General features: G+C 63.7%; 47 protein-coding genes (2 of these 47 cut by a window edge). 16 read left to right on the top strand and 31 right to left on the bottom strand.

What is annotated here, in order from left to right; genetic code table 11:
- The 6 genes from PZL22_RS00470 to hutU form a co-directional block, all read left to right on the top strand.
- On the top strand, positions 1 to 1,153 hold the 3' portion of the coding sequence (locus PZL22_RS00470) for an MFS transporter (RefSeq protein ID WP_284718394.1). 32 nt of this gene lie to the left of the window's left edge; the window shows 1,153 of its 1,185 coding nt (coding positions 33-1,185); its start codon lies beyond the left edge, outside the window; the stop codon is at positions 1,151 to 1,153.
- A gap of 467 nt (positions 1,154 to 1,620) precedes the next feature.
- The gene (ltrA, locus tag PZL22_RS00465) at positions 1,621 to 2,985 is read left to right on the top strand and encodes a group II intron reverse transcriptase/maturase (RefSeq protein ID WP_284718393.1); all 1,365 of its coding nucleotides are present in this window, start codon (positions 1,621 to 1,623) and stop codon (positions 2,983 to 2,985) included.
- 202 nt (positions 2,986 to 3,187) lie between these two features.
- On the top strand, positions 3,188 to 4,435 hold the full coding sequence (gene hutI / locus PZL22_RS00460; protein WP_284718392.1) for an imidazolonepropionase: 1,248 nt from the start codon (positions 3,188 to 3,190) through the stop codon (positions 4,433 to 4,435).
- Entirely contained in the window at positions 4,432 to 5,967 is a 1,536-nt protein-coding gene (gene hutH, locus PZL22_RS00455; protein ID WP_284718391.1) for a histidine ammonia-lyase, read from the top strand. The genes hutI and hutH overlap by 4 nt, the downstream gene beginning before the upstream one ends.
- A gap of 1 nt (position 5,968) precedes the next feature.
- Positions 5,969 to 6,784 (top strand): N-formylglutamate deformylase, encoded by an 816-nt coding sequence (hutG, locus tag PZL22_RS00450; RefSeq protein WP_284718390.1) that lies wholly within the window; start codon positions 5,969 to 5,971, stop codon positions 6,782 to 6,784.
- A gap of 2 nt (positions 6,785 to 6,786) precedes the next feature.
- Complete coding sequence (hutU, locus tag PZL22_RS00445) at positions 6,787 to 8,460, top strand: urocanate hydratase (protein ID WP_284718504.1); 1,674 nt, start codon at positions 6,787 to 6,789, stop codon at positions 8,458 to 8,460.
- A gap of 204 nt (positions 8,461 to 8,664) precedes the next feature.
- Here the strand turns inward: hutU and PZL22_RS00440 are convergent, their stop codons facing one another.
- From PZL22_RS00440 to PZL22_RS00415, 6 genes are all read right to left on the bottom strand, one after another.
- Positions 8,665 to 9,879 carry an MFS transporter gene (locus PZL22_RS00440; RefSeq protein WP_284718389.1) on the bottom strand — a complete coding sequence of 405 codons (1,215 nt, stop codon included), beginning with the start codon at positions 9,877 to 9,879 and terminating at the stop codon, positions 8,665 to 8,667.
- 72 nt (positions 9,880 to 9,951) lie between these two features.
- Positions 9,952 to 11,385: a M81 family metallopeptidase gene (locus tag PZL22_RS00435; RefSeq protein ID WP_284718388.1), complete on the bottom strand. Its 1,434-nt coding sequence runs from the start codon at positions 11,383 to 11,385 to the stop codon at positions 9,952 to 9,954.
- 8 nt (positions 11,386 to 11,393) lie between these two features.
- Positions 11,394 to 13,313: a beta-N-acetylhexosaminidase gene (locus tag PZL22_RS00430; RefSeq protein WP_284718387.1), complete on the bottom strand. Its 1,920-nt coding sequence runs from the start codon at positions 13,311 to 13,313 to the stop codon at positions 11,394 to 11,396.
- Positions 13,314 to 13,337: 24 nt separating this feature from the next.
- Positions 13,338 to 14,114 (bottom strand): SDR family oxidoreductase, encoded by a 777-nt coding sequence (locus PZL22_RS00425; protein ID WP_284718386.1) that lies wholly within the window; start codon positions 14,112 to 14,114, stop codon positions 13,338 to 13,340.
- A 19-nt stretch (positions 14,115 to 14,133) separates the two neighbouring features.
- Positions 14,134 to 14,997: a MurR/RpiR family transcriptional regulator gene (locus PZL22_RS00420; protein ID WP_027993312.1), complete on the bottom strand. Its 864-nt coding sequence runs from the start codon at positions 14,995 to 14,997 to the stop codon at positions 14,134 to 14,136.
- A gap of 20 nt (positions 14,998 to 15,017) precedes the next feature.
- A complete protein-coding gene (locus tag PZL22_RS00415; protein ID WP_003534336.1) occupies positions 15,018 to 15,407 on the bottom strand; it encodes a RidA family protein in 390 nt (129 codons plus the stop codon).
- 115 nt (positions 15,408 to 15,522) lie between these two features.
- Between PZL22_RS00415 and PZL22_RS00410 the strand changes: the two genes are divergently transcribed.
- Positions 15,523 to 16,014 carry a hypothetical protein gene (locus PZL22_RS00410; protein WP_027993313.1) on the top strand — a complete coding sequence of 164 codons (492 nt, stop codon included), beginning with the start codon at positions 15,523 to 15,525 and terminating at the stop codon, positions 16,012 to 16,014.
- Between the two features lie 22 nt (positions 16,015 to 16,036).
- A complete protein-coding gene (locus PZL22_RS00405; RefSeq protein ID WP_027988521.1) occupies positions 16,037 to 17,509 on the top strand; it encodes a M81 family metallopeptidase in 1,473 nt (490 codons plus the stop codon).
- An 80-nt stretch (positions 17,510 to 17,589) separates the two neighbouring features.
- Here PZL22_RS00405 and PZL22_RS00400 read toward each other — a convergent pair whose 3' ends face one another.
- The 11 genes from PZL22_RS00400 to osmF all read right to left on the bottom strand — a co-directional run bounded on the left by PZL22_RS00400 (position 17,590) and on the right by osmF (position 28,068).
- Entirely contained in the window at positions 17,590 to 17,973 is a 384-nt protein-coding gene (locus PZL22_RS00400) for a VOC family protein (protein ID WP_284718385.1), read from the bottom strand.
- Between the two features lie 146 nt (positions 17,974 to 18,119).
- Positions 18,120 to 18,620: a GNAT family N-acetyltransferase gene (locus tag PZL22_RS00395; protein ID WP_003534343.1), complete on the bottom strand. Its 501-nt coding sequence runs from the start codon at positions 18,618 to 18,620 to the stop codon at positions 18,120 to 18,122.
- Between the two features lie 2 nt (positions 18,621 to 18,622).
- The gene (locus PZL22_RS00390; protein ID WP_284718384.1) at positions 18,623 to 19,756 is read right to left on the bottom strand and encodes an ABC transporter ATP-binding protein; all 1,134 of its coding nucleotides are present in this window, start codon (positions 19,754 to 19,756) and stop codon (positions 18,623 to 18,625) included.
- Between the two features lie 88 nt (positions 19,757 to 19,844).
- Entirely contained in the window at positions 19,845 to 21,074 is a 1,230-nt protein-coding gene (locus tag PZL22_RS00385) for an ABC transporter substrate-binding protein (protein WP_017277540.1), read from the bottom strand.
- Positions 21,075 to 21,103: 29 nt separating this feature from the next.
- Positions 21,104 to 21,961, bottom strand: a complete 858-nt coding sequence (locus PZL22_RS00380) for a carbohydrate ABC transporter permease (protein WP_003534349.1) — start codon at positions 21,959 to 21,961, stop codon at positions 21,104 to 21,106.
- Positions 21,958 to 22,842: a carbohydrate ABC transporter permease gene (locus PZL22_RS00375; protein WP_028005677.1), complete on the bottom strand. Its 885-nt coding sequence runs from the start codon at positions 22,840 to 22,842 to the stop codon at positions 21,958 to 21,960. The genes PZL22_RS00380 and PZL22_RS00375 overlap by 4 nt, the downstream gene beginning before the upstream one ends.
- A 12-nt stretch (positions 22,843 to 22,854) precedes the next feature.
- Entirely contained in the window at positions 22,855 to 24,015 is a 1,161-nt protein-coding gene (locus tag PZL22_RS00370) for a Gfo/Idh/MocA family protein (protein ID WP_027993319.1), read from the bottom strand.
- 186 nt (positions 24,016 to 24,201) lie between these two features.
- Entirely contained in the window at positions 24,202 to 24,939 is a 738-nt protein-coding gene (locus PZL22_RS00365; RefSeq protein WP_127517664.1) for an ABC transporter permease, read from the bottom strand.
- Positions 24,939 to 25,877, bottom strand: a complete 939-nt coding sequence (locus PZL22_RS00360) for an ABC transporter ATP-binding protein (protein ID WP_284718383.1) — start codon at positions 25,875 to 25,877, stop codon at positions 24,939 to 24,941. Before PZL22_RS00360 ends, PZL22_RS00365 begins: the two co-directional genes overlap by 1 nt.
- A complete protein-coding gene (locus PZL22_RS00355; RefSeq protein WP_284718382.1) occupies positions 25,874 to 27,073 on the bottom strand; it encodes an ABC transporter permease in 1,200 nt (399 codons plus the stop codon). The genes PZL22_RS00360 and PZL22_RS00355 overlap by 4 nt, the downstream gene beginning before the upstream one ends.
- Positions 27,074 to 27,150: 77 nt before the next feature.
- Complete coding sequence (osmF, locus tag PZL22_RS00350; protein WP_028003918.1) at positions 27,151 to 28,068, bottom strand: glycine betaine ABC transporter substrate-binding protein OsmF; 918 nt, start codon at positions 28,066 to 28,068, stop codon at positions 27,151 to 27,153.
- Between the two features lie 239 nt (positions 28,069 to 28,307).
- Here osmF and PZL22_RS00345 point away from each other — a divergent pair, with 239 nt between their 5' ends.
- Positions 28,308 to 29,681 carry an FAD-containing oxidoreductase gene (locus PZL22_RS00345; RefSeq protein WP_248448931.1) on the top strand — a complete coding sequence of 458 codons (1,374 nt, stop codon included), beginning with the start codon at positions 28,308 to 28,310 and terminating at the stop codon, positions 29,679 to 29,681.
- 60 nt (positions 29,682 to 29,741) lie between these two features.
- Here the strand turns inward: PZL22_RS00345 and PZL22_RS00340 are convergent, their stop codons facing one another.
- The 6 genes from PZL22_RS00340 to PZL22_RS00315 all read right to left on the bottom strand — a co-directional run bounded on the left by PZL22_RS00340 (position 29,742) and on the right by PZL22_RS00315 (position 35,879).
- Positions 29,742 to 30,536 (bottom strand): dimethylarginine dimethylaminohydrolase family protein, encoded by a 795-nt coding sequence (locus PZL22_RS00340; protein WP_127653258.1) that lies wholly within the window; start codon positions 30,534 to 30,536, stop codon positions 29,742 to 29,744.
- A 33-nt stretch (positions 30,537 to 30,569) separates the two neighbouring features.
- The gene (locus tag PZL22_RS00335) at positions 30,570 to 30,998 is read right to left on the bottom strand and encodes an OsmC family protein (RefSeq protein ID WP_284718381.1); all 429 of its coding nucleotides are present in this window, start codon (positions 30,996 to 30,998) and stop codon (positions 30,570 to 30,572) included.
- A gap of 19 nt (positions 30,999 to 31,017) precedes the next feature.
- Positions 31,018 to 31,473 (bottom strand): RbsD/FucU family protein, encoded by a 456-nt coding sequence (locus PZL22_RS00330; protein WP_027993327.1) that lies wholly within the window; start codon positions 31,471 to 31,473, stop codon positions 31,018 to 31,020.
- A gap of 125 nt (positions 31,474 to 31,598) precedes the next feature.
- Positions 31,599 to 33,983, bottom strand: a complete 2,385-nt coding sequence (locus tag PZL22_RS00325) for an aldehyde dehydrogenase family protein (protein ID WP_284718380.1) — start codon at positions 33,981 to 33,983, stop codon at positions 31,599 to 31,601.
- Between the two features lie 4 nt (positions 33,984 to 33,987).
- On the bottom strand, positions 33,988 to 34,992 hold the full coding sequence (deoC, locus tag PZL22_RS00320) for a deoxyribose-phosphate aldolase (protein WP_127615258.1): 1,005 nt from the start codon (positions 34,990 to 34,992) through the stop codon (positions 33,988 to 33,990).
- Positions 34,993 to 35,087: 95 nt separating this feature from the next.
- The gene (locus PZL22_RS00315; RefSeq protein WP_127620834.1) at positions 35,088 to 35,879 is read right to left on the bottom strand and encodes a DeoR family transcriptional regulator; all 792 of its coding nucleotides are present in this window, start codon (positions 35,877 to 35,879) and stop codon (positions 35,088 to 35,090) included.
- 241 nt (positions 35,880 to 36,120) lie between these two features.
- Here PZL22_RS00315 and PZL22_RS00310 point away from each other — a divergent pair, with 241 nt between their 5' ends.
- Both PZL22_RS00310 and pbpC read left to right on the top strand, forming a co-directional pair.
- Positions 36,121 to 41,568, top strand: a complete 5,448-nt coding sequence (locus PZL22_RS00310; RefSeq protein WP_284718503.1) for an alpha-2-macroglobulin family protein — start codon at positions 36,121 to 36,123, stop codon at positions 41,566 to 41,568.
- 8 nt (positions 41,569 to 41,576) lie between these two features.
- The gene (gene pbpC / locus PZL22_RS00305; protein WP_015008317.1) at positions 41,577 to 43,718 is read left to right on the top strand and encodes a penicillin-binding protein 1C; all 2,142 of its coding nucleotides are present in this window, start codon (positions 41,577 to 41,579) and stop codon (positions 43,716 to 43,718) included.
- Positions 43,719 to 43,758: 40 nt separating this feature from the next.
- Here the strand turns inward: pbpC and PZL22_RS00300 are convergent, their stop codons facing one another.
- Positions 43,759 to 44,064 (bottom strand): DUF982 domain-containing protein, encoded by a 306-nt coding sequence (locus tag PZL22_RS00300; RefSeq protein WP_015008318.1) that lies wholly within the window; start codon positions 44,062 to 44,064, stop codon positions 43,759 to 43,761.
- 371 nt (positions 44,065 to 44,435) lie between these two features.
- Here PZL22_RS00300 and PZL22_RS00295 point away from each other — a divergent pair, with 371 nt between their 5' ends.
- Positions 44,436 to 44,915 carry an Hsp20 family protein gene (locus PZL22_RS00295; RefSeq protein WP_003534040.1) on the top strand — a complete coding sequence of 160 codons (480 nt, stop codon included), beginning with the start codon at positions 44,436 to 44,438 and terminating at the stop codon, positions 44,913 to 44,915.
- A gap of 189 nt (positions 44,916 to 45,104) precedes the next feature.
- On the opposite strand, the gene guaD is transcribed toward PZL22_RS00295, so the two are convergent.
- On the bottom strand, positions 45,105 to 46,448 hold the full coding sequence (gene guaD, locus PZL22_RS00290; protein ID WP_284718379.1) for a guanine deaminase: 1,344 nt from the start codon (positions 46,446 to 46,448) through the stop codon (positions 45,105 to 45,107).
- The gene (locus PZL22_RS00285; RefSeq protein ID WP_003534044.1) at positions 46,445 to 47,683 is read right to left on the bottom strand and encodes a urate hydroxylase PuuD; all 1,239 of its coding nucleotides are present in this window, start codon (positions 47,681 to 47,683) and stop codon (positions 46,445 to 46,447) included. The genes guaD and PZL22_RS00285 overlap by 4 nt, the downstream gene beginning before the upstream one ends.
- A gap of 149 nt (positions 47,684 to 47,832) precedes the next feature.
- On the opposite strand from PZL22_RS00285, the gene PZL22_RS00280 reads away from it, so the two are divergent.
- Positions 47,833 to 48,780: a LysR family transcriptional regulator gene (locus PZL22_RS00280; RefSeq protein WP_003534046.1), complete on the top strand. Its 948-nt coding sequence runs from the start codon at positions 47,833 to 47,835 to the stop codon at positions 48,778 to 48,780.
- An 11-nt stretch (positions 48,781 to 48,791) separates the two neighbouring features.
- Here the strand turns inward: PZL22_RS00280 and PZL22_RS00275 are convergent, their stop codons facing one another.
- Complete coding sequence (locus PZL22_RS00275; RefSeq protein WP_003534047.1) at positions 48,792 to 49,772, bottom strand: quinone oxidoreductase family protein; 981 nt, start codon at positions 49,770 to 49,772, stop codon at positions 48,792 to 48,794.
- A gap of 100 nt (positions 49,773 to 49,872) precedes the next feature.
- On the opposite strand from PZL22_RS00275, the gene PZL22_RS00270 reads away from it, so the two are divergent.
- Positions 49,873 to 50,265, top strand: coding sequence for a winged helix-turn-helix transcriptional regulator (locus PZL22_RS00270; RefSeq protein WP_003534049.1), 393 nt, complete (start codon positions 49,873 to 49,875; stop codon positions 50,263 to 50,265).
- On the opposite strand, the gene xdhC is transcribed toward PZL22_RS00270, so the two are convergent.
- From xdhC to uraH, 4 genes are read right to left on the bottom strand one after another with little or no spacing between them, the layout of a single operon-like run.
- Positions 50,255 to 51,112, bottom strand: coding sequence for a xanthine dehydrogenase accessory protein XdhC (gene xdhC / locus PZL22_RS00265; protein ID WP_003534050.1), 858 nt, complete (start codon positions 51,110 to 51,112; stop codon positions 50,255 to 50,257). The two genes, PZL22_RS00270 and xdhC, sit on opposite strands and share 11 nt — an antisense overlap.
- Positions 51,113 to 51,147: 35 nt before the next feature.
- Positions 51,148 to 53,481 (bottom strand): xanthine dehydrogenase molybdopterin binding subunit, encoded by a 2,334-nt coding sequence (gene xdhB, locus PZL22_RS00260; RefSeq protein WP_003534052.1) that lies wholly within the window; start codon positions 53,479 to 53,481, stop codon positions 51,148 to 51,150.
- A 13-nt stretch (positions 53,482 to 53,494) separates the two neighbouring features.
- On the bottom strand, positions 53,495 to 54,976 hold the full coding sequence (gene xdhA / locus PZL22_RS00255) for a xanthine dehydrogenase small subunit (RefSeq protein WP_003534054.1): 1,482 nt from the start codon (positions 54,974 to 54,976) through the stop codon (positions 53,495 to 53,497).
- A gap of 5 nt (positions 54,977 to 54,981) precedes the next feature.
- Entirely contained in the window at positions 54,982 to 55,353 is a 372-nt protein-coding gene (gene uraH / locus PZL22_RS00250; protein WP_003534056.1) for a hydroxyisourate hydrolase, read from the bottom strand.
- 167 nt (positions 55,354 to 55,520) lie between these two features.
- Between uraH and puuE the strand changes: the two genes are divergently transcribed.
- Positions 55,521 to 56,936, top strand: coding sequence for an allantoinase PuuE (gene puuE, locus PZL22_RS00245; RefSeq protein WP_003534057.1), 1,416 nt, complete (start codon positions 55,521 to 55,523; stop codon positions 56,934 to 56,936).
- 9 nt (positions 56,937 to 56,945) lie between these two features.
- A protein-coding gene (gene alc, locus PZL22_RS00240; protein ID WP_284718378.1) for an allantoicase crosses the window boundary here: on the top strand, positions 56,946 to 57,671 show its 5' portion. The gene runs 297 nt beyond the window's last position; 726 of the gene's 1,023 nt are visible here — the first part of the coding sequence; the start codon lies at positions 56,946 to 56,948; the stop codon falls past the right edge of the window.

The following is a 57,671-nucleotide window of genomic DNA, read 5'->3' as shown; positions in this document are numbered from 1 at the left end:
CTCTTTTACGATGAGCACGGTCGGCTTCGTCTTTTCAAGCCTTTTGCCGTCGATCGCTGCCGACACGCACACGACCATTCCACATGCGGGGCACCTGATCACGCTGTTCTCGCTTTCCTATGCCATCGGCGCGCCGCTGCTTTCGGCCCTGGCCGGCGCGGCGGACCGGCGTCGACTGCTGGTGAATGCAATGCTCGTATTCGTCGTCGGCAACTGCATCGCGGCGATGAGCGTCTCCTTCACCACGCTGCTGCTCGCCCAGATCGTGATGGGAATGGCAAGCGGACTGTTTGCCGCCACGGCGCAAGCGACGGCGGTTTCACTGGCAGGACCGGAGCACCGCGCATTGGCGATTTCAATCGTGGTGGGCGGCACCACATTCGCCGTGGCGCTGGGCGCGCCCCTCGGCGCGCTGATTGCCGCCTTCTGGGGATGGCGCGGCACGTTCGGGGCGGTCGCTCTGCTTGGGCTCACCTGCGCTGCCGTGCTCTGGCTGCGCCTGCCGCGGGGCCTCAGTGGAACGAAGCTGACAATGTCCGAGCGCTTCGGCGCCATCGGCCGTCCGGGCGTGGCCTCGTCGCTCATGGTGACGTTTCTGTATCTCACCGGCGGCTTCATGATCATCTCTTATCTCGCCCCGCTGGCGATCGACGGAGCCGGGCTTTCGCAACTGGCGCTGCCGGGGCTGTTGCTCGCCTTCGGGGTCGGCGCGGTGATCGGCAATCTCTCCAGCGGCTATCTGGCCGACCGGCTCGGCGCCACGCGCGTGGTGACAGCTTCGCTGATCTCCGCGCTCGCGGTCTCGCTGATGATCGCCTTCGGCCTGCACTTCCTCACGCGCGATCTCGCCGGCTTGCTGCTGATCGGCATAATGGTGCCATGGGGAATCGTCGGTTGGGCGTTTCCGCCGGCCCAGGCGAGCCGCATCGTCGGCTTCGCGCCGGAGGTTGCCCATTTGACCCTGTCGCTCAACGCCTCGGCGATCTATCTCGGCATCGCGACCGGCACGGCGATCGGCGGACGGGTGCTCGAGAATACGGCTGCCGCGGATCTCGGCTTCTTCGCGGCACTGTTTCCGGTGGCTTCGCTCGCCGTCCTTTATGCAGGACTGCGATCCCATCGGCGGCGCCTGGCGACTGCGGCGGCGGAATAGCTTCCCGCTTCCGCATAGTCGCCGACGCAGGCCAGACCTCAGTTCTCTCCATAAGCCCCGGACGGAAGTTCGGGGCTTTTCTGTGGTGCGCCCGGCATGGGCGCATTCCTGGGGGGGAAGTCCCGCCACGAGCTGGTCACAGCGAGTGAAGTGAAGCGCAACTGCGTGAGGGTGACCGAGCGTGGGGAGGAAGCGTGGAGCGTAAACCGCGTGCCGATGAACAAGAACCGGATATGAGGCGGTGCCGACCAGGGCGAGCGGGCCATGAACCGCGAAGCTCTCGTGACCAAGGGGCGGCGGCGTAGATCCGGCGGTGGTGCGGTGAAGGAATGCGTTCTTACCCGGGGAGATCTCGCCTTGCGCCTGAAAGGGCGACGGTGTCGAGCCGGAGCGAGAAGTCAGCAGAGGTCGTAGTAGCCGTATCCGCGGCGAAGGACCGAACGAAGAGGAGTGCTTGAGGCATAGCGATGCAGGAAGCCAGGCATCAGATGCCCGCGAGAGCGGGGCGGTCCGGGGGGAGACAGGGTGAAGCCGCCCTGTCTGAACCGGGCAGCGATGAAGCGACCTGCCCGCGCTGTGACGCGCAGAGCACAGGGCCGGGGCTGCTGGAAGCGGCCCTGGCGCGCGAGAACCTGCAAAGAGCTTGGAAACGGGTGAAGGCCACCAAGGGCGCGGCTGGTGCGGACGGTCTGTCCATCGAGGCGACCGCGGCTCATCTGCGCACGTCGTGGCCTGGCATCCGCGAACGGGTTCTGGCGGGAACGTACCGGCCGATGCCGGTGCGACGGGTGACGATCCCGAAACCGGATGGGGGCGAGCGCGAGCTCGGCATCCCGACGGTGACGGATCGCTTGATCCAGCAGGCGCTGCTGCAAGTGCTGCAGCCGCTCCTTGATCCCACTTTCAGCGAGCACAGCCACGGCTTCCGGCCGGGCCGTAGTGCGCATGACGCTGTCCTCGAGGCGCAGTCATACGTGCAGTCGGGCCGGCGGATTGTCGTGGACGTCGACCTGGAGAAGTTCTTCGACCGGGTCAACCACGACATCCTGATCGACCGCCTCAGCAAACGGATATCGGACAAGCGGGTTATCCGCCTGATCCGGGCCTATCTGAACAGCGGCATCATGGACCATGGCGTGGTCCAGGAGCGGGTGATGGGCACGCCGCAAGGCGGGCCGCTGTCGCCGCTTCTGGCCAATGTGCTGCTCGATGAGGTGGATAAGGAACTGGAACGCCGGGGCCATTGCTTCGTGCGCTATGCGGACGACTGCAACGTTTACGTTGGCAGCCGCAAGGCGGGCGAACGGGTCATGGCGCTTCTGCGGCGGCTTTACGGACGGCTGCACCTGACGATCAACGAGGGCAAGAGCGCGGTTGCCAGTGTGTTTGGCCGCAAGTTCCTCGGCTTCAGCTTCTGGCGGGGCCGGGATGGCGCGGTCAAGCGCAGGGTGGCCGACAAGCCGCTCAAGGCGTTCAAGCGCCGCGTCCGGCAACTGACCCGCCGTTCGGGCGGGCGCAGCATGGCGGAAGTGGCCGAGCGCCTGCGCGTCTATGTTCTGGGTTGGAAAGCCTACTTCCGGCTGGCACAAACTCCAAGGCTCTTCAAGGAGCTGGAGGAATGGATGCGCCACCGGGTGCGCGCGATCCAGCTCAAGCACTGGAAGCGTGGCAAGACCACCTACAAGGCCCTGCTTGCCAAGGGCGCCAAGCCCGAAGTGGCACGGCAGATCGCGGTCAACAGCCGCAGATGGTGGCGCAACAGCGGCATGTTGCTCAATTCGGTCCTAACCCTCAGGTGGATGGATGCCCTCCGTATCCCCCGCCTCGCCTGACCTCAACTCTTCGAACCGCCCGGTGCGGACCCGCATGCCGGGTGGTGTGGCAGGGGCGCGGTCACAACGGCCGCCCCCTATGCCGATCCTGTTTCAGTGCTTCTGGCCGGCAGCTCCCATCGCGTTATCTCACGGATCATATTTCTCACTTGTCATCGCCGGTATTATGTATATACATTATTGGCGAAGAAGGGCGGTACCTATGGACGGAAGCGAAAACCCAAATCCTGCCAGAACCAGCCTCTGGCGCAATGCACGCCTTGCCACACTTCGTGAGGAGCTGGGCCCACTCGGGATCATCGAAGACGGCGTTATCGCCGTTCGCGGCGAGCGGATCGTCTATGCCGGTCCCGAAGCCAGTCTGCCTTCGGAGCTTGCTTGCGCCGACCAGGTCTTCGATTGCGAAGGCCGCTGGGTCACCCCGGCGCTGATCGACTGCCACACGCATATCGTCCATGGCGGCAACCGCGCCCGGGAGTTCCAGCTCCGCCTCGAAGGCGCGACCTATGAGGAGATCGCGCGTGCCGGAGGCGGCATCGCTTCGACCGTCGAGGCAACCAACGCCCTTTCCGTCGAGGCACTCGTGGAGGCCGCACTTCCACGGCTCGACACCCTTCTCGCCGAAGGCGTGTCCACCGTCGAGGTTAAGTCGGGCTACGGTCTCAACGTCGAGGCCGAACTCAAGATGCTGCGCGCCGCCCGCCGGCTGGAAAGCCTGCGCCCGGTGCGCATCGTCACCAGTTATCTCGCAGCCCATGCGACCCCGCCGGAATTTCGCGGACGCAACGGCGACTACATCGCCGAAGTCGTCCTGCCAGGCCTCACCGCAGCTCACGCCGAAGGGCTCGCCGACGCCGTCGACGGCTTCTGTGAAGGCATAGCCTTTTCGCCGGCGGAAATCGCTTCGGTCTTCGACAGGGCGAAGTCGCTCGGCCTGCCCGTGAAGCTTCACGCCGAACAGCTTTCGGATCTCGGCGGCGCGGAGCTCGCTGCTTCCTACGGCGCTCTCTCGGCCGACCACCTCGAATATCTCGACGCTGCGGGAGCCGCCGCCATGGCGAAGGCCGGCACGGTCGCCGTCCTCCTGCCCGGGGCTTTCTACACCCTCCGGGAAAAGCAGCTTCCACCTGTCGAAGCACTCCGAGAAGCCGGAACGCGCATCGCCATCGCCACCGATTGCAACCCCGGCACTTCGCCGCTGACCTCGCTGCTCCTCACCTTGAACATGTCCGCGACGCTTTTCCGCCTGACGCTGGAGGAATGCCTCGCAGGCGTTACCCGTGAGGCCGCCCGTGCGCTCGGGATCCTCGGAGAGACCGGCACGATCGAAGCCGGCAAGTCTGCGGATCTTGCCATCTGGAACATCGATCAACCGGCGGAATTGATCTACCGCATCGGTTTCAATCCCCTTCGGGAGCGGATCTTCAAGGGTGAAAGGATTCTCCGATGACCGTCATTCTCAGGCCCGGCTCCGTTCCGCTCAGTGACCTCGAAACGATCTACTGGACCGGCGCACCGGCGCGCCTCGATGCCGCCTTCGATGCCGGCATTGCCAAGGCCGCAGCGCGGATCGCCGAGATCGTGGCGGGCAATGCGCCGGTCTACGGCATCAACACGGGCTTCGGCAAACTGGCCTCGATCAAGATCGACAGCTCCGACGTGGCGACGTTGCAGCGCAATCTGATCCTCTCGCACTGCTGCGGCGTGGGCCAGCCGCTCACGGAAAACATCGTGCGCCTGATCATGGCGCTCAAGCTGATCTCGCTCGGCCGCGGCGCCTCCGGCGTTCGGCTGGAGCTCGTCCGGCTGATCGAAGCGATGCTGGACAAGGGCGTGATCCCGCTCATTCCCGAAAAAGGCTCGGTCGGCGCTTCCGGCGACCTGGCGCCCCTTGCCCATATGGCCGCCGTGATGATGGGTCATGGCGAAGCCTTCTTTGCCGGCGAACGCATGAAAGGCGACGCTGCACTGAAGGCGGCGGGGCTCTCGCCGGTAACGCTTGCTGCCAAGGAAGGCCTGGCGCTGATCAACGGTACGCAGGTCTCCACGGCTCTCGCCCTTGCCGGGCTCTTCCGCGCGCACCGCGCCGGCCAGGCCGCCCTCATCACCGGCGCCCTTTCGACCGATGCGGCCATGGGCTCTTCCGCCCCCTTCCATCCGGATATCCACACGCTGCGCGGCCACAAAGGCCAGATCGACACGGCCGCCGCCTTACGGCAGCTGCTGACCGGCTCCCCAATTCGCCAGAGCCATATCGAGGGCGACGAGCGGGTTCAGGACCCCTATTGCATCCGCTGCCAGCCGCAGGTGGATGGCGCCTGCCTCGATCTCCTGCGCTCCGTCGCAGCCACGTTGACGATCGAAGCCAATGCCGTTACCGACAATCCGCTGGTGCTTTCGGACAATTCCGTCGTTTCCGGAGGCAACTTCCATGCCGAACCGGTCGCATTTGCCGCCGACCAGATCGCGCTCGCGGTGTGCGAAATCGGCGCCATTTCCCAGCGCCGCATCGCCCTTCTGGTCGACCCTGCGCTCAGCTACGGCCTGCCGCCCTTTCTGGCCAAGAAGCCGGGCCTCAACTCCGGACTGATGATCGCCGAGGTCACTTCGGCGGCGCTGATGTCGGAAAACAAGCAACTCTCCCATCCGGCCTCCGTCGACTCGACGCCGACCTCGGCGAACCAGGAAGACCACGTGTCCATGGCCTGCCACGGTGCGCGCCGGCTTTTGCAGATGACGGAAAACCTGTTTTCGATCATCGGCATCGAGGCGCTCGCCGCAGTGCAGGGCATCGAGTTCCGCGCCCCGCTCACCACCAGCCCGGAACTTCAAAAGGCTGCCGCAGCCGTGCGCAGCGTCTCCTCCAGTATCGAGGAAGACCGCTACATGGCCGACGACCTCAAGGCCGCGGGCGATCTCGTCGCGTCGGGCCGGTTGGCTGCCGCCGTCTCCACCGGCATTCTTCCGAAACTGGAGAACTGACATGGCCGTCTTGGAAGTCCGGCAGGGCAGCTCGCCCGTCATCCTCGGCTTTCCGCACACGGGCATCGACGTGCCTGCCTCGATCCGGGAACGGCTCAACGACAATGGCCGCATCCTCGCCGACACGGACTGGCACATCCACGATCTCTACCAAGGTCTTCTGCCGGACGCGACCGCGGTTCGCGCGACCTTTCACCGCTACGTCATAGATGCCAATCGCGATCCTGCAGGCGTCAGCCTCTATCCCGGCCAGAACACCACCGGGCTCGTGCCCGAAACCGATTTCGATGGTCTGCCTATCTGGAAAGAAGGCGAAGGTCCGACGGAGGTCGACATAACAGAGCGCCTGCGCGATTTTCACGCGCCCTATCACGCGGCGCTCGCCGCAGAGATCGCCCGCGTCAAGGCGATCCACGGCGTGGCCGTGCTTTACGATTGCCATTCTATCCGCTCGCATATTCCCTTCCTCTTCGAAGGCCGGCTGCCGGACTTCAATATCGGCACCGATATGGGAAAGACCTGCGCCACTGAAATTGAACAGGCAGCCGCAGAAATCGCAGCCGGAGCAGACGGTTACAGCCATATCCTCAATGGCCGTTTCAAGGGTGGGTGGACGACCCGTCACTATGGCCGCCCGGAACAGGGCGTGCACGCGATCCAGATGGAACTGGCGCAATCGACGCATCTGGCGACGGAAGCACCGCCCTTCACTTTGGACAGGGCGAAAGCCGACAGGCTTCGCCGTCCGCTGAAAGCCATTCTGGAACGCATCGAAACAGTCGCTAAAGAGCTCAAAAGGACAGGGAGCGAGGCATGAACATGAACAATCCGCGCCACAATATTCGCGAAGTGCGCAGCCCGCGCGGCACCGAGATCAGCGCCAAGAGCTGGCTGACGGAAGCGCCGCTCCGCATGCTGATGAACAATCTCGACCCTGATGTCGCCGAAAATCCGCACGAGCTCGTCGTCTATGGCGGCATCGGCCGCGCAGCCCGCACCTGGGCCGATTTCGACCGCATCGTGGCGTCTCTGAAGGACCTCAACGAGGACGAGACCCTCCTCGTCCAGTCCGGCAAGCCGGTCGGCGTCTTCCGCACGCACAGGGACGCTCCGCGGGTGCTGATCGCCAACTCCAATCTCGTGCCGCACTGGGCGACCTGGGATCATTTCAACGAGCTGGATAAGAAGGGTCTTGCCATGTACGGCCAGATGACCGCCGGCTCGTGGATCTATATCGGCACGCAAGGCATCGTACAGGGCACCTATGAGACCTTCGTCGAGGCCGGCCGCCAGCATTACGGCGGCAACCTGAAAGGCAAGTGGATCCTGACGGGCGGCCTCGGCGGCATGGGTGGTGCCCAGCCGCTCGCCGCCGTCATGGCCGGCGCCTGCTGCCTCGCCGTCGAATGCAACCCGGACTCGATCGATTTCCGCCTGCGCACCCGGTATCTCGATGAGAAGGCCGAGACGCTCGAAGAAGCCATGGAAATGATCGAGCGCTGGACGAAAGCCGGCGAGGCGAAATCGGTCGGCCTGCTCGGCAATGCAGCCGATATCCTCCCGGAAATGGTCCGTCGCGGCATCCGCCCCGATATGGTCACGGACCAGACCTCGGCGCATGATCCGATCAACGGCTATCTGCCGAAGGGCTGGACGATGGCCGAATGGAAGGCCAAGCGCGAGAGCGACCCGAAGGCGGTCGAGAAGGCCGCCCGCGCCTCGATGCGCGACCATGTCGAGGCGATGCTCGCCTTCTGGGATTCCGGCGTCCCGACCCTCGACTACGGCAACAACATCCGCCAGGTGGCCAAGGACGAAGGTCTCGAGCGCGCCTTCGATTTCCCCGGCTTCGTACCGGCCTATATCCGTCCGCTGTTCTGCAGGGGCATCGGCCCCTTCCGTTGGGCGGCGCTCTCCGGCGATCCGGAAGACATTTACAAGACCGACCGGAAGGTGAAGGAACTGCTGCCGGACAACAAGCACCTGCACAACTGGCTCGACATGGCGCGCGAGCGCATCGCTTTCCAGGGCCTGCCCGCACGCATCTGCTGGGTCGGACTCGGCGATCGTCACCGCCTCGGCCTCGCCTTCAATGAAATGGTGCGCAGCGGCGAACTGAAGGCCCCCATCGTCATCGGCCGCGACCACCTCGATTCCGGCTCCGTCGCCTCGCCGAATCGCGAAACCGAGGCGATGAAGGACGGCTCCGACGCGGTCTCCGACTGGCCGCTGCTGAACGCGCTTCTCAACACCGCCTCCGGCGCTACCTGGGTGTCACTGCACCACGGCGGCGGCGTCGGCATGGGCTTCTCGCAGCATTCCGGCATGGTGATCTGCTGCGACGGTACCGACGATGCGGCGCGCCGCATCGAGCGGGTCCTGTGGAACGATCCGGCAACGGGCGTCATGCGCCACGCCGATGCAGGCTATGACATTGCGGTAGACTGCGCTCGTGAAAAGGGTCTTCGCCTGCCGGGCATATTGGGCGAGTGATCTTGGCCGCTATGCAGTTTAGTGAACACAGTCAGTACCGCACCCTCCGCCCTCATCCCTGTGCTCGTCACAGGGATGGGAACAGCGCCGCGTCTGCGGTGCGGAAGAGTCTTTTCAGCCCAAGGACTTGGGCTGGCTGGATTCCTGTGACAGGCACAGGAATGAGGGGTGGTTGAAGGTGAGGCCGAGCAGCATCTGTCTTCTTCAGGACGCAGACGCTTTTCCTCGGCCGTCGCCATCCAGGAAAAGCAACAGCAAGAGCCCGGCGACGCCCGCAAGGGAGCTTAGAAGCGCGGTTCCCGAATAGTCGCTGATGCGCGTTCCGAGCGCGAAAAGAGCGGCGCCGAATCCCGCCCCCAGGAAGACGTTCACCGAGATCAGCGAGCTGCCCAGACCGGGCCGGTCAGCGATCAGTTCCTGCAGATAGGTGATCGGGATGCTGATCAGCGCCGCTGCGCCGAAAGCGCTGATGAGCGTCAACGCATAAATGTGCCAGCGCTCGGTCGAAAGCCCGAGCAGGGCCATGTTCACGACATAGATTGCCGTGCCGAGCGCAAGCGCATCGATATGGCTGAGCCGGTACTGGATACGTCCCCAGACCACGATGAACACCACCTCCAGAAAAGCGACGATACCGACGATGATGCCGATGTCGCTCACCTTGCCGCCGGCTGCACCGGTGACGATCAGCGGCAGCACCGCCGCAGTGACGTGCAGCATTGACGAGATCAGGGCGATGGCGAGAAGCCGTGCCAGAACGCGCAGCGATAATATCTCGCCGAAGCACGCGAGAAACGAGAGGCGTTTGCCCAAAGCACCGTCCACGCCCGTCTTTTCCGGCAGCAGCCGCAGGACAAGCACGAAATTGGCGAGACAGCCGAGGCTTGCCAGAAGATAGGCCGGCAGCATGCTGCCGCGCGCCGACAGCACCAATCCGACCAGTCCGGGAACCAATACCCAGGAAAGCGATATGGCTGCACGAATGCCGGAATTGACGACAGCCGCATGCCTGCCGCCCATGTCTTTCGCAGCCGTGCGGACATAGGCGAAGAGCAGCGGATTGAGTGCGCCGTGAACGGGCAACAGCATGAGGGCCGCAAGTACGAAGCTCCCCTTCGTCGGCAGTAAATAAACCGCCCCGTAACCGACAACCCCGCAGAGAATGACCGCCAGCATCAGTGTCCGATAATTGCCGACGCGGTCGGCGACGATGCCGATCGCCACGCTGACCGCAACATTGACCAGTGCCGCTGCGAAGATCAGCGCCGAATAGAACCCGTCGCTCAATCCCAGTTCGGTGATGCCGACGACCGATTGATAGGGCGACGTCGCGGCCCCCGAAAAGCCGAACAGAACGATGGCGATCATGCTTGTCCGGATGACCGGATTGCGCATGGCGATCAACAGCGGGGAAGACATGAGGGGGCAAAGTCCGCGGAAGGGGAACGTCTTGACGAAACCCGCCCGGAGACTCGGGGCGGGTCTACAATCTCAGGTCCAGCGAGCGGACAGGCTGGCGCTGGGGTGAAACTCGAAATCGCGGTCGAAGGGGAAGATCGGCCGCTGCCGGTGCAGGCTTTCCAGCTTCTCGATATCCTGATTGACGACGCCGTTCGTCAGCGCCATCAGGTTCGGATTGGCGATCGGCGCAAGCTCCGGCGAGAGATAACCGGACTTGACGACGAGCAGCCGCGCGGTCCCCGGGTGGAGATCGAGGCGGGCAAAGTCCTCTATGTTATGATAGGGGCGGCGTCGCGCCGACAACACGACCACTATGCCCCCGACCTGAACCACCGCCTGCCGCTCGGCAACCGGTCCCGGATCATCCAGACGCACCACTTTGGCCTCGACCTCTGCGGACGGGCTCGACGGGTCGAGACTGCCGCCGATCCGCAACGTCAGCGTTCCGCCCGCGCCGGTCACGAAACAGGCTTCGACGGCCGGCCGATCGGCAATGCCGGCGATCAACGCATCGCGCCAGCCACGCTCGAGAAGTGCAATCAACACATCCGCCCGGTCACCGACGCCGCCACCCGTGGGGTTGTCGCCGGAATCGGCGAGGATTACGGGCGCCGTGGTCGCCCGCTCGGCGATGTCGAGCATGTCGGCCAGCGATCCGGTGAGCGATCCGAAATGAAATTTGTCCCTTTGCTGCCAATAGTTTGCAGCGATTTCCTCAGCCGCCTTCGAAGCGGTGGCCTTGTCCGAGCCGGTGACGACGGAGCAGGCGGTCGCTCTGGGCTCGTCGGCCCAGACGTAGCCCACCATCAGATTGGCGTCGAGGATGCCGGGCCGCTTGTCGAATTCAGGCAGGACGCGATAGAGGCTCGCCGCCGGCTCGTCCTCCGTCGAAGTACGTTCTCCGGGAAGGAGAAGCGGCACCCGTGCCCAGGCGACACCGGGTCGCTTCCTGGAACGAAGCGCCTCCACCAGCATCGACCATGCGCGCACCATGGTCTCGCGCGTATCGATATGCGGCGCGGTCCGGTAGGCCGCGAAGATATCGATCTGATCGATGATCCGCTGACTGACATTGCCATGGAGATCATAGCTGACGGCAAGCGGGCAATCGGGGCCGATGACGGCGCGGGCGGCGGAGATCCAGTCGCCCTCGGCGTCGTCCATCCCGTCGACCTTGATCGCGCCGTGCATGGCGAGATAGAGCCCGTCGAGAGGGAGCGCGGCTTTGAGCCGCGCCAGGAACTCGGTCTTGAAGGCGTCATAGGCCGGGCGCGAAACGGGGCCGCCGGGGACGGCCCGTGCATGCAGGAGCGGAAGGTGGTTTATCCCTTCGGCACTCAGGAAGCCGAAATAATCCGACCGCAAGAGGTCCTCTCCCCTCAACACCCCGAAATCTTCGACCGTCATCAATACGGGCGAATAGGTGCTGCATTCCGTATGGATTCCACCGACGGCGACACGCATGGCTCAACTCACAGAATGGGGCTCAAGGGCGCGATCGCGGCAAAGCGCAGCCAATCCTTCTTGTCCTTCGGGGTCCAGGCCGCCTCGGCGATTGCCGGCAGCCGGGGAAAGACGAGGCGGTTGAAATAACCGCGCGACAGGAAATGCTCGGACCAGATGCAGGCCTGGACTCCCTTCATCCGGCTCTTCAGCTCTTCCGGGAACTCTCCTTCCGCCTCATAGGCATAGGTGTGGACAGGCGTCGCCGTGCCGGCCCAGCTCGCGCCGGGCTCCTGCCACGCATCCGCCTGGGCCATGTCGAGATAATAGGCCTGACCCGGGGTCATCACGACGTCGTAGCCTTCGCGCGCAAGCTCGATGCCGACTTTCGGGTTCTCCCAGGCCATCAGCAGCGTGCCCTCGGTTCCAACGCCGCCGCCATGCGCGACCTCGTTCCAGCCAACGAGTTTACGCCCGCGCGCCGTCAGCATCTGTTTCACCTTCTTGAGGAAATAGGATTGCAGCGCGAAGGTGCCGGAAATCCCTTCCTGCTCCATGAGCTTTCGCGCCAGCGGTGACGCGAGCCATGAGCCGTCGGCCACCTCGTCGCCGCCGACATGGATATATCGGCTGGGAAAGAGCTCGACCATTTCGTCGAACACCTTCTCTAGGAATTCGTAGGTGAGCGGGATGGCCGGGTTCAGGGCATTGTTCGGATAGCCCTGGACCGAGTGGTAGCTTTCCGGCGCCTCCTGGCCATCGGAGAGTTCGGGAAGCGCCACGAGCGCGGCAGTGCTGTGGCCGGGTATGTCGATCTCCGGGACGACTTCTATGCTGAGCGCCGCAGCATGCGCGACGATCGCCTTCACGTCCGCGTGGCTGTAGAAGCCGCCGACCGGTTCGGCGCCGTTGCCGAGTTGAGGCAGCATAGGTTCGTCCGGACCGCGCAGGACGCCGAGCGTCGTCAGCGTCGGATAGGCCTTGATCTCCAGCCGCCAGGCTTCGTCGTCGGTCAGGTGCCAGTGGAAGATGTTGAGCTTGAACCAGGCGAGAATATCGATGAGCCGCACGATGTCGGCCGTCGGGTAGAATTGCCGCGAGACATCGAGATGACAGCCGCGCCAGCCATAGCGTGGCCGGTCCGCAATTGCGCCGGTGGCGGGAAACCTGAATTCGCCTCCGTGGTTTCGCGCGCCGTCGATCAACTGCGCGAGCGTCGTCAGGGCATATTGCCTGCCGGCCGCCGCTCCATAATCAAGCCGGATCTCCCGATCGGAAAAGGCAAGCCTGTAGGCTTCGCCTTCGAGCTCCGCTTTTTTCGTGAAGACGATCGGCAGCCCTTGCGGGGACGGCGCAAGACTGAAGGGAGCGTGTCCGGCCGAAAACAGCCGATGGAATAGAGCGAGGACGTTGGAGACGGCATCGACCTCGTCCGCATTGCTTTCCGCTGCGGGATAGAGGACGTCCGGTACCGCTTCTCCAGGCGCCGCGTCGATCTCGGCAGGCCAGGGCTGCAGCGCGAAAGGAAGCTCGAGCCTGCCTTTGGGAAGACGTACCGGCGGCAGCTCGCTCACGGCGCCTTCGAGACGAAGGTCGGAGACCGCCACGGGAACATGACTGCCATCGGCGAGCGTCAGATAGGCCGACTTCGCCCCGTCGGTGCAATGCTTCGCCTCGCGGTGCAGACCACTGACGGTGAACGTCCAGTGTTCGCCATGGGCGAGCGTCAGTCCTTCGGGCGGCGCGAATTCATGGAAATTGGCGTTGCGGCGCAGGAAAACCGCGTTTTCGCAAGCGGCCCCGTCAATGACGCGGGTGAGCGAGGTGTAGACCAGCCGGAAGGCGCTGAGCGGCCCGCCCGATAGATTGAAGAGGCTGAAGGTGAAGCGCCCGAACGGACCGCCATCCGGTTGCCAGGCAGATTCGAGGCGATAGAGAACCGGCAGCATGAACATCCTCCCAAGGTGGATTTGTCAGTAATGGATCGATTGCGAGAAGGTCCGCGCGACTTCCGCCTGTCCTGCGGTCAGCCCGCAGTCGACCGGCAGGCAGATGCCGGAGATGGCTCCGGCGGCGGGACTGGCAAGGAAATGCACCGCTTCGGCGACGTCCTTCGGGTCGACGATACGCTGCAGGGGATACCAGCGCTTCGCCTCCTCGAAGACCTGCGGATTGGCGGCTGCGCGTGCCTCCCAGGCCTGCGTGCGCACCGTGGCCGGCGCCACCGCATTCGCGCGGATGCCGAACTTGCCGTATTCGACGGCGATCAGTCGCGTCAGGTGCAGAAGGCCCGCCTTGGCGGCGCTATAGGCCGGATGGCCGAAAACATTCATGCCGTTCACCGAGGCGATGTTGACGACCGAGCCCCGGCTATCTTTCAGCATTTCTTCGACAGCCCGGAAACAGAGAAAGGCCGCTTCGAGGTTGAGTGCATTGTCCATGCGCCAAATGTCCTGCGTGGTGTCGTGCAAGCTGACCGCGCGGGCGGCACCCGCATTGTTCACGAGGGTGCGCACGGTGCCGACGGAGGCGGCAGCCTGCGCCATTGCGGCCACGCTGGCGACGTCCGTCACATCGCAGGGGACGGCCAGGAAGCGCTCCGTTCCGCCGAGTTCACGCGCCGTCCTCTCCGCCGCCTCAGTGTTGATGTCGGCTACGAGAACGGTGTCGTGTCCGTCGCCCAGGCGCGCGGCGATAGCGCGGCCGATGTCGCCGGCGGCTCCTGTGACGATCGCTACGGATTTCGGCATCGGCGTTCCTTCTGGCACGTCAGTCTCCGAGAAGCTGTCGGTCGTCGCCATCCCTGTGCACCACCAGCTGCTGCTTGATGCGCCTGAGCGTCACCGTCGCCTGCGGCTGGACGCGGTAGGCGACGAGGCTCGCGACGATATCGAGCAGTGCGATGTAGGCGATACGGGTGGAGGTCGGACGATAGATGTTGTTTCCTTCCGGCAGGTCGACCGGCACGGTGATATCGGCGGCCTGCGCGACCGGACTGCCGCTCTGGGTAAGCGCGATCGTCGGCACCTTGGCCTCGCGCGCAAGCGTGAAGGCGCGCACCATCTCCGCATTGCGTCCCGAAAAGGAGGAGCCGACAATAACGTCGGCCGGCCGTGCGGCCGCCGCCATCATCATCTGCATGCTGTGATCGGAACTTGCGGTGATGCGCAATCCCAGGCGGAAGAGACGGTTCTGAAACTCCCCGGCGATCATCGAGGAGTTGCCTCCGGAACCGAAGGCATAGATCATTTCCGCTTGCGCAAGCCGGTCGGCTGCCCGCTCGATCGCTACAAGGTCGAGCGAACGGTGCAGCAGGAAGAGCGCATTCTGCGCCTTGGTGATGATATCCTGTGCCACATCCCCGGGCTCCTGGCTCTTCGGCTCGGGCTTCAGGTAGCGCATGCCGACATAGGGTGTGCGTGCCAGCTGCACCTTGAAATCGGAAAAGCTCTCGCAGCCGAGGCGCCGGCAGAAGCGCGTGACCGTCGGCGGCGAAACGTCGGCCTTGCCGGCAAGCTCAATGATCGAAGCGTTCACCGCAAACTCGAAATCGTTGAGCAGGATATCGGCGATGCGGTTTTCCGATTGGGATAACCGCCCCTTCTCCTCCTGCAGTGTCGCGAAAATATCCATCGAACGGCGCCCTTCCCCCTTCAGGCGTCCTTCGGCTTATAGGCGACGCAATCGATCTCCACCTTGCAATCGACCATCATGGAGGACTGTACGCAGGCGCGCGCCGGCGGATGAGCTCCGAAATATTCCTGATAGATCCGGTTGAAGCTCCAGAAATCGCGCGGATCGTCCAGCCAGACACCAACTCTCACCACGTGCTCGACACCGTAACCGGCCTCTTTCAAGATGGCCAGAAGATTGCCGATCGCCTTGTGCGTCTGGGCGACGATGTTGCCGCCGATGATCTCGCCGTTTTCCATCGCGACCTGACCGGAGACATGAAGCCAGCCGCCCGCCTCCACGGCACGTGCGAAAGGCAAGGTTTTTCCGCCTGCGCCAACCTGTTCGGCACCATAGCGCTTGATCGACATCGAGGACCCATCTGCAAATTATTTTCTTTATCCGTTGACAAATGACCATAGAACACGGAATTTGGCCAGCGAAAATCGACATTTATGAAAAGAATTTCAATACCGGGCAAAATACATGCGGGATCCCTTCCACAATCCGTTCCCAGAAAGCGACACGGCGCGCCACTCCATATGGGAGATGTTGGTCACCCGCGATATCGACGCGTTCCTAGCCGCCGACTGGTCGATGGTAGCCGACGATTTCGTCGAGGAGAGCTTCATCGGCATCGACGGACGGCGGGAGACGAACCCGGACAAATGGCGGCTCACCTTTCCCTCGCTCGCCGTCTATCGGGACGAATGGCTGCGCCAGGCGCGGGACTTCGCCGGGCAGTCCTTTGCCGAGGATCCGCGGGAGGCGATCTTCACCACCACGACCCTGGAAGACATTGAGGTCGACGGAGAGCTTGCCCTTGCGCGCAAGAAATTCGACGGCGGGCTGAAGAAAGCGGACGGCACGTTCGACGTGATGAAGTGGCAGACGGTTTACTATTGCCGCCTCCACCGGGGCCGGTGGAAAATCTGCGGCTTCACCGGCTATCTCCCCAATCCGATGGGGTCGAACTGAGTTGACGGACAAGGCGAAGCCATTGCGCATCTTCACGGCGGCGCTCGCGACCGAGACGAACACCTTTTCTCCTATCTGCATAGACAGGCGCGCATTCGAGGCATCGCTTTACGCTCCGCCCGGAAAGCACCCCGAAACGCCGACGCTCTGCACCGCGCCGATCACTGTCGGCCGCCGCGTGACCGCGCAAAAAGGCTGGGAACTGATTGAAGGCACCGCAGCCTGGGCGGATCCTGCCGGTCTCGTCAATCGCCAGACCTATGAGGATCTGCGTGACGAAATTCTCGGCCAATTACGTTCCGCCCTGCCCGTCGATGCCGTCGTTCTGGGCCTGCATGGGGCAATGGTCGCCGACGGCTGCGAGGATACCGAAGGCGACCTGCTTCAGCGCGTGCGCGAAATCGTAGGTGCGGACGTGCTCGTCTGCGCCGAACTCGACCCGCACAGCCACCTCACCGCAAGGAGAGCGGCGGCCGCGGATTTCTTCGTCTTCTTCAAGGAGTTCCCGCACACCGATTTCGTCGAACGCGCCGAAGACCTCTGGCGGATCGCGATCGATACGCTCGAGGGCCGCGTAACGCCGGTGATGTCCATTTTCGACTGCCGGATGATAGACGTCTTCCCCACCTCGCGCGACCCCATGCGCAGCTTCGTGGACAAGCTGATGCAGATCGAGCGGGACGATGCCGATGTGCTGTCATTGTCCGTCGTGCATGGATTCATGGCCGGCGACGTTGCGGAAATGGGCACCAAGATGCTGGTCGTCACCAACGGCAAGGCGGAGAAAGGCGAGGCTCTCGCCCGTGAGCTGGGTCTCGAGCTCTTCTCCCGCCGCGGCACGTATCGCATGCCGGAGATCGACGAACGCCAGGCAGTGGCACAGGCGCTGGCGGCTCCGGCCGGTCCCGTGGTGATTGCCGATATGTGGGATAATCCAGGCGGCGGCACGGCGGGCGATGCGACGGTCGTGCTGGAGGAACTCATTGCGAGGAACGCGACCGACACGGCGATCGGCACGATCTGGGATCCCATGGCCGTGCAGATCTGCATGGCGGCCGGCGAAGGCGCCGAGATCCCCTTGCGCTTCGGCGCGAAATCCGGGCCCGGCACGGGGCGGCCGATCGATGGCATCGTCAAGGTCGTCAAGCTGGTGCGCAATGCGGAAATGCGCTTCGGAGAGAGCTTCGCCCCCTTCGGCGACGCCGTTCATATCCGCTTGCATGGCATCGACATCATCCTGAACACGACGCGCGCCCAGAGCTTCGACCCGAGCCTTTTCTCGGTGATGGGCATCGATCCCACGTCGAAAAAGATCCTCGTGATCAAATCCACGAACCACTTCTTCGCGTCATTCTCCAAGATCGCGTCCGAGATCCTCTATTGCTCTGCCGGGACGCCCTACCCCAACGACCCGGCGCGGACTCCCTATCGGCGCGCAAGGCGCGACATCTGGCCGATGACGACCGACCCGCACGGGTTGGCGGGAGGCTTGTGAACCTCCTAGGCGCGCTCGCCGGCTGAACCAAGCGAGCCGACAAGTCGGAACTTTCCGAGCTGATCTGGGGACCTGCGTCGTCAGCGAGCCGCCGGCTGAAACAGCTCTACAATGTTGCCGGAAGGATCAATCAGCAGTATCTGCGATCCGCCGGGCCCGGTCACGACGTCGTTGCGAAACCTGACGCCGGCGGCGCGCAGGCGCTCGACCTCGACAGCCAGGTCGTCGACGATGAGATGAATCCGGTTCCAGCCGCCCGGCGAAGGACGTTCGCCGTCCGGCATTGGCCGGCCCGCTGAGCTCAATGGGCCGCTCAGCAATAGCCGCAGGGCTCCCCGCCTGACATCCGCGAAAGCGGGAGCGTGGTTGGAGAGAAGCGAAAAGCCGAGATGCTTCGTGTACCATTCGACGGTAGCCTCGACGTCGTCCACCATGTAACGCACGTTGACGGTCGTTTCCGACATTCCCGCCTCCCGAGTTCACCAAAGCAGCCAGAATGAGCCACCGATTTTCGCGCGATTGCTCGCGACGTCAATGTCCTTTCGCAACTGCTGGCCCCACCTCGCTTTTGCCGCCACGTGGCGCGAGGGGCGGCCGCATGTGGGACGGGTTAATCGGCGATGCGTTTCACCATGATGACATCGTCGATCTCCCGACCCTCGTGAAGAAAACCGCCTGGAATGCGGCCGGCTACGGAAAAGCCCTCGCGATGGTAAAATCGGATCGCCGTCAGGTTGTCGGCGCTGACGGCAAGCTCCAGCTGTTTGATGCCCTCGTTTCGTGCGTAATCCGCGACAGCATCCAAAAGCCGCTTCGCAAGCCCGGTTCCGCGCAGTTCCCGGCGCAGATAGACCATGACGAGCGTTGCGCGATGCGCCATCTTGCTGGCGCTCTGACGCATCAGGCCCATGATGCCGACTGGAACATCGTTCTGGAAGGCAACGAAGACGGGGTTACCGACGGTTCTGCGCCGCCACTCCTCGTCCGGCAGCTTTTCCCAATCTTCGGCGCTGCTGGCAAAGGAGGCAGGCTCCGTCCGAAGCGCCTCCAGCCGAATGCTGCGGAAGGCCTCGGCTTCATCGATACTAAGCAGTCTGATCGTCGCGCTCACGGTTACGCCGCCGCCGGGTCGAAGAGCGCCATGTCGATGTCGGTCATCTCGACCCGGCGCTCGAAGGCCGTGCCGTTCTCGTCGAAGAGATGGCAGTCGACGGCGCGGATGCCGGTCCTGATCGGTTCGTCCGCGCGGATCGCGAGCGTTCCCGGCAGCATGGCGCAATAGTTCTCGCCCTCCCCGTCGAGCGCCACATAGGCCACGGTGTGGGCGCCGAGACGCTCGATCACCGAGGGACTGACCGTCAGCGTCAGGTCGGCGGCACCCATCTGGATGTGTTCCGGCCGGACGCCGAGCGTCAGGGTTCGGCCGGCCATGCCCGCGCGGGGAACGACCGGCACGAGGGTAGTCTGTCCCTTGTAGTCCACTTCCACGCCGGCGTCGGTCACGCCGGTGCAGGCGACCGGCAGGAAGTTCATCTTCGGATGCCCGATGAAGCCGGCAACGAACATGTTGGCGGGCTTGTGATAGAGCTCCAGCGGCGCTCCCGTCTGGGCGATTTCGCCGGCATTCAGCACGACGATCCGGTCCGCCATCGTCATCGCCTCGACCTGGTCGTGCGTGACGTAGATCATCGTCGCCTTCAATTGCCGGTGCAGTTTCGCAAGCTCGATGCGCATGTCGGCGCGCAGTGCCGCGTCGAGGTTCGACAGAGGCTCGTCGAACAGGAAGATCTTCGGCTCGCGCACGATCGCCCGGCCGATCGCCACACGCTGTCGCTGGCCGCCCGAAAGCATGCCGGGCTTCTGCTCCAGCCGCTGGTCGAGATGCAATATGCGGGCGGCATGCTCGACCTTCGCCTTCAGTTTCTCCTCGGGCATTTTTTCCACCCTGAGCGGAAAGGCGATGTTCTCGAACACGCTCATATGCGGGTAGAGCGCATAGGACTGGAAGACCATTGCGATGCCCCGCCTGACCGGCGGCAGATCGTTGACGCGCTTCCCGTCGATGACGATGTCGCCGGCCGTCGTCTCGTCAAGCCCCGCGATCATTCTGAGCAATGTGGACTTGCCGCAGCCGGAAGGCCCGACAAAGACCACGAATTCGCCATTCCCGACTTCGAGCTCGATGCTCTTCAGCACCTCGTAGGTGCCGTAGAATTTCTGAACCTTGTTGAGAGTGAGCTGTCCCAATAAACTGTCTCCGGCCACCGGCGCAGCGGCATTTCCGCCAATATTGAAGGCGGGACCGCCGAGCCGAAGCCCCGCGGTCCCGGCGGGCTTACTTGTACTGTTCGAGGTCGGCGGCCGCCTTCTTCAAGGCATCCGCCGGCTCGGCCTTGCCGGTCACCACCGACTGGACCATCTCGATCATCGTGTTCTGAAAACCTTTGAAGTCCTTGAAGAGCGGCTCCGGGCCACCATAGGCTATCCCGTCGATAAACGGCTTCCAGGACGGATCGGCCTTGACGAATTCGTCCACCTTCGGAGACGGCCGAAGCGGCGTCAAACCTGCACCGCCCTGCAACTCGTACTCGCCCTGCGGGCCGGGAGAGGTGATGAACTTGGCGAACTCGATCGCCTTTTCTTCGACACCCGTATCCTTGAACACCACAAGGCTGTCGGTGATCAGCAGCGTGCCTTCGCCCTTGGCCGAAGGGCCGAGCGGCAGCGGCGCTACACCCCAATTGACCTTCGTTTCCTTCAGCCGGGCGGCAGCTCCGGAGCCCGATTGGATCATGCCGACTTTCCCGTCCAGGAAGATGGCGCGGATTTCGTTCTGCTCGTAAGCCGTCGCCCCCTCGACAGAAAAGGGAGTGATGTCCTTGTAGGCCTGCAGGGCGGCAAGGACTTCCGGGCTGTCGATGACGATGTTGTCGCCGTCGATGACCTTGCCGTTATTGGTATAAACCCAGTGCATGAACTGGTGCATCGTGTTGTCGAAGGTCTTGGCCGGAAGTCCGTAGCCCGCAATGCCGGTCTTTTCCTTGATCTGCTTGGCGAAGGCGATCTCCTCGGCCCAGGTTTTGGGCGGGACTTCCGGGTCGAGACCGGCCTGCTTGAAAAGGTCCTTGTTCCAGTAGAGTGCCTTGGTGGAAAATGCGATAGGCACGCCCCACTGCGTTCCCTCGAACGTCACCGTGTCGACGATATTCGGATAGTAGCCCTTTTTCTCGTCCTCGGTCATCGGGACCGGAACGATCAATTCGTTCTCGGCGAACTCCTTGAGCGCGCGCGATCCGACATAGGCCATGCCGACCGGAGTCCCGGCCACGGCAAGCGTCGTCGCCTTGTCCTGACACTGGGCCCAGCCGACGACTTCGGGCGTCACCTTCCAGCCGGGATTCTTCCCCTCCCATTCCTTGATGTATTTCTCGTGGATAGGATCGATCGTGTCGCCGCAATAGATCCAGCTGATTTCCTGGTCCGCGGCCTGTGCTGCGACGCTGCCGAGAGCGGTCGATCCGAGCAGCGCAAGCGTGAGAAAGGTAGCTTTGTAGGCAATAGTCACTGATGAAACTCCCCTGTTTTAATGGTTGCTTATTGTTTCACCGCGCCGGCGGTCAGGCCGCTGACGAGATAGCGTTGAAGGAAGAAGATCACGATCACGGCCGGGGCGATGCCGACGAAACTTGCCGCCATCAGCTCGTTCCAGACCACCTCCTGCCGGCCGAAATAGGCGAAAAGGCCCACGGGCAGCGGCATGTACTCGCTCTTCGAGTTGAAGGTCAGCGCGAAAATGAACTGCTGGGCATAGGAGCCGATGAAGGTGGTGATCGCCACTACGGTGATGCCCGGCATGGCGATCGGCAGGATCACCCGGCGTAGCGTGTAGAAATGGCTTGCACCGTCGACGAAGGCTGCCTCGTCCAGCTCGCGCGGGATGCGCATCATGTAGGTGCGCAGAAGCCAGATAGCGGAGGGGATCAGGAAGGCGACACCCGGCACGATCATGGCGAAATAGGTGTTCAGTACGCCGAAGCTGCGCATCAGCCGAAAGAGAGGGATGAGCAGCACGGCGCCCGAGAACATGTTGACCGCCAGGAAAGCGGCAAGCAGCGCCCCGCTGCCGCGGAACTTGAAGCGCGCAAAGGCATAGGCCGCCGGCACCACCAGCGCCAGCACGACGGCTGTCACGATGATGGAGATGAAGAAGGAGTTGAAGATATAGCGGGCGAAGCCCGGCACGCTTACCCACATGGTGCGATAGGCCTCGAAGGAACCGTTCTCCGGCCAGAAGCGGTAGGGAGAGGAAAAGAGGCGGCTCAGCGGCTTCAGAGATACGAGGAAGCCTTCGACGAAAGGCGCGAGGATGAAAGTGAGGAAGACGAAGATGCCCGCATAGATGCCGACGAGCTCGTACCAGCGGTAGCGGTTGATCATTGCGGGCTGGCTCATCGGCTTTCTCCCGTGGCAAGGCGGTGCGTGACGCGGAAATAGGCGATGCAGAAGATCGACAGGAAGATACAGATCAGCACGGCGCGCGCCGCGCCCTCCCCGTATTTCTTCGAGCCGATCGCGGTCCGGTAGGTGTCGATGATCATCGTCGTCGTGTCGCCGTTCGGCCCGCCCTGGGTCAGGATCCAGATGATGTCGAACGAGTTGAAGGTGGCGATCAGCGACAGCATCGACATGGTGATCATCGACGGCACCAGGAGCGGCAGGGTGATGCGGCGGAAGCGGTAGAAGCGACCTGCTCCGTCGGTCCAGGCGGCCTCGTAGAGATCCTGCGGGATCGCCTGCATCGAGGCGAGCATGTAGAGCGTCACCAGAGGCACGCCGATCCAGACGTCGGTGACGATGGTCGCCCAGAAAGCGGTGGAGCCATGCGCCAGGAAGGCGACCGGACCGTCCACCAGCCCCCAGTTCTGGAGCATGCCGGAGATCATCCCGAACTGGCCGTTATACATCCAGCCCCACATGAAGATGCCGATCGCCATGGGCACGATCCACGGCGGCATGGTGAGCACGCGAAACAGCGCCCGCCCCGGCACTGCGGCGTTCAGCATCACCGCGCCGAATGTGCCGATGATCATCTTGATCGTCACCGAGAAGGCGGTCCAGACGAAGGTGCGGAGGATCACTTCCGCGAAGGTGGCGTTGAAGATCTTGTCGTAATTGGCCGTGCCGACCCATTTGGTCGTCTTCTTCAGCGAGGCATCGGTGAAGGAAAGGACGAAGGTATCGACCAGCGGATAGGCGACGATAACCGTCACGTAGAAGACGGCCGGAAGAAGCAGGACCCAGGCGAAGATGATCGTGCTGCGCCGAACGCTCATCCCCTCCCCCTCTCAAGCCGCACGGGCATGCAGGGCTTCGTCGAAGCGGTCCCAGAGCGGCCGAAGATCGACGACCGTCCTTTTCATCCGCGCCTCGTCCATGGACAGCGCCAGAATGCCCGCTTCCAGCGCATCGAGCGGCGAGACCGGCAGGGGACCGCCATCCCGCACATGCGCGATGATCTCGGCCGCCATCTGCTCGTCGGCGCCGTAGTGTTGCGAAAGCGCCGTCTCCTTGGGGTAGCGCTTCTCCACCACCTTCCTGCCCGACAGCGCCTCGTGCACGTCCAGATAGCCGCGGATGAAGTCGCCCTCCGCCATGCCGCGCGATCCGACGACGCAAAAGCGGCGGAACTGGTCCGGCACGTTGAGGTTGGTGTGGAAGTTCATCGCGACGCCGTTGGCATATTCGACGATGGCGACCTGATAGTCGATGATGTCGCCGTCACTGTCGAAGACCTTGTCGGAACCGAGCCAGCCGCTCGGTTTTCGGTGGAAAAGCTGCAGGTCGTTGACGCCGTCTCGGCTGGGATCGTTGGCCGGGATGAAGCTCTTGCGGCCGCCGAAACTGGCGACGCGTTCCGGGCGCGCGCCGACCACGCCGTTGTAGAGATCGAGGTCGTGGCAGCATTTCTCGAGCATGAAGCTTCCGGCATAGCGTCCATAGCGGCGCCAGTCGCGCATGAAGAACGCGCCGTGATAGGGCTCTATGTGCTCGGCGGCCTCGATCGAAACCACATGGCCGAGCGTTCCCGCGGCTTGTGCAGCACGCAGGTCACGATAGAGCGGCGCATAACGCAGCACGAGGCCGACCATCAGCCGGTCGGGCCCGTGTTTCGAAAGCAGCGCCGCAAGTTCCAGGCTCTGCTCGATCGTGCTGACGATCGGCTTCTCGCAGAAGATCTTGAGCCCCGCCTCCAGGCCGATGCGGATATGATCGAGATGCATGTGGTTCGGCGAGCCGATCATGAGGAGATCGAGCTTTTCACCGGCGATCAGCTCTTCAGGCGTGGCGTAGGCCCTGCCGGCGGAAATGCCTTTCTCGGTAAGCGTGGCAAGGCCGGCGGGCTCGGGATCCACATATCCCGCGATCTCGAAGGCTTCGTCGATCGCCTTGAAGACATAGCCCAGGTATCCCAGACGGAATCCGAGTCCGATTATCCCGACTTTCATGCTCGCGCTGTTCCCTTGTCCGGCGTAATTATTTTTCGTAGACTGGGACAGATTTTTCACTGCGTCAATGAAAAATCGGAAAATGCGCCAGATTGTGAAATTCATTTTCATTCTGCCGTTAAGCTTAGCTCATGCGCAAGCTGGCGGCCTGACGCATCGCATCTATTCGATTGGACGCGAGGCGCTTCAGATGTGTGCTCGACCCGCGAATGCCCGTTCGAGCCCCTGGAGCGCATCGTGAATGAGGACGGCAAGCGCTCCAACGATCAAGCCGCCCTGGAGGACAAAAGCGAGATTGTTGGACTGAAGTCCGGCGATGATCACCTCGCCAAGCGTCTTAGCCGCGACGGTCGAACCGATCGTCGCCGTCGCGAGACTGATCACGACGGAAAGGCGGATGCCCGTCAGGATCACGGGCAGCGCCAGCGGAAGTTCGATCCTGAAGAGCCGCTGGCGGCCGGTCATTCCCGCGCCGCGTGCGGCCTCCATCACGGTCGGCGGCAGCGTGGTCAGACCAGTCAGGGCATTTTCGAAGATAGGCAGAAGGCCGTAGAGGAAAAGCGCGACCAGGGTCGGCTTCTCGCCGAAGCCGTAAATCGGGACCGCAAGCGCGAGGACCGCCACCGGCGGGAAAGTCTGGCCGATGTTCACCAGACTACGCGAGAGCGGCAGAAACTCGGCGCCGGCCTTCCGCGTAACGATAATCGCCAGTGATACGGCGACGATAGTCGCGGCCACGGTCGCAACGAAGACAGTCCGCAAGTGCAGCACCGTCAGCCAGAGCAGGCTGCCCTGGTTGTAGACGGCCGGCGCGCTCTCCTGCACCAGAGGTTTCAACAGCGGCTCGAACGAGGCGGGCTGCACCAGGAAAGCCAGCAACACGGCGAGCACGGTCAGCCGAAACAGATTGGGCAGCGTAGCCATCACTGCCGCCTCGCCGCACGTTTCACGATCGCTTCGAGCGTGACCTTGCCCAGGATCGAGCCGTCCGCCGCCGCGACCGGCAGTGCCGAACGGCCCGTCCACAGAAGTTGCGACAGCGCGTCACGCTGGCTGAGAACTTCCGGAACCGGCCGGCCCTCGGCCGAGCCGGGCTCGACCGCCTCGCCGACCGTTTCGATGTCGAGCAGCCGGAATGGACGCTCGCTGGCGCCGACCAGCGTCTCGACGAAGGGCGTGGCGGGCCTGACGAGCATTTCGGCCGGCGTCGCATATTGCACCACCTCGCCCTTGTCCATCACCGCGATCCTGTCGGCAAGGTGGAAGGCCTCTTCCATGTCGTGGGTGACGAGGATGATCGTGGTGCCGAAATGTTTCTGGATGGCGGCGAGGTCGTCCTGCGCCTTGGCGCGGATGATCGGATCGAGCGCGCCGAAGGGCTCGTCCATCAGGAGTACGTTGGGCTCCGCCGCAAGTGCCCTTGCAACGCCCACGCGCTGCTGCTGCCCGCCGGAAAGCTCGTGAGGGTAGCGCGGTCCGAATTCCGAGGGATCGAGCTGGAACAGCTTCAGCAGCTCCTCGACCTTGGCATCGATGCGGGCTTTCTCCCAGCCGAGCAGCGTCGGCACGGTCGCGATGTTCTGCGCGACTGTCCTGTGCGGGAAGAGGCCATGGCCTTGAATGGCGTAGCCGATACGCCGGCGCAGCTCGAAACCCGGAATCGACCGATTGTCCTCGCCGTCTATATTGATCGTCCCTGCCGTCGGCTCGACGAGGCGATTGATCATTCTGAGGAGCGTCGTCTTGCCGGAGCCGGAGGTTCCGACGACGACGGTGACCGTATGCGGCGCGACCGTCAGCGACACGTCGCTCACGACCGTCGTATCGCCATAGCGCTTGGTTATTTCCTCGATTTCGATCATGCGGCGTTGCCTCGGCTGCGGTTCGGCATGGTCATCTCGATCAGCGCGTCGAGCACGATCGCCGCGGTAAAGGCCAGCACGACAGTTGGAATTGCGCCGAGCAGCACCAGGTCCATCGCCGTCTGACCCACCCCCTGGAAGACGAAGACGCCGAAACCCCCGCCGCCAATAAGGGCGGCGATCGTCGCAAGCCCGATGTTCTGCACCAGCACGATGCGGATGCCGGTCAGGATCACCGGAAAGGCCAGCGGAAACTCGATCGCGACGAGGCGCTGGCGGTCCGTCATGCCGATGCCCCGCGCCGCGTCGTTGGCCGCGTGCGGCACGCCGGCAAGCCCGACGACTGTGTTGGCGACGACAGGCAGCAGGGAGTAGAGGAATAGCGCGACGAAGGCAGGGGCGGCACCGATGCCGCGGATGCCGATCGCCGCAGCGCCGGGAACATTCGCCGCGACCCAGCCGAGCGGCGCGATCAGAATGCCGAAAAGTGCAATGGAAGGGATCGTCTGGATGGCGTTCAGGACATTGAGCACGCCGGCCCGAAGCCGTTCGACGCGGTGACAGAGAATGCCGAGCGGCAATCCGACGACGGTCGCTGCGACCAGCGAGCCGAGCGCCAGCGTCACGTGACGGCCCGCCTCGGTCCAGAACAGGTCGGAGCGGTTGGCATATTCCTTCATGATCGAAAGGTCGTCCCAGCGGCCGGTGACGAGCATTCCTCCAGCGAGGACGAGGACGCCCGCGAAAACGAGAAGCCGCAGACCAGGCCCCGGATTGAGGCGGGTCAAGGCGTCCGCGACCAACAGGGAGAAGGCGAAGACCAGAACCCAGAAGCCGGAAGCCGGAGACACGCGTGCAAAGTTGTTGTCCGGCGGCGTCAGGTGATCGGCCGCCACCCCGATCAGAAGGGCGAGAGCTGCCAGCGCAGCCAGTGCCACGGCCATCCGCAAGAGGCGCGGCGTCCTCAGAAACGCGATGCCGGCGCCGGCAACCACGAGGGCGAGGAGCCCGTAGCCGAGCGGCGGCGGAAGTGCCTCCAGGATTGCCCGTGCTTCGCCCTGAATGATGCGGTTTGCACGAAACGTCGCGAAAGGCGCAAGGAGAGCGCCATAGAGGACGAGGATCGCGATGATCAGGCCGAGCTTGTCGAAACGAAAGGCCAAGCGTTCCCTTGTCTGGATGATGCCAGTCGCCATTCAGCGGTCCGTTCGAGGCAGGTGAAGGAGAAGCGCGGTCGAGTCTTATCGGACCAGCGCCCTCCCCCGACGTCAAGCTATTTCAGGAAGCCGTTCGCCTTCAGAAAGTCATCGGCAACGGCCTTGGCCGACTCGCCGCCGACCTGCACGCGGCCATTGAGCTCCTGCAGGGTGGTGAGGTCGAGCTTTTCGAAGACGGGCTTCAGGATCTCTTCGATCGCCGGATTTTCCTTGAGAACCGCTTCGCGGATGATCGGCGCCGGCTGATAGACCGGCTGGACGGCCTTGTCGTCCTCGAGAACCACGAGACCGGAGGGCGCAATGCCTCCATCGGTGCCGTAGACCATTGCCGCATTGGCGCCGTTCGTCTGGTTTGCCGCAGCCGCAATCGTCGCGGCGGTATCGCCGCCGGAGAGCGTGATGAGCTGTTCCGGTTTCAGCTTGAAGGAATAGGTTGTCTGGAACGCAGGCAAGGCAGCGGCGGAGTTGACGAATTCCGACGAAGCCGCGAGCACGACCTCGCCGCCGCCAGAAACGAATTTGCCGAAATCCGATAGCGTCTTGAGGTTGTTCTTCTCGGCAACGTCCTTGCGCAGCGCGATCGCCCAGGTGTTGTTGGCCGGAGACGGCGTCAGCCAGACGATCTTGTTGGCGTCATAGTCGAGCTTCTTCGCCTCTTCATAGGCTTTCGCCGCATCCTTCCAGGCCGGATCGTTGGCCTTCTCGAAGAAGAAGGCGGCGTTGCCGGTATATTCGGGATAGATGTCGATCTCGCCGGCGATGATCGCCTTGCGCACGACAGGGGTGGCGCCGAGTTGCACGCGATCCGTCGTCTTGATGTCGTTGGCGTTCAGCACCGAGAGGATGATGTTGCCGAGAACGCCGCCCTCCGTGTCGATCTTCGAGGAAACGACGACCTCGGCTTCGGCAGCCGCGGTGGTGAGTGCAAGCGCAATGGCGGCACCGATCAGTGTCCTGGTGAAGTTCAGTCGCATGATTGTCTCCCTCGGTTTTGATCTCGAATTTTGATCACGCTTTCCGCGCTGCGTCCGGCCAAGACGTTCCATATATGTCAGCTTTCCGGAAAAAATCGAGCTTAAGCTGTCTGCACTTGATATCCGTTCCATGTCGCCGTCCGGATCGGGCGGCAAAACGTTGCCGTCGATGCGCATTGCAATCGGACGTAATGTGGACCACTCTTCCGCCCGGCGCCAGCATCTCTCCGGAGGTTGTCATGAACAAGCATTTCGATGCGATCGTCATCGGTGCCGGCCAGGCGGGACCTTCACTCGCCGGACGGTTGTCGGATGCGGGCAAGACCGTTGCACTGATCGAGCGCAAGCTTTTCGGCGGCACCTGCGTCAATACCGGCTGCATGCCGACCAAGGCGATGGTCGCGAGCGCCTATGCGATCCACACCGCCCGACGCGGAGCCGAATACGGCATGACGACGGGGCCTGTCTCGGTCGATTTCGGTCGCGTCATGGCGCGAAAGGAAAAGGTCCGGCTCGATGCCCGCTCAGGCGTCGAGAAGTGGCTCAGGGGTATGAAGAACTGCACCGTCTTCGAGGGCCACGCCCGTTTCGAAGGTCCGCGTGAGGTCCGCATCGGCGACGAACTGATTTCGGGGGAGCGGATCTTCGTCAATGTGGGGGGCCGCGCCGCAGTTGCCGATCTGCCCGGCGTGAACGACGTCCCTTATCTCACCAACAGTTCGATCATGGACCTTGCCGAGCTGCCGGAACATCTCGTCGTGGTGGGCGGCAGCTATATCGGGCTTGAATTCGCCCAGATGTTCCGCCGCTTCGGCTCCGACGTCACCGTCATCGAAAAGGGCGCGCGGCTGATCGGGCGGGAGGATCCGGAGGTCTCCGACGCGATCCGTGAGATCCTCGAGAACGAAGGCGTTCGAATACGCACGAATGCGGAATGCATCCGCTTCTCGAACCATGCGGACAGCGTAGCTGTGGGCGTGGATTGCACATCGGGCGAGCCGGAGGTGAGCGGCTCTCATGTGCTGCTTGCGACCGGCCGCCACCCCAATACGGATGATCTCGGCCTGGACAAGGCGGGCGTGAAGACCGACGAACGGGGCTATATCGAGGTCGACGACAGCCTGCGCACCAATGTTCCGCATATTTTCGCAATGGGAGACTGCAACGGCCGCGGCGCCTTCACGCACACCTCCTATAACGACTTCGAGATCGTCGCCGCCAATCTCATCGACGACGATCCGCGCCGGGTGAGCGACCGCATCCAGACCTACGCCCTCTATATCGACCCGCCGCTCGGCCGCGCCGGCATGACCGAGACCGAGGCCCGCAAGAAAGGACACAAGCTGCTGATCGGGACGCGCCCCATGACAAGGGTCGGCCGCGCGGTCGAAAAGGGCGAGACGCAGGGTTTCATGAAAGTCATCGTCGATGCGGACACCGACGAGATTCTCGGCGCATCCATCCTGGGCACAGGTGGAGACGAAGCCGTCCAGAGCATTCTCGATGTGATGTATGCGAAAAAACCCTACACGACGATTACGCGCGCCGTGCATATCCACCCGACCGTCTCGGAACTTATCCCCACGGTATTCGGAAATCTGTCGTCGGCCTAGGAATGAGGGGCCGCATCCGGCCTGTTGGGCTCATTCAGAACGCTCTCTGCGCGGCTCCCGTCAAACCTTTTCGCTGAACCACCTCAGCGACATGCAGGAAAGCCCCGCATCGATCTTGCCTATTTCCGTGGTCTTCAACGGCACGACCCTGTAGCCGGCCTTGTCGAGCATCTCGATCGTCCTGGGAAAATCGGAGCCGACCAAGACCACGTCGTTGACGCGCAGCGCGTTTGCGGCCGGCTCTTCTCCCTCGGGAATGATCATCTGCCTGAACTTCCCGAAGACGCCGGACCGTGCAAGACGATCGGTGGAAAGGATCGTCTCGTCGTCGAGGAGCGAGCAGTCGGTCTTGAAATGCAGGACGCCCTCCGGGGTCGCGACGACCTCGCTCTTGCGCCCGAGCTTTTCGAGGCACGCCTGCAGTGCCGCCGCGCCCGCCTTGTCGGTTCTCGCCGACAGGCCGATCATCACGCTTTCGCGCGTCGTCAGCACGTCGCCGCCGTCGGCATAGCCTTGCGGCAGGTCGAGCACCGTCTCGAACATGTCACGCAGCGTCGGCGCGATTTCCTCGACTTCCTTGACGCGCGTGGCCGCTCCCGGCCGAAGCAGGACCGCCCCCTCTGTGAAGACCAGAGCGGGGTCCTCCACGAAAATCGAATCCGGAAAGGTTTCGAGCGCCGGCAGGACCGTGACCTTCACGCCGGCATCGCGCACCGCCTCGACATAGGCGTCGTGCTCGGCCTTCACTCCCTCATAGGTGGGGCTGCCGCGATCCTCCGCGCGCAAGCCGTTGACGACCGATCGTGACGGCGAGCGCACGATGATGGAATTGAATTGATAGGCCGGACGCGTCATTGCGGACTCTTCTCCCTCTGTTTTATTTTATGTTTAAGCGGACACCGTGCTTACGAAATCCGGACTGCCGCGCAACGTGTTGCTGACTGTACAGATCTCCTCCTCCGCCGCCTCTATGATGGCGTGGCGCACGGTGTCGTCGAAATCGCCCTTGATAACGAAGGCGATATCGAACCGCGCGACCCGCGACGGTTCGTCATGGGCCTTCTCGCCGGTCACCTTGACCGAAACTTCCTTGAGCCGGTCGAGCACGCCGAAACGGCTCGCGGCGATGCGTGCGCTGAGCACCAGACAGCTCGCGAGCGAAGCATAGAGAAGGTCCAGCGGACCGAATCCCGGCTGCGAAGGACTAGTGACGATGTCGAGCGCGCCGCCGGTCAGCGATGTCACATGCGGAAAGCCGGTGCGGCCGACTACGGCGGTCGCGCCTGTTTCCCGCGTCCTTATTTTGAGCTCGGCCATGGGCGTAACCTCGCGCGGCTCAGACGTTTTCCGGGGGAATGACGCCCTTGGTGAAAAGAAAGCAGCCGTAGAAACGTGTCTCGCCTGTGGTGATGACGCAGTAGGCCTTCTTTGCTTCCTCGTAGAAGGCAAAGCGCTCGATCCCGTACATCGGAGCCGCCTTCCCTTCGGCGCGGTCAATCTCGGCCTGCACCTCGCGCTGCACCGCCGGGACCTCGTCCGGCGCCCCCATGACTTCCATGCGCCCGGCCGAGGGCTGAAGCGGCGTGTCGAGCGGTAGGACCGAAAGGATCGCCCTTACCGCGCGCGCCGAAGAAACATTGTCGATGTGCAGCAGTTTGCCGAGCGTGGTCTGCCGGGCGATGGCGTCCGACGGGAAATTGGTGTCGGAAATCACCAGCGTGTCGCCATGGCCCATCGATCGCAGCGCGTGCAGCACATCGGCATTGAGAGCCGGGTCGATATTCTTCAGCATTCCTGTCCTCCTCCACTGCAAAGCGCGGTCGCATCAGGCCGTTTCTGGCGCGCGCCGTCAACAGCCTGTTGCTCTTTCTCCACGCTTCCGATGAGACGACCACCCGCTCATCCAACAGCGGGAGGCTATTCGCCGTAGGGAATCCAGATGTTCTTGACGTCGACCGCGCGCCGCAGGAACGCCTGTCCTTCGGCGGCCGAGCGATCCGTCCAGTCGATCGCCTTGCCGTAATCCACGAAGGTCCGCTTGAGGTTGCCGACGGACAGCTTCTCGACGAGTGTCGAAAGTTCCGGTGAGCCGAACGCCCAGAGCGCGTCCACGTCGTTGTGCGCGGCGAGTGCCTTGGCGAGTTCGATCGCAGGTCCGGTGACGATATTGATGACGCCAGGCGGCACGTCCGAGGTCTCGAGGACCGAATAGAAGTCGGTCGCAGCCAGAGGATGCGCTTCGCTCGGCACGGCGACCACCCGGTTTCCGACTGCAATCAGCGGTGCCACGAGACTGACAAGCCCGAGCAGCGGCGCTTCCGGGGGGCAGATGACGCCGACGACGCCCTGGGGTTCCGGCATGGCCAGTGCGACGCCGCGCAAGGGCGGCTGGTGCACGGTGCCCTCGTATTTGTCCGCCCAGGCTCCGTAGCTGAACAGCCGGGCGATCGAAGCTTCGACCTCCGCTCGGGCATTGGCTGCCGAGGCCCCGGACATGGCGGCGATGCGGTCCGCGAATTCCGTCCCGCGGCTGCTCAGATTCTCGGCGATGTAATAGAGGATCTGGGCGCGGTTATGCGCGGTTGCCGAAGACCAGCCCGAGGCGCCCCGCGCCGCAACGACGGCATTGCGGATATCCTTGCGGTTGCCCTCGCCGACTTCGCCGATCACCTTGCCTTTCGGGGAAAGCACGGGCCGCGAATAGTTGCCGTCCGGCCGCGCCTGCTTGCCGCCGACGAAGAGCTTGGCAGTGCGATCGAGCGCCGGAACGGCGAAATCACCGGCCGCCGGCCTCGGAGCCGGCGAGCCGTGTTCGGGGCGCAGCTTGCGCCCCATCCAGGCCTTCGGCTTCAGATATTCGTAGCAGCCCTCTCGCCCGCCCTCGCGGCCGAAGCCGGACTCGCGTTTTCCGCCGAAGCCGCTGGATGCATCGAAGAGGTTGGTCGCATTGACCCAGACGACGCCGGCCGCAAGCTTGGCGGCAACATGCAGGGCAAGACCGATCGTTTCGCTCCAGACGCTCGCGGCAAGGCCGTAGCGGCTATGGTTTGCAAGCTGGATCGCCTCCTCCGGCGTACGGAAGGTCATCGATACCGCCACCGGCCCGAAGATTTCCTCGGTCGCGACGACGGAAGTCGGCTGGACGCCGGTCAACAGCGTCGGCCGAAAGAAGCTGCCGCCCTTCGGGAGTTCGATCTTCGGCTGATGCATTGATGCGCCTTCGGCGACGCCCTTCGCCACCAGCTCTTCGATTCGCTGCAACTGCACCGGCGCGACGATCGCCGCCATATCGATCGCCTTGTCGAGCGGATGACCGACGCGGAGCGTCTCCATGCGCCGCTTCAACCGGTCATGAAAGACCGGCGCCACGCCCTCCTGTACCAGAAGGCGTGAACCGGCGCAGCAGACCTGCCCCTGATTGAACCAGATCGCATCCACGACGCCCTCGACCGCCGCGTCGATATCGGCATCGTCGAAGACGATGAAGGGCGACTTGCCGCCAAGTTCCAGCGTCAGCGACTTGCCGCTTCCTGCTGTCTTCTCGCGGATGAGGCGTCCGACTTCGGTCGAGCCGGTAAAGGCGATCTTGTCGATATCCTCGTGCTCGACGATCAGCGCCCCCGTCTCGCCCTCGCCCGTCACCACGTTCAGCACGCCCGGGGGGAGACCCGCTGTAGCGGCAAGCTCCGCGAAGAGCAGCGCCGTCAAGGGCGTAAACTCCGCAGGCTTCAGGATGACGGAATTGCCCAGCGCCAGCGCCGGCGCAACCTTCCAGGCGAGCATCAGGAAGGGGAAGTTCCAGGGGATGACCTGTCCGACGACGCCCACGGGCGCCTGATCGGCGAATTCCGTCTCCTGCAGCTGTGCCCAGCCGGCATGATGATAGAAATGGCGAGCGGCAAGCGGAATGTCGATATCGCGCGTTTCCCGGATCGGCTTGCCGTTGTCGAGCGCTTCGACGACGGCGATCAGGCGCGCATGGCGCTGAATCAGGCGCGCGAGCGCATAGAGGTGCCGGGCGCGGGCATGTCCGGAGAGCTTTGCCCACGGGCCCTGCGCCTTGCGCGCCGCCGCCACCGCCGCGTTCACGTCGTCGCGCCCGCCATGTGCGATTTTCGCGAGCAATTTGCCCGTTGCCGGCTCGAACGTGTCGAAGGATTTACCCGATGCTGAACCGACGAATGCGCCGTTTATGAAGTGGCCGAGCTTGCCTTCATGCCGAGCGAGCCAGGCGCGCGCCTCGGTATCGGCTTCGGGGGCCGGGCCATAGGACATTTCGTCGAAGAAAGTGGCAACGCTCATCTGATTATCCGATCGGGTGTCTGTTGAGGGCCGAATAGGCGCCGCTGACATGATGTTCGAGCTGGCGCTCGATGTCGGCGAGCAGGCTCGATGCCCCGACGCGGAAAAGGTCCGGTTCGAGCCATTCCCGCCCAAGCTCTTCCTTCATCAGGAACTGGTAGTTCAGCACATCCTTCGCGAGGGAAATGCCGCCGGCCGGCTTGTAGCCGACCTTGATTCCGGTCCTCTCCTCATAGGCCCTGATCATCCTGAGCATGGCGAGGGTGACGAGCAGGGTCGCGTTCACCCCTTCTTTTCCGGTCGAGGTCTTGATGAAGTCGGCGCCCGCCATCATGCAGACGAGCGAAGCCCGCGCGACGTTGCGAAGCGTCTTGAGATCGCCGGTCGCGAGGATTGCCTTGACATGCGCATCGCCACAGGCCGCACGGAAATCCCGCATTTCGTCGTAGAGCGCCTGCCAATTTCCGGTCAGCACGTGCTCGCGTGTGATGACGATGTCGATTTCCCGAGCACCATCCGCAACCGAGGCCTTGATTTCCCTGAGCTTCACGTCGTGCGGGACGAGACCGGCCGGAAAGCCCGTGGACACTGCCGCCACGGGAATGCCGGAACCCTCCAGGGCCTCCACCGCGGTCGAAACGAAGCGATGATAGACACAGATCGCCCCGGTCGTGATGCCTCGATCGCCCATGCCGAGCGCGTCGAGAATGTCCTGACGCACCGGCTGGCGCGCCTTGGCGCAGAGGCGTTTGACGCGCTCGGTCGTATCGTCGCCGTTGAGCGTCGTGAGATCGATGCAGGTGACGGCTTTCAAGAGCCAGGCGGCCTGCGCATCCTTCTTGACGGTGCGCCGGCCAGGCAGCGTCTGGACGCGGCGCTCTGCCGCAGAGAGATTGACGCGCTGATCGAGCACCCAGGATAGGTCGAGCTCGACACCGTCATTGCGCGGCCAGTTATGGCCCGCGCCGGCGGGGTGCACCGCCGCGCTTTTCAGAGCAAGGTCTTCCAACCGATTTCTCCCCTCTTCCCGGACCACCGGCGGCGCGCTTCAAAGAGCGAACAACAGAATGTTAGTTTTCTAACACGATGTTTGTTAAACTTTCATCATTTTCGCCGCCTGTCAAGGCGGGGTTGTCCGCTCTCATACATTCCCGGCACAGGCATCAAATCGGCGGCCAACGCGGTTTCGCCGTGTTCTGTGATAAGCGACCGGAAAGCACTGGGCGGAGCGAAGAAAGCCGCCTTCAGCTTGCCGAGCTTGCTGCTGTCGGCGACGAGGTAATTCTCGCGCGCCAGCGAAATTACCTTCTGCTTGACCGGCACCTCGTGGAAATGGACGCAGGTCGCTCCCCTAGCCGGGTCTATTCCGGCCGCCGAAAGAAAGGCGACATTGATGCCGAGCTGGTCGAGCGTCTCGATTCCGGGCGCGCCGGAAAAGGAAGCCGACGACGGGTGATAGACGCCGCCCAGCATTACCATGCGGAGATTTGTTTTCCGCGTCAGCCTTTCGGCCGTGTTCAGGGAATAACATATCGCCGTGATTGCGTAATCGTCCGGTATCAGCTCGACCAGGTATTCCAGCGTCGTACCACAATCGATGAAAATCGTCTCATCGGGGCGAATGTGCCGGGCGGCATGAATGCAAGCCTGACGCTTGGCGCCGGCGTGACTGTCGGCCGCGCGGGCAAGCTCGTAGGGCGCATCGCCCTCGATCTCAGCGGCCGGCACGATATGCCCGCCCAGATATCCGAACAGTCCAGGGTTGTCGGCGACATCACGGCGGACGGTCATTTCCGATACGCCTAGCAGCGCCGCCGCCTCTTTCAGGTGCACGACCCGCCGCGCCGAAAGCGCGTCGGACAAGGTGGCGATGCGTGTTTCCCTGCGGCTGGCCATGGCTCTTCCAAATTATAAAGAAAGCATTTCGCGCAATGTCAATCTGTGAGAAATATCACAAGATCGCCTCGGCCCGCAAGCGATCCGCTGGGGCAAAGCTGGCCGTGCGAGCTGGCTTGTGGGCTCGTGCTTCAGGGCCGGGTTGTCCCTGAACTCGCCGTTTCCTCGATTGACAACGCCCAGCGAAGGTTGAAAAAGTGATGTACAATCGAAGCGGCCAGCGTCGGGGGGACTCTTGTCTATGCGCGCGTTTCTCGGTCTTTCCACCCTTCTTTTCACACTCGTTTCCCTGGGAATGCCGGTCGCAGCGGCCGAGCCCGAACGCCGGATCGAGATTACCAACGATGCCGACTATTTCGGCTTCGATCTGCGCACCGAGCAGAACGTATCGCTCGACCAATGCCAGAGTGCCTGCATTGCCGACCGCTCCTGCAGGGCCTTCACCTACAATCCAAAGGTGAAGTGGTGCTTCCTCAAGTCCGACTTCAACCAGTTGAATACGTTCCCGGGGGCCATCGCCGGCAAGGTCGCCGAAACCGCCGCCGGCGAAGCCGACATCGGGGCACCGCCGCGCCTCGATTTCGTCTCGGATGATCTCCTGCAGCAGGCGCGCGATGTGAAGGCGAATCTCGTTCTGGCCGACGACCAGCAGGGGTTCGGGGTCAACGGCCTCATCGAGACGGCGCGCAGCGAGTTGACGGCCGGCAACTTCGTCGCCTCCCTCAAGGCCTTCCGCGGCGCGCTTGCAATAACGCCGGAAGACGGTGCGCTGTGGCTGGAGACGGCTGAGGCCGCCAACCGGTTTGACGGCGGCACGGATATGGCGAGCGAAGCCGCCCTTGCCGCGCTCAACGGCTATCAACTGACGCGGACCGCGCAAAGTCGCGCGCATGCGCTGGCCATTCTCGCCCAGGCACTCGACAAGCTGCAGAACTACCGCACCGCGCTTCAGTCCTACAAAGCGAGCCTCGAGCTCGTGCAGGCAAAGACGGTCGAGACGGCTTATCTCGATCTCAAGGCACGGCAAGGCTTTCGGGTCACCGGCCACACGGTCGATGCAGACAGCGCCAGCCCCCGCGCCTGCGTGCAATTCTCCGAGCCGCTTCTGACGAACGGCCCAGATTATTCCTCCTTCGTGACGCTCGATGGCGCCGCGCCGAAGGCGGTGGAAGCCAAGGGCAGCGAAATCTGCGTCGAAGGCCTGGCGCATGGCCAGCGTTACAAACTCGCGCTGAGGCAGGGGCTGCCCTCCTCCGTCGAGGAAGTCATCGAGGCGCCCGTCAGCCTCGACGTCTACGTGAAGGACCGCGCGCCGATGGTCCGCTTCACCGGCGACAGCTTCGTTCTGCCCTCGACTGCACGTCGCGGCATTCCGATCGTCTCGGTCAACACGGAAAGTGCCAAGCTCAAGCTCTACCGTATCGGCGACCGCAACATCTCTTCGCTGCTCACGAGCTCCCAGTTCCTGACCCAGATCGACGGCTACAGCGAGGAGCGCATCAAGGACGAGAGCGGCGAGCTGGTCTGGCAGGGCAGCATCGAAATCGAGACCGAGCTGAACAAGGAAGTGGTGACGAGCTTTCCGGTCGATGAGGCTCTGCCGCAGCGCAAGCCCGGCGTCTACGTGCTGACGGCGAGCTCGGGAACCGGGCTTACACAGGATTGGAACGCGCGCGCCACGCAATGGTTCGTCGTGTCCGACATCGGCATGTCGACCTTTGCAGGCTCGGAAGGGCTTACCGTCTTCGCGCGTTCGCTTGCGAGCGCCAAGCCTTTTGCAAAGGTCGAATTGCAACTGGTCGCGAAGAACAATGAGGTGCTCGGGACGGCGACGACCGATGCGGAAGGACGCGCAACCTTTTCCGCCGGGCTGATCCGCGGCACGGCCAGCATGACGCCGGCGGCGATCACTGCCCGAAAGGGTAGCGACGACTACGTGTTCCTCGACATGACGCGTGCCGGCTTCGACCTTTCCGACCGCGGCGTCACCGGCCGCGCCGCACCGGGTGCGATCGACGTCTTCGCCTGGACGGAACGCGGCATCTATCGCGCGGGCGAAACCGTTCATGCCGCAGCGCTCACCCGCGACGTCAACGGTGCCGCGATCGAAAAGTTGCCGCTGACCTTCGTTTTCCTGCGCCCGGACGGCGTCGAGGACCGCCGCCTCGTCAGCGACGGCGGCAAGCTCGGCGGGCATACGCTCGATCTGCCGGTCCCTGAAAATGCGATGCGCGGCACCTGGACGATGCAGATCTTCACCGATCCGAAGGGCTCTGCGATTGCCGAGAAGCAGTTCCTCGTCGACGATTTCGTGCCGGACCGCACCGAGTTCGACCTGACGAGCGAAGCAAAGGCGATCGAGATCGGCACCCCGGTCGAAGTCGCCGTCGACGGACGCTATCTCTACGGCGCACCGGCCGCGGGTCTGACGCTGGAAGGCGAGATTGCCGTCAGGCCGACACGCCGGAGCGAAGCGTTCAATGGCTATTTCTTCGGCCTCGCCGACGAAGAGGCAAGCGAGGACACGCGCCTGCCGCTGGAAGGCCTGGAGCCGCTCGATGAAAACGGCAAGTCGGTTTTCCATGTCGATCTGGCCGAAGTCCCCGGAACGACGCAGCTGCTCTACGCCAATGTGACGGTTCGCATGCGCGAGGCCGGCGGCCGCGCGGTCGAGCGCACATTGACCCTTCCGGTGAAACCCGAGGGACCGATGATCGGCATCAAGCCGGAGTTCTCCGGCGACCTCGCCGAAAACTCGGTCGGGAAATTCCACGTCATCGCCGTCGACGCGGACGGCACCAGAACCGCGATGCCGGGTCTCCCCTGGAAGCTGATCAGCGTCGAACGGAACTATCAGTGGTATCGCGACGGCACCGCCTGGAAATACGAGCCGGTCATCTCCACCAAACAGGTCGCGAGCGGCTCGGCCGACGTGACGGAGGATGGCGCCGAAATTTCGGTCCCGGTCGGCTGGGGCCGTTATCGGCTGGAGATCGAGGCGGGGGCCCTTGACGGGCCGGCTTCGAGCGTTGAGTTCGATTCAGGCTGGTATGTCGAGGCCACCTCCACGGAGACCCCGGACGGGCTGGAGATCGCTCTCGACAAGGAGAACTACGCGGTCGGGGAGACGGCGAAGCTCAAGGTCTCGCCGCGCTTTGCCGGCGAACTGCTGGTGACTGTCGGCACGGAAACCCTTGTCACGACAAAGACCGCAACCATTGCCGAAACGGGCGGCGAGGTGGAACTGCCGGTGACGGCCGACTGGGGTACCGGCGCCTATGTCACCGCGACGCTTTACCGCCCGGGCGAAGCCCAGGAGAGCCGCATGCCCATGCGGGCGATCGGCATCAAGTGGCTCGCCGTCGATCCGGCGGACCGAAAGCTCGCAGTCAGCCTGGACGCGCCCGAGAAAACCGAGCCGCGCCGGCCGCTCGATATCGGCCTTCAGGTACGGGGCGCCGGCGCCAATGAAGACGCCTATGTCACGGTTGCCGCAGTCGACGTCGGCATCCTCAACCTGACGCGCTACGAAGCTCCGGACCCCGACGGATGGTATTTCGGTCAGAGGCGGCTCGGCCTCGAGATGCGCGATCTCTACGGCCGATTGATCGACGGCTCGCTCGGCGCGACCGGCCGGCTGCGCACGGGCGGCGACGGCGGACAAATGCCGCTCCAGGGCAGCCCCCCAACCGAAAAGCTCGTCGCCTTCTTCTCGGGCGCCATCAAGCTCGACGCCGAAGGCATGGCGAACATGCGCTTCGACATTCCGCAATTCAACGGAACGGCGCGGATCATGGCGGTCGCCTGGACGAAATCCGGCGTCGGCCACGCGGTCAAGGACGTGGTCATCCGCGATCCGGTCGTCGTGACCGCAAGCCTCCCGAAGTTCCTGGCGCCGGGAGACCGGGCCGAATTGCGGCTCGATGTCGCCAACACCGACGGGCCGGCGGGCGATTATCAGCTGCAGGTCACGACCAACGGCCCGGTCACCGTCGAACAGACAGCGGCCGAGATGGTGAACCTCGACGCCGGCGGCAAATCCGCTCTGACTCTGCCGCTCGCCGGCCAGTATCCGGGAGACGGTCTCGTCACCGTCAGGCTCTCGAACGCCGCGGGCCTGTCGCTGGAGCAGACGCTGAACATTCCTGTCCGCCCGGCTGCCCTTCCGGTCACACAGCGTCATGTCGTCAATGTCGCCGCCGGCAGCAGCCTCACGGTGGACGAGCAATTGCTTGCCGACAGCCTGCTGCAGGGCGCTTCGGTCAGCCTCAACGTGACGCGTTCGGCCGCCTTCGACATCCCGGCGCTTCTGATGACGCTCGACCGCTATCCCTACGGCTGCGCCGAGCAGACGACGAGCCGCGCCTTGCCCTTGCTCTATCTCAGCGAGCTTGCCAAGCAAGCCGGGCTTGGCGACGACGAAGGTGTGAAGAAGCGCGTGCAGGAGGCGATCTACCGGGTCCTTGCATATCAATCCTCCGCCGGCAGTTTCGGCCTTTGGAGCCCCGGCTCCGGCGATCTCTGGCTCGATGCATACGTCACCGATTTCCTTACCCGCGCGCGGGAACAGAAATTCGACGTGCCGGAACAATCGATGGTGCAGGCACTCGAGAACCTGCAGAACGCGCTGAGCTACGAGACCAACGTCAAGGACCGCGGCAACGAGATCGCCTATGCGCTCTATGTCCTTGCGCGCAACCGCAAGGCCGCTATCAGCGATCTGCGCTATTATGCGGACGCGATGCTCGGCGATTTCCCGACCCCGCTCGCCAAGGCCCATATCGCCGCGGCGCTCGCGCTCTATGGCGATGCCCGGCGCTCGCAGGATATCTTCGCGGCCGCGGCCAACATGTCGACCGGGCTCGTCAATGTCAGCCTCGCCCGCTCCGACTACGGCTCTTCGCTTCGCGACGGCGCGGCCGTGCTGGCGCTGGCAGCCGAGAGCCGGCCCGTGCCGCCGATCATTCCCGAGCTATCCAGGGTCGTTGCCCGGGAGTGGCAGCAGGCTAGATACACGAGCACCCAGGAACAGACCTGGATGCTCCTTGCCGCACGCGCGATCCAGGGGGGCGACGAGGACATGAGGATCGAGGTCAACGGAGCAGCGCGCACGGGCAGTTACGCCGCCCACATGACCGGCGACGCGCTGATCGAGCATTCGGTCGTTATCCGCAACGAAGGCACCGACGCGGTCTCCGCCGTGGTCACGACGGTGGCGGCGCCGGCGCAGCCGCTCTCGGCCGGCGGCGAAGGCTTCGCCATCGAGCGGAGCTATTACACGCTCGACGGAACGGCGGCCAATGTCAGCGAGGCCCGGCAGAACGAGCGCTATGTCGTGGTGCTGAAGGTGACCGAGACCAACGACTGGCCGTCCCGGGTGCTCATCACCGATCTCCTGCCCGCCGGTTTCGAGATCGACAATCCAAGTCTCGTCGACAGCGCCCAGCTCTCGAATTTCGAATGGATCGGCGAAGTCGAGGCTGCCCATACAGAATTCCGCAGCGACCGCTTCGTGGCCGCCTTCGACCGTTCGACGGGCGACAACCGCGAGATCACGCTCGCCTATGTCGTGCGCGCGGTGACGCCCGGCACCTACGACCATCCGGCCGCGAACGTCGAGGACATGTACCGGCCGCAATTCTCGGCGCGCACGGCGACGGGCCGCATGGAGGTGCAGGCAGCCCAGTAGGACGCAGGATGATGTTCTCTCGGCGAAAGTCGTACCGCAACGGCATTGTGCCGGCCCCACGCCTCCCATCCGGACGCGGCCGGGCGATCGTCGCGTTATCCCTCGCCCTAATCCTGTCCGCACTCGCAGTCTTCACCCTCGAATGGGCCGACAGGACCTTTCCGCCGCCCCTCTCCGAGGCCGATACGGTCTCGGCCGAAGTTCTCGACAGAGACGGCCACCTCCTGCGCGCCTTCGCGGCCAAGGATGGACTGTGGCGGCTGAAGACGACCGCGCAGGACGTCGACCCGCGCTTCATCGAGATGCTGATCGCCTATGAAGACCAGCGCTTTCGCGAACATCACGGGGTCGACCCGTTGGCGCTCGCTCGTGCCGCGCTGCAATTCGTCACCAACGGCCGTATCGTCTCCGGCGCATCGACGCTTTCCATGCAGGTGGCGAGGCTTATCGAGCCGCGCGAGCGGCGGACGCTGGGGGCGAAGCTCCTGCAGGTGGCGCGCGCTATCCAAATCGAACGGCGCCTCGGCAAGGACGAGATTCTCGATCTCTATCTGACCCATGCGCCCTATGGCGGCAATCTCGAGGGCGTGCGCGCGGCAAGCCTCGCCTGGTTCGGCAAGGAGCCGCGCCGCCTCTCGGCGGGAGAGGCAGCACTGCTCGTCGCGCTGCCGCAACTTCCGGAAAAGCGCCGGCCCGACCGCAATCTTGCCGCCGCCGAAGCGGCCCGCAAACGCGTGCTCGCCCGCGCGGCGGTCGCCAGGGTCATTGGCGAAGGCGAAGCGGAGCGGGCGGCGATGACCGCCACACCGACGCGGCGCCTGCAGCTTCCCGCCCATGCTGCCCATCTCGCCGAGGCGGCGCGGCGCAAGGATCCGGCGGGGCGCCGGCATCCGACGACGCTTAGCCGCAATATCCAACGCGGCCTCGAAGGCGTCGCACGTGAAGGTGCTGCAAGGCTCGGTCCCAAAGTGTCGGTCGCCATGGTCATGGCCGATATCAGGACCGGCGAGATCGTCGGCGAGGTTGGCTCGGCCGACTATTTCGACGCAAGCCGCTCGGGCTGGATCGACATGTCGCGCATCACCCGCTCCCCCGGATCGACGCTGAAACCCTTCATCTACGGTCTTGCCTTCGAGGAGGGTCTCGTCAGCCAGGAGACGATCATCGAAGACCGGCCGGCGGACTTCTTCGGCTATCGGCCGCGCAATTTCGACATGAATTATCAGGGCGACGTCACGGTACGCCAGGCGCTGCAACTGTCCCTGAACGTGCCGGCGATCCGCCTGCTCGATGCCGTCGGTCCGTCGCGCCTGATGGTGCGCTTCCGGCGCGCCGACGTCAGGCCGAAATTGCCGCCGCACGAGGCGCCGGGGCTTGCGATCGGCCTCGGCGGCGTCGGCATCACGCTTCGCGAGCTCGTGCAGCTCTATGCGGGCCTTGCGAACCAGGGCTGGCCAGTGCGCCTCGGCGACGGCATCGAAGGCGTCCCCGGTCCCACCGACGGCGAGCCGCTGCTGTCGACGGTCGCCGCCTGGCATGTCGCCGACATACTCTCGGACGTGCTGCCACCGGCGGGAAGCCGCCGGCACGGCATCGCCTACAAGACCGGCACCAGCTACGGCTATCGCGACGCCTGGTCCGTAGGCTTCGACGGCCGCTATGTGCTCGGTGTCTGGGTGGGCAGGCCCGACAATGGCGCGGTGCCCGGCTTGACCGGTTACGGTGCGGCGGCGCCGATTCTGTTCGAAGGATTCGCCAAGTCGGGGATCGCCATCACACCCCTGCCCGGCCCGCCCGCGGGCGCCGTCCGGCTTGTCCAGGCCGATCTGCCGATCAGCCAGCGACGCTTCTCCGTCACCGCGAACGGGCTGCTTTCGGCCTCGGTCCGTGAAGCGGCGCCGCAGATCGTGTTCCCGCCGGAAGGCGCCCGCGTCGAGCTTGGCGCGCAACGGAATGACGGGATCACGCCCTTGACGCTGAAGCTCCAGGGCGGCCGGGCGCCCTTCCGCTGGCTTGCCAATGGCCGTCCGCTGCCCGACGTGACCCGACGGCGCGTCAGTCAATGGCAGCCGGATGGCGGCGGCTACTCGACGCTCACGGTCATCGATGCGCTGGGGCGTGCCGCCAGCGTTCGCGTCTTCGTCCAGTGAAACGATATGGACGCTCCAACCGACCGCCGGTCCGCCCCCTTCACGCCGTTTGCGCAGCCTTGACGGTATCGCCTTGCGGCTCGTGGGCCGGCGGCGCCATAACGAGCGGCATGCCCGCTTCAAGGCAAGCGGCGATGAAGGCTTCCCGCGCCACTGCCGCCGGCGTCATCCGGTTCAACGCCCGCCGACAGGTCCGCACCGCCCGTTCGTAGCGCTCGCCCTTCCTGAGCGGCCACTCGTTTTCCAGGAAGTCGAGGGCCTCGTAAACGGAGGCAAAAGTGTGCGTCAGACCGTTGGAAAGGCGCACGGTGAGAGGGATCGTCCAGGGGATCTCATTGAGAAGCATTTTTCCTCCTTTCTATGCCGTCAACGAATTGCACGCCCGCTGCACTCCCACGGGTCGAACAGTCCATGCAGCGCTGCGGGGCCATATTGATCTCTGCGCGTCTCGAAAACGTATCGCGCTGAACAGATATTGGAGCGGAAAAGGTAAATTCAAGAACCCCGATCAGCGGCTTGGGCCCTCGTTCGATCGGCCGGTTTTCGCGGTCGCCGGGGGGGCCGGGAAACGGACGAAAATCGATGTTCGGGGGCCTTGAAACCCGGCTTAGAGTGACTAAATCGAGTGCGAGAGCCGCCTGTAAGGGGCTCGCAGTCGAGGAGCTCCGTTCTCTTCGGCGCTCCTCATCGTCCATGTTGCTCAAGGAGGATATGGCTATGAGAACAAGCTTCGATTTCTCGCCGCTGTCGCGCTCCAGCGTTGGCTTCGAACATCTGTTCGACCTCTTGGATTCCGCAAGTCGCCTGGCGCCCAACGACAACTGGCCGCCCTACGACATCGTGCGGGTCGGCGAGAACCAGTACCGGATTGCAATGTCGGTAGCGGGCTTCGCCCCGGACGAGATCACCATCACGCACGAGCAGCAGATGTTGACCGTCACCGGTGCGAAAGCCGGAGAAGACGACACCGAATATCTCTACCGCGGTATTGCCGCACGCAACTTCGAGCGTCGCTTCCAGCTCGCCGACTTCGTAACGGTCACCGGCGCCAACCTCGCCAACGGCCTGCTCAAAATCGATCTCGTCCGTGAGATTCCCGAGCAGATGAAGCCGCGTCGGATTGAGATACATCAGGCAGAAGCATTGTCGGCCGGCGAAGCCTCGAAACAGATCGAAGGCGAAAAGCACGCAGCGTAGCCGCGGCTGGGCAGTGCACCCGAATGCAAATGCCCCTCATCCGCTTGCCGGCACCTTCTCCCCGCATGCGGGGAGAAGGGACTCGCGGCTTCAGCCCGTTCCCTCTCCCCGTTTACGGGAGAGGGCTAGGGTGAGGGGCAAAAAATAGCGGAAATTCAAGATATTATTTACTCGCTTTGAATACCTTAGCTATACCGTCGCCAGTGCCCTGACAGCCTCGGCCTTCGTCTCCCGCCGCCCGCTCTTCATCGGCCTGCCCGCAACATATACCTCGGCCACCGAGCGGTCGTCGCCCATGGTCTGCAGAATGAAAAGCTCTTCGGCAAGCGTCGAGGCAACCTGCATCCTCAGCTCCATGGCCGGCTTGGCGCGGCTGTCGAGGACGACGATGTCCGCATCCGCGCCGCCGTGCAGCGAGCCGATCCGGTGTTCCAGATCGAGCGCGCGCGCGTTGCCGAGCGTCAACATGTAGAAGGAGTTGAGCGGAGAGAGCCGCTGGCCCTGTAGGTGCAGAACCTTGTAGGCCTCATCCATCGTTTCCAGCATCGAGAAGCTCGTGCCACCGCCGACATCGGTCGCAACCGCGTGACGCGCGCCGAGCCTGTCGAAACGGTCGCGATCGAAGAGGCCGCTGCCGAGGAAGAGGTTCGAGGTCGGGCAGAAGACGCCGACCGCCCCGGTTTCTGCGAAGACCGATATTTCGCGGTCGCTCAGATGGATGCAGTGGCCGAGCAGAGTCTTGCGGCCGAGAAGCTCGTAGCGCGCATAAATGTCGGTATAGTCCTTCGCTTCCGGATAGAGCGACGTGGCGAAAGCGATTTCGTCGCGGTTTTCGGACAGGTGGGTCTGAACGTAGCAATCCGGATGCTCGGCAGCGAGCACGCGGCTCACCTCCATCTGCTCCGGCGTCGAGGTGATCGCAAAACGCGGACTGATCGCATAATGCGCGCGGCCGCGGCCATGCCACCTGGCGATGAGCGCCTTTGTCTCGTCATAGCCCTTCTCGGGCGTGTCCCGCAACGCGTCGGGCGCGTTGCGGTCCATCATCACCTTGCCGCCGATCATCAGCATGTTGCGCTCTTCGGCTGCCGTGAAGAAGGCGTCGACGCTTTCCGGATGCACCGAGCAATAGGCGGCCGCCGTCGTCGTGCCGTTGGACAGGAGTTCGTCCATGAAGCGGCCGGCAATGAAGGCCGCGTGCTCGGGCGCCTTGAACTTCTGCTCCTCGACGAAGATGTAGGTGTTCAGCCATTCGAGGAGCTGCGCACCGTAGGAGGCGATCGCCTGCGTCTGCGGGAAATGCAGGTGCGTATCGATGAAACCGGGCATTACCAGGTGCGGCCGATGATCGGCGATCTCTACGCTGGGGCCCGCCTGTTTCGCCACGTCGCCGTAAGGACCGACGCCGGCGATCTTGCCTTTGCTCACGAAAACGGCGCCGTCCTCGAAGAAACGATAGGAGCCGGCATCGTCGACGCTCTCGGGCTCCTTGACGAAAGTCAGCACGCGGCCGCGGATCAAGAGATCGCTCATTCGACTTTTCCTTCCTTTACAGTCGTCTCGTACCAGCTGGCGATAAGCTGGCGTTCCTCGTCGGTGATGCCCGTGACATTGGCGGGCGGCATGGCATGCGAGCGCCCCGCCTGCAGGTAGATTTCGCGGGCATGCGCGACGATGTCGCCGTCGGCTTCGAGAACGACGCCCTTCGGCGGCACGATTATGCCTTCCCATCCCGGCTCGCGCGCATGGCACATGGAACAGCGGCCGAGCACGGTGTCGCGCACTTTGGAAAAATCCGGCGACGCGACGACGGCCTCGACGGCCGTCGAAGCCCTGGCCTCTCCGCCTTCGGAGAGGACCTTGGGCACGGTGGAGAGCCACATGATGGTGATGAACAGAAGCACCGTCGCGAGCCAGGTCCAGGTCGGGCTGCCCTTGTTGGCGTGGCGGGTGTTGAACCAATGGCGGATCGTGACGCCCATGAGGAAGACCAGCGAGGCGATGATCCAGTTATACTGCGTCCCGAAGGCGAGCGGATAATGGTTCGACAGCATCAGGAACAGCACGGGCAGCGTCAGATAGTTGTTGTGCGTCGAACGCTGCTTCGCCTGCCTTCCGAGCGCAGGATCGGGCGTGCGGCCTGCGATCAGGTCGGCAACGACCTTCTTCTGGTTCGGGATGATGATGAAGAACACATTGGCCGACATGATCGTGGCGGTGAACGCGCCGAGATGCAGATAGGCGGCACGCCCCGTGAAGAGCTGGGTGTAGCCCCAGGCGACGGTGACGAGGATGAAATAGAGCAGCACCATCAGCCGCGTATTGTCGTTGCCGAACGGCGAACGGCAGATCATGTCATAGGCAAGCCAGCCGAAGCCAAGCGAAGCCAGCGAGATGGCGATTGCCATCGGCTTCGAAACGTCGAGCACGTTCGGATCGATGAGGTAGAGGTCCGCGCCGGCATAATAGACGAGCGCAAGCATGCCGAAACCCGAGAGCCAGGTGACGTAGGACTCCCACTTGAACCAGATCAGGTGCTCCGGCATGTTTTCCGGCGCAACCAGATATTTCTGGATGTGGTAGAAGCCGCCGCCATGCACCTGCCACTCTTCGCCATAGGCGCCGACCGGCATTCCCGGACGCTGCTTCAGCCCCAGGTCGAGTGCGACGAAGTAAAAGGATGAGCCGATCCAGGCGATGCCGGTGACGACATGCAGCCATCTGACCGCAAATGTCAGCCAATCCCAGGCGATGGCATACTCGTACATTGAGTTCTCCCCATTTCTCTCGCGTTCATTATGTGTCATTGCTTGGGGAGGCGGGAACGGCGCCATCGCACCAACTCTTTCAAAAAAAACTATAAAATCGAAGGGAGGCCGGAGCGCTACGTTCGCGCCGGAAGAGCAGAGGCGGAAGCATGTCCTATCTCGATAATGTGCGTGTGTTCGTGCGCGTCGTGGAACTTGGAACGCTGTCGGCAGCGGGCCGCGATCAGCGCGTCACGCCGGCAGTTGCCAGCAACAGAATCAAGGAGTTGGAGCGGCATATGGGCGTGCGCCTGTTCAACCGCACCACCCGAAAACTGACGCCGACCGAGCACGGACGGGTCTTCTACGAAGGCGCGGTAAAGATCCTCGAGGCGGTGAACGAGGCGGAGAGCGCGATTGCCGATCTTTCAAGAAATCCGAAGGGAGCGCTGAAGATCACCGCCCCGCTCGGCATCGGCCGGCGACTGATCGCGCCCGGCATACCGGAGTTCCACGACCGCTATCCGGATATCGAGGTGCGGTTGCGCCTCTCCGATCATAATGTCGACATCCTTGCCGAGGGCGTCGACATCGCGTTCAAGCTCGGCATACTCGAGGATTCGAACCTGCGCATGCGCGGCATCATGAACTGCGACCGCGTGCTCTGTGGGTCGCCGCGCTATTTCGAAAGGCGCGGCATCCCATCGTCGCCGGACGACCTCCTCAGCCATAGCCATGACTGTCTTCTGCTGCGCTATCCCGGGTCGAAGGAATATTACTGGACCTTGCAGACGCCGGATGGCGTCCGCAAGTTCGAGGTCGGCGGCCCCTATGATTCGGATGATGGCGACGTGCTCACCCAGTGGGCGCTCGACGGACGCGGCATCGTCAACAAGCCGCTCTTCGAGGTGAAACAGCATATCGATGAGGGCTTGCTCGTCCCGGTGCTCGTGGAGACGCCGCCGCTCGGTGCACAGCTCGCGGCGATCTACCCTCACAAGCGCTTCCAGGATCCGAAGGTGCGGTTGATGATCGACTTCATGGCCGAGCGCTGTCAGCGGCTGATCGGCAAGATGCTGGCGGAGCCTGCCGAAGTGCAGGAGCGTTCCAGCGCTTGAGCGAAGCGCCCTCAGGGCACAAGCACGACCTTACCGATCGTTCGGCGGCTCTCGATCGCCCGGTGTGCGTCCGCGGCCCGATCAAGCGAAAAGCGACTGTCGATCGCGACCGTCAAGGCGCCCGCTTGCGCCCGGGTGAAAAGCTCGGTGAGGTCCGCCTTCAATCCGGCGAGGTTCAAGAGCGGCAGTAAGGCGAAGCCGCGCAGGGATTGGTTCAGTGCGAACATCGATTCTACTTGCCGGCCGCTCAACGCAAACCTGCCGAGGGCACCGAAAACCAGCTCTCCCGCCGGTACCAGCAGATCGATCGCAGCGTGGGTAAATTCGCCGCCGACGAAATCGTAAAGAATGTCGACCCCGCCACCGTTCAAAGCGCCCCTGAGCGTTGCCGTCCAATCAGGCGCCGCATAGTTGATGCCGAGGTGAGCACCGAGTGAACAGGCGGAGTCGAGCTTTTTCTGCGAACTTGCAACGGCAACAATCGTCCGCGCGCCGCCGTCCCTTGCCAATTGCACGAGCAGTGAACCCACACCGCCTGCCGCAGCGCTGATCAGCAGCGTTTTGTTCTGCAGCGAGCTTTGCCGGACGAGATAAAGAGCCGTGAGGCCCTGCACCATCATGGCAACAGCGGCTTCAAAGGAAAGTCCGTCCGGGATCGGTACCAGCATCGCGGCATCGACCGATACATATTCGGCATATCCGCCGGTACCCCGCCCATGAGCGAACATCGGGACCGCGACACGACTGCCGATGAGATCCTGGGAAAGATCCTCCCCGACCGCTACGACGACGCCGGCGACCTCCACACCTGGGATCATCGGCAGTTCCGGCGTGACCGCGTAGCGATCCTGCCGCATCAGAACCTCGAAATAGTTGACTCCAACGGCGCCCACGCGGACGAGCGCCTCGCACCTTCCCGGACTCGGTGTAGCGACATCGACGCTTTGGAGCACGTCTGGCGACCCGAAGCGGCGGAACTCAATGGCCTTCATAAGAACTTGCCTCGAAACTGTTGGTTTGCGCGGCTATTTAGGGCTAGTCTTCAGACCGCATCTACACACTCTTTCGTTCCATACTGACCGATGGGTAACCATGGCTGAGATCATAAAGAAATTGCCGGTGCTGCCCTCCGAGCGCGCACTCAAAGTGATCTCCGGACGCTGGAAAGCCATCATCCTCTACCATCTGTTCGATAGGCCGAAGCGGCTGTCCGAGTTGCGAAGGCTGATACCCGCCGTCAGCCAGAAAGTGCTGATCCAGCAGCTCCGCGAAATGGAGGAGCATGGCCTCGTACTCAGGGAGATTTTCCGCGAGATACCGCCGCGCGTCGAATATTCCGCGACGACGCTCGGCCTCAGCCTCGAGCCCGTCCTGCTGGCACTTTGCGAGTGGGGTCAGCGCCACGCCGCCGAACTGAACGAGGTCGAACACGTGACAGACTGCGTGATCCGCCCGCGAAAGGGCGACAACCGGGCTATGCCTTGATCGATCTCCGGCTCTTCGGGGTGGGCGCGCGAGGCTGCAGATGGCAGTTGAGCGCCGCAGTCATTATCTCGGCCGCGGCAAGCGCTGCGATCACCGGCGGCCGCTTGTCCTTCACCGCCGTACCGCCGATCGGGCAGACGAGCCTCTCGAAAAGCTCAGGACGATTGACCTCTCGCAACAGCCAGTTCTTGAAAGTCGCGCGTTTCGTCTTCGAGCCTATCATGCCGACGTAACTGGCGTCTTCGCGCCCGAGCGCCTCAGTCGCGATCAGGAAGTCGAGTGCGTGATCGTGGGTGAGGACGACGAAGGCGCTGCCCGGCGGCGCGTCGCGCACGATGGCTTCGGGCATTGCGGTCAGGCAGGTCTCGATACCCGGCACGTCGGCGGCCGAGAGTTCGGGCTCGCGCGTGTCGACGAGAACGGTCCTGAGCGGCACGTGCGACAGCGCCATTGCGAGCGCGTTGCCGACGTGGCCGGCGCCGAAGATATAGACATGCGGCCGATGCGCGATCTCATCGTCGCTGCGTTCGATAAGTGCCGCACGCGTGTCCGCGTCGACCTTTTTGAAAGAAAGCGCGACGTGACCGCCGCAGCATTGGCCGATCTCCGGGCCGAGGGGGATCGCCAATCGGAGATCCGCGTTCGCCCCTTGACCGAGCTTGCGCGCGTGGTCGATCGCCATGAATTCAAGCTGTCCGCCACCGATCGTGGCGAAGGTGCGATCTTTTGAGACGAGCATCCAGGCATCCGCATCGCGCGGCGTCGAGCCTGCCGCGCTCGCCACCTCGACAAGCACGCAGGCCGTTTCACGGCTCAGGAAATCACGTATGTCCTCTCTGCGCGCCATCTCAGTCATCCACTATCTTCGCCGCGCGATCGTCCCTAGCCGGCCCGGGCGGCGCGCAGGCGCTCGACCGCCATCAGCACGCGCTCCGGCGTTGCCGGGGCATCGATACGCGGCGGAATACGATAATCCGCGACGCTCGCCGCCGCCATGGATATCGCCTCCAGAACCGAAATCCCCAGCATGAAGGGAGGTTCCCCGACCGCCTTCGAGCGCCGGATCGTCTCCTCCCTGTTGATGGACCATTCGGCCAGACGCACGTTGAAGACGCGCGGGCGATCGGACGCGAGCGGGATCTTGTAGGTGGAGGGCGCATGCGTCCGCAACCGGCCCTTGGCATCCCACCAGAGTTCCTCCGTCGTCAGCCAGCCCATGCCCTGGACGAAGGCACCCTCGACCTGACCGAGGTCGAGCGCCGGGTTCAGCGACTTGCCGACATCGTGGATGATATCGGTCCGCTCGACCTGGTATTCGCCGGTCAGCGTGTCGACGCTGACCTCGGAGCACGAGGCGCCGTAGGCGAAGTAATAGAACGGACGCCCCCGCCCCTCGGCGCGGCTCCAGTGGATCTTCGGGGTCTTGTAGAATCCGGCCGCCGAAAGCTGCACGCGCGCGGCATAAGCCGCCTTGATAAGATCGGCAAAGGCGATGCGCTCGGCGCCGATCCGAACCGTGTTGGGCTCGAAGGCGATATCAGCTTCGCCGACGCCGTAGTGCTCGGCCGCGAAGCGCACGAGCCGCTCCTTGATCTGCTGGCAGGCATTGGCGGCTGCCATGCCGTTGAGGTCCGAACCGGACGAAGCGGCCGTCGCCGAGGTGTTCGGCACCTTGCCGGTCGAGGTCGCCGTCACCTTTATATGGTCGAGATCGACCTGGAACTCGTCCGCCACGACCTGCGCCACCTTGGTGTATAGCCCCTGCCCCATCTCCGTGCCGCCGTGGTTCAGCTGGATCGAACCGTCCGTATAGACATGGACCAGGGCGCCGGCCTGGTTGTATTCCGTCTTGGTGAAAGAGATGCCGAATTTCACCGGCGTCAGCGCGATGCCGCGCTTGATGACGGGGCTCTCGCGGTTGAAGGCGATGGCCGCCTGCCGCCGGGCGGCATAGTCGGACGAAGCCTCGAGCTCCTCGATGATCCGGCCGATGATGTTGTCTTCCACCGTCTGGTGGTACGGCGTCAGGTTGCGCCCCTCGCCGCCGTAGAAATTGAGCTTGCGGATTTCCAGCGGGTCCTTGCCGAGCGCATAGGCGACGTCTTCGATCATCCGCTCGCCGCCGACCATGCCCTGCGGTCCGCCGAACCCCCGGAACGCGGTGTTCGAGACCGTGTTGGTCTTCAGCGGGCGCGAGCGCAGCCGAACATTCGGGTAGAAATAGCAGTTGTCGGCGTGGAAGAGCGCGCGGTCGGTCACCGGTCCGGAAAGGTCGGCCGAGAAGCCGCAGCGGGCGGCGAAGACGGCATCCACCGCCTCGATGCGGCCATCGTCGTCGAAGCCGACCTTGTAGTCGACGTGGAAGTCGTGGCGCTTGCCCGTCGCCGTCATGTCGTCGTCGCGGTCGGGGCGCACCTTGATCGCGCGGCGGTATTTCCTCGCCGCCACTGCCGCAACCGCGGCGAAAAGATTTGCCTGCGTCTCCTTGCCGCCGAATCCGCCGCCCATGCGCCGGACGTTGACGGTCACGGCATTCGACGGCACGCCCAGCACATGGGCGACCATGAGCTGGGTCTCGCTCGGATGCTGGGTCGAGGAGAAGACGGTGACTTCATCATCTTCGCCGGGAATGGCGAAGGAGATCTGGCCTTCGAGATAGAAGTGATCCTGGCCCCCGATGCGCATCTCGCCCGAAACGGTGTTTTTCGCCTTGGCAAAGCCGGCATCGATGTCGCCACGCTCGAGCTTCAGGGGATCGATCACCAGCGGATAGTTCGCAGCCGCCGCTTCGAGAACATCCGTCACATGCGGCAGATCGCGATAATCGATCTTTACCTTGGCGGCCGCGCGCCGGGCGGCCTCGCGCGAGGTGGCGATGACCGCGAAGATCGGCTGGCCGTGGAACTCGACCTTGCCGGCCGCGAAGACCGGATCGTCGTGCTTGTGCGCCGGGCTGATATCGTTTTCGCCGGGTATGTCCTCCGCCGTGAGCACTCCCACGACACCCGGACTGTTGCGCACCGCCTCGAAATCCACCGACAGGATTTCGGCATGCGCGCGCTGCGACAGCCCCAGATAGCCGTGAAGCGTACCGGCGGGCTCGGGAATATCGTCTATATACTCGGCGGTTCCGGAAACATGCTTGTGACCGGATTCGTGGCGTTCCTTGTCGTGGACGGCGCCGCGGACGCGATCGACGGGCTGCATCACATTCATGGGTCCACCCTCTCTACAGAGCCACCGCGACCGTGCGGTCGATCCGGATATTGCGCGTTTCCTGCGTTTCCAGATGGAAGCGCCGCAGGAGATTCCTGGCAACGAGCATCCGATATTCAGAAGAGGCGCGCCAGTCGGTGAGCGGCGTGAAATCCCGCTCAAAGGCCGCCACGCCAGCCTCGATGGCAGCGTCGTTCCATTGCGCGCCCTTGAGAGCGGCCTCCACATTCGACGCGCGCTTCGGCGTGCCCGCCATGCCGCCAAAAGCGATAGCGACGTCGGCAACCTTGCCGTCACCGTCGAACTTCACGCGGAACGCGCCGCAGACTGCGGAAATATCTTCATCGAAGCGTTTCGTGATCTTGTAGACCGCGAAGCGCTCGGTCTCGTCCAGGAAGGGAATCCGGACAGTCTCGACGAATTCGCCGGGCTCGCGATCCTGTTTGCCGTATTCGATGAAGAAGGCTTCCAGAGGCAGCGTGCGGCGGCTTGTTCCCTTGCGCAGGGTCACCGAAGCGCCAAGTGCGATCAGCGCCGGCGGCGTGTCGCCGATCGGCGAACCGTTGGCGATATTGCCCCCGACCGTGCCCATGTTGCGCACCTGCTCGCCGCCGATGCGGTCCCAGAGCTCGCGCAATTGCGGGAAGTGCCGGACGATGACCGGATAGGCCTCCGTGTAGCTTACGCCGGCGGCAAGGGTGATACCGTCCGGCGCGATGGAAATCCGCCGCAGTTCTTCCAGATGCGAGAGATGGACGACCGGCGCGATGTCGCGCATGAATTTCGTGACCCAGAGCCCGACATCGGTCGAACCGGCGACGATCGTCGCCTCGGGGTTCGCCTCGAGAACCGCAGCGAAATCGTCCAGCGAGGCCGGAAGCACGACGCGCTGGTCTTCGCCGCCGATCTCGACGCGGCGGCCGTCCCGAAGCGCCTCCAGCTGCCGCGTGATCTCCTCGCGTTCCACAATCAGCGGGTCCTTGCCGAGCTCGCCGACCGATGCAATCGCTTCCGCCGCCCGAATGATCGCCGCATAACCGGTGCAGCGACAGAGATTGCCCTGCAGCGCCTTCTCGATTTCCTGAACGCTCGGCTTCGCATTCGTCATCCAGAGGCCGTAGAGCGACATCACGAAACCGGGTGTGCAGAAGCCGCATTGCGAGGCGTGCGTGTCGACCATCGCCTGCTGCACGGGATGCAGCGGCCCGTTCGGCTGCGCAAGCGCTTCGACCGTCACCACATGGCAGCCGTCAAGCGATGCCACGAAGCGGATGCAGGCGTTGACCGATTCGTATTTGAGCTTGCCGTCGAGAAGCCGGCCGACAAGCACGGTGCAGGCGCCGCAGTCGCCTTCCGCGCAGCCTTCCTTCGTGCCGCGCAGACTCCGGCCGATGCGTAGAAAGTCCAGCAGCGTCTGCACCGGCGAGACATCGGCAAGCTCGACGGACCGGTCATTCAAAAGGAAACGGATCGTATTGCGGATTTCGGTCGTCATTGCCGTCAGCTCCCGCGATAGGTGGAATAGCCGTAGGGCGAAAGCAGGAGCGGCACGTGATAATGCGCGGCCCGGTCGGCGATCCCGAAGCGGATCGGAATCACGTCGAGAAACGGGTTCGCGCCGCGCTCGGCCGCAGTGCCGAGATATTCGCCGGCGTGAAAGCGCAGTTCGTAGGTGCCGGTTTCCATCGTGGAGCCGTTGAGAAGCGGCGCATCGCAGCGCCCGTCATCGTTGGTGCGGGTCGACGAGAGAAGCTCCGTCCGTTCACCTTCAATCCGGTAGAGATCGATGCGCAGATTGCCTGCCGGTTTCCCGCTCGCCGTGTCCAGCACGTGGGTCGTCAGACGCCCGGGCGTTCCGTCTTGAACTTGCATTCTGTCGCTCCTCCGAAAGTCAGCATCGAGGATAGAGTATCCGAAGCGCGGGCGCCCTTGTGTAGCGGGCTCAACCTTCGAGACTTTCAAATTTTTCGGGGGGAATGGCGGGGCGGAATTCTCGCTACGAATTGGGCCACGAGACAATCTCTGGAGGAGCTGCTGCTATGAGGTATCCCCGCGATCTCCTGGGCCATGGTCCGAACCCGCGTGTCGCCTGGCCCGATGGCGCCCGGATCGCCGTGCAATTCGTGATCAATTACGAGGAGGGCGGAGAGAACTGCGTGCTTCACGGTGACGCGGCGTCGGAGGCCTTCCTCTCGGAAATCGTCGGCGCTCAGGCCTGGCCCGCCCAGCGCCACTGGAACATGGAATCAATCTACGAATACGGGGCGCGCGCCGGATTCTGGCGGCTGCACCGGTTGTTCACCGACCGGCAAATACCGGCCACCGTCTACGGCGTCGCCACAGCCCTCAAGCGATCGCCCGCCCAGGTGGCCGCGATGCAGGACGCCGGCTGGGAGATCGCCTCCCACGGCCTCAAATGGATCGAGCACAAGGATTTCGACGCCGAGCGCGAGCGCGCCGAGATCGCCGAGGCGATCCGTCTTCACACGATCGTAACCGGCGAACGGCCGACCGGCTGGTACACCGGCCGCTGCTCCGTGAACACGCTCGACCTCGTGACCGAGGCCGGCGGCTTCGATTACGTCTCCGACGCCTATGCGGACGACCTGCCCTATTGGCATGAACATGCCCGCCGGCACCAGCTCGTCATCCCTTACACCCTCGACGCCAACGACATGCGCTTCGCAACGCCACAGGGCTTCAACAGCGGCGACCAGTTCTTCAGCTATCTGAAGGACAGTTTCGACGTTCTCTATGCCGAGGGAACTGCGGGCGCGCCGAAGATGATGAGCATCGGCCTTCACTGCCGTCTCGTTGGCCGGCCCGGCCGCGCCGCCGCACTGGCGCGCTTCCTCGACTATGTGCAGAGCCACGAGAAGGTCTGGCTCGCCCGCCGCATCGACATTGCCCGTTACTGGGCAGAGACCTATCCGTTCCAGCCGAACGAAGACCGCCCGTCGCGGCTTTCGAAGGATGCCTTCATCGATCGCTTCGGAGGAGTATTCGAGCACTCGGACTGGATCGCCAGACGCGCCTTTGCAGGCGAACTCGGCCCGGCCAACGATACGGCGACGGGACTGCACGCGGCGCTCTGCGCGGTCTTTCGCGAGGCAAGCGAAGAGGAACGGCTTGCCGTCCTCACCGCCCACCCCGATCTTGCCGGCAAGCTCGCCCAGGCGAAGCGCCTGACCGAAAGCTCAACTTCGGAGCAGGCTTCGGCGGGTCTCGACGCGCTGACGGATCAGGAGCGCGAGCGTTTCACGGACCTCAACGATGCCTATGTCGAGAAGTTCGGCTTTCCCTTCATCATGGCCGTCAAGGGGCGCAGCAAGGACGAGATCCTTGCCGCCTTCGAGAACCGTATCGGCAACGATCGGGAGACCGAATTCGTCACCGCGTGCCGGCAGGTGGAGCGGATCGCGCTCCTGCGGCTGCGCGACACGCTACCGGACTGAGGCGGCGCCATGACGCGTGCCGGCGAAATCCTCCCCGGCTTTGCGGGCGGGACCATCAACCTCGCTTCCGCAGGCCTTGGCGCCCGGGCGCTCTTTGCGACGGACGAATTCTTCGGCCCGCTGGAGCGCCTGCTCAAGGACGAACCGGCCGCGTTCCACCCCGGCCTTTACGACGATCACGGCAAATGGATGGACGGCTGGGAAACCCGCCGCCGCCGCGGTGCCGGCCACGACTACGCGGTCATCGCGCTCGCCGCGAAAGGGCGGATTGCCGGCTTCGACGTCGACACGTCGCACTTCACCGGTAATTATCCGAGCGCCTGCTCGATAGAAGCCTGTCATTCGGCGGAAGATCCGGACGAGGCGACCGAGTGGGTCCAACTGCTGCCGGTCACCGGCCTCGGACCGAATGCACATCACTTCTTCGCCGCGCACTCCGACTCGGTCTACAGCCATATCCGGCTGCGCATCTATCCGGATGGAGGTATCGCCCGGCTGCGGGTCTACGGCAATCCCGCACTCGATCTCAAGGCTGTGGCGAACGAGACAATCGATCTTGCGTCCTGCCTGCTCGGCGGTCGGATCGTCGCCTTTTCCAACGGCCATTACGGCCACGAGCGCCTCATTGCGCCAGGCCGGGGCGCGAATATGGGCGACGGCTGGGAAACGCGCCGGCGGCGCGAACCGGGCTACGACTGGATCATCGTCAAGCTTGCCGCACGCGGGCACGTCGAT

The sequence above is a fragment of the Ensifer meliloti genome (assembly GCF_030064585.1).
GTDB lineage: Bacteria > Pseudomonadota > Alphaproteobacteria > Rhizobiales > Rhizobiaceae > Sinorhizobium > Sinorhizobium meliloti.
This window is presented reverse-complemented; position numbering and strand designations above follow the sequence as displayed.

Excerpts from the sequence above, each read along its gene's own strand:
- ltrA (WP_284718393.1), top strand. The coding sequence starts at position 1,621 with ATGCAGGAAGCCAGGCATCAGATGCCCGCGAGAGCGGGGCGGTCCGGG.
- hutI (WP_284718392.1), top strand. The coding sequence starts at position 3,188 with ATGGACGGAAGCGAAAACCCAAATCCTGCCAGAACCAGCCTCTGGCGC.
- hutH (WP_284718391.1), top strand. The coding sequence starts at position 4,432 with ATGACCGTCATTCTCAGGCCCGGCTCCGTTCCGCTCAGTGACCTCGAA.
- hutG (WP_284718390.1), top strand. The coding sequence starts at position 5,969 with ATGGCCGTCTTGGAAGTCCGGCAGGGCAGCTCGCCCGTCATCCTCGGC.
- hutU (WP_284718504.1), top strand. The coding sequence starts at position 6,787 with ATGAACAATCCGCGCCACAATATTCGCGAAGTGCGCAGCCCGCGCGGC.
- PZL22_RS00440 (WP_284718389.1), bottom strand. The coding sequence starts at position 9,879 with ATGTCTTCCCCGCTGTTGATCGCCATGCGCAATCCGGTCATCCGGACA.
- PZL22_RS00435 (WP_284718388.1), bottom strand. The coding sequence starts at position 11,385 with ATGCGTGTCGCCGTCGGTGGAATCCATACGGAATGCAGCACCTATTCG.
- PZL22_RS00430 (WP_284718387.1), bottom strand. The coding sequence starts at position 13,313 with ATGCTGCCGGTTCTCTATCGCCTCGAATCTGCCTGGCAACCGGATGGC.
- PZL22_RS00425 (WP_284718386.1), bottom strand. The coding sequence starts at position 14,114 with ATGCCGAAATCCGTAGCGATCGTCACAGGAGCCGCCGGCGACATCGGC.
- PZL22_RS00420 (WP_027993312.1), bottom strand. The coding sequence starts at position 14,997 with ATGGATATTTTCGCGACACTGCAGGAGGAGAAGGGGCGGTTATCCCAA.
- PZL22_RS00415 (WP_003534336.1), bottom strand. The coding sequence starts at position 15,407 with ATGTCGATCAAGCGCTATGGTGCCGAACAGGTTGGCGCAGGCGGAAAA.
- PZL22_RS00410 (WP_027993313.1), top strand. The coding sequence starts at position 15,523 with ATGCGGGATCCCTTCCACAATCCGTTCCCAGAAAGCGACACGGCGCGC.
- PZL22_RS00400 (WP_284718385.1), bottom strand. The coding sequence starts at position 17,973 with ATGTCGGAAACGACCGTCAACGTGCGTTACATGGTGGACGACGTCGAG.
- PZL22_RS00380 (WP_003534349.1), bottom strand. The coding sequence starts at position 21,961 with ATGAGCCAGCCCGCAATGATCAACCGCTACCGCTGGTACGAGCTCGTC.
- PZL22_RS00375 (WP_028005677.1), bottom strand. The coding sequence starts at position 22,842 with ATGAGCGTTCGGCGCAGCACGATCATCTTCGCCTGGGTCCTGCTTCTT.
- PZL22_RS00370 (WP_027993319.1), bottom strand. The coding sequence starts at position 24,015 with ATGAAAGTCGGGATAATCGGACTCGGATTCCGTCTGGGATACCTGGGC.
- PZL22_RS00365 (WP_127517664.1), bottom strand. The coding sequence starts at position 24,939 with ATGGCTACGCTGCCCAATCTGTTTCGGCTGACCGTGCTCGCCGTGTTG.
- PZL22_RS00360 (WP_284718383.1), bottom strand. The coding sequence starts at position 25,877 with ATGATCGAAATCGAGGAAATAACCAAGCGCTATGGCGATACGACGGTC.
- PZL22_RS00355 (WP_284718382.1), bottom strand. The coding sequence starts at position 27,073 with ATGGCGACTGGCATCATCCAGACAAGGGAACGCTTGGCCTTTCGTTTC.
- osmF (WP_028003918.1), bottom strand. The coding sequence starts at position 28,068 with ATGCGACTGAACTTCACCAGGACACTGATCGGTGCCGCCATTGCGCTT.
- PZL22_RS00345 (WP_248448931.1), top strand. The coding sequence starts at position 28,308 with ATGAACAAGCATTTCGATGCGATCGTCATCGGTGCCGGCCAGGCGGGA.
- PZL22_RS00340 (WP_127653258.1), bottom strand. The coding sequence starts at position 30,536 with ATGACGCGTCCGGCCTATCAATTCAATTCCATCATCGTGCGCTCGCCG.
- PZL22_RS00335 (WP_284718381.1), bottom strand. The coding sequence starts at position 30,998 with ATGGCCGAGCTCAAAATAAGGACGCGGGAAACAGGCGCGACCGCCGTA.
- PZL22_RS00330 (WP_027993327.1), bottom strand. The coding sequence starts at position 31,473 with ATGCTGAAGAATATCGACCCGGCTCTCAATGCCGATGTGCTGCACGCG.
- PZL22_RS00325 (WP_284718380.1), bottom strand. The coding sequence starts at position 33,983 with ATGAGCGTTGCCACTTTCTTCGACGAAATGTCCTATGGCCCGGCCCCC.
- PZL22_RS00315 (WP_127620834.1), bottom strand. The coding sequence starts at position 35,879 with ATGGCCAGCCGCAGGGAAACACGCATCGCCACCTTGTCCGACGCGCTT.
- PZL22_RS00310 (WP_284718503.1), top strand. The coding sequence starts at position 36,121 with ATGCGCGCGTTTCTCGGTCTTTCCACCCTTCTTTTCACACTCGTTTCC.
- pbpC (WP_015008317.1), top strand. The coding sequence starts at position 41,577 with ATGATGTTCTCTCGGCGAAAGTCGTACCGCAACGGCATTGTGCCGGCC.
- PZL22_RS00300 (WP_015008318.1), bottom strand. The coding sequence starts at position 44,064 with ATGCTTCTCAATGAGATCCCCTGGACGATCCCTCTCACCGTGCGCCTT.
- PZL22_RS00295 (WP_003534040.1), top strand. The coding sequence starts at position 44,436 with ATGAGAACAAGCTTCGATTTCTCGCCGCTGTCGCGCTCCAGCGTTGGC.
- guaD (WP_284718379.1), bottom strand. The coding sequence starts at position 46,448 with ATGAGCGATCTCTTGATCCGCGGCCGCGTGCTGACTTTCGTCAAGGAG.
- PZL22_RS00285 (WP_003534044.1), bottom strand. The coding sequence starts at position 47,683 with ATGTACGAGTATGCCATCGCCTGGGATTGGCTGACATTTGCGGTCAGA.
- PZL22_RS00280 (WP_003534046.1), top strand. The coding sequence starts at position 47,833 with ATGTCCTATCTCGATAATGTGCGTGTGTTCGTGCGCGTCGTGGAACTT.
- PZL22_RS00275 (WP_003534047.1), bottom strand. The coding sequence starts at position 49,772 with ATGAAGGCCATTGAGTTCCGCCGCTTCGGGTCGCCAGACGTGCTCCAA.
- PZL22_RS00270 (WP_003534049.1), top strand. The coding sequence starts at position 49,873 with ATGGCTGAGATCATAAAGAAATTGCCGGTGCTGCCCTCCGAGCGCGCA.
- xdhC (WP_003534050.1), bottom strand. The coding sequence starts at position 51,112 with ATGGCGCGCAGAGAGGACATACGTGATTTCCTGAGCCGTGAAACGGCC.
- xdhB (WP_003534052.1), bottom strand. The coding sequence starts at position 53,481 with ATGAATGTGATGCAGCCCGTCGATCGCGTCCGCGGCGCCGTCCACGAC.
- xdhA (WP_003534054.1), bottom strand. The coding sequence starts at position 54,976 with ATGACGACCGAAATCCGCAATACGATCCGTTTCCTTTTGAATGACCGG.
- uraH (WP_003534056.1), bottom strand. The coding sequence starts at position 55,353 with ATGCAAGTTCAAGACGGAACGCCCGGGCGTCTGACGACCCACGTGCTG.
- puuE (WP_003534057.1), top strand. The coding sequence starts at position 55,521 with ATGAGGTATCCCCGCGATCTCCTGGGCCATGGTCCGAACCCGCGTGTC.